General features: G+C 71.8%; 57 protein-coding genes (2 of these 57 cut by a window edge). 23 read left to right on the plus strand and 34 right to left on the minus strand.

Features of this window, described 5'->3' with window-relative positions; all coding sequences use genetic code 11:
• Positions 1-230 carry the end of an HNH endonuclease signature motif containing protein gene (locus ABLE68_RS03235; RefSeq protein ID WP_348869748.1) on the plus strand. The gene continues 949 nt to the left of window position 1, outside the view, so 230 of the gene's 1,179 nt are visible here — the last part of the coding sequence; its start codon lies off the left edge, out of view; the stop codon is at positions 228-230.
• A gap of 48 nt (positions 231-278) precedes the next feature.
• On the opposite strand, the gene ABLE68_RS03240 is transcribed toward ABLE68_RS03235, so the two are convergent.
• Positions 279-908 carry a mycothiol transferase gene (locus ABLE68_RS03240; protein ID WP_348869749.1) on the minus strand — a complete coding sequence of 210 codons (630 nt, stop codon included), beginning with the start codon at positions 906-908 and terminating at the stop codon, positions 279-281.
• A gap of 137 nt (positions 909-1,045) precedes the next feature.
• On the opposite strand from ABLE68_RS03240, the gene ABLE68_RS03245 reads away from it, so the two are divergent.
• Positions 1,046-1,171 carry a hypothetical protein gene (locus ABLE68_RS03245; RefSeq protein ID WP_348869750.1) on the plus strand — a complete coding sequence of 42 codons (126 nt, stop codon included), beginning with the start codon at positions 1,046-1,048 and terminating at the stop codon, positions 1,169-1,171.
• Position 1,172: 1 nt separating this feature from the next.
• Here ABLE68_RS03245 and ABLE68_RS03250 read toward each other — a convergent pair whose 3' ends face one another.
• Positions 1,173-2,255, minus strand: coding sequence for a DNA polymerase domain-containing protein (locus tag ABLE68_RS03250; RefSeq protein WP_348869751.1), 1,083 nt, complete (start codon positions 2,253-2,255; stop codon positions 1,173-1,175).
• A 61-nt stretch (positions 2,256-2,316) separates the two neighbouring features.
• On the opposite strand from ABLE68_RS03250, the gene ABLE68_RS03255 reads away from it, so the two are divergent.
• The gene (locus ABLE68_RS03255; protein WP_348869752.1) at positions 2,317-3,600 is read left to right on the plus strand and encodes a hypothetical protein; all 1,284 of its coding nucleotides are present in this window, start codon (positions 2,317-2,319) and stop codon (positions 3,598-3,600) included.
• Positions 3,601-3,606: 6 nt separating this feature from the next.
• Here the strand turns inward: ABLE68_RS03255 and ABLE68_RS03260 are convergent, their stop codons facing one another.
• Genes ABLE68_RS03260 through ABLE68_RS03270 form a run of 3 tightly spaced genes read right to left on the minus strand, consistent with a single transcriptional unit; the run spans position 3,607 to position 6,226 of the window.
• Positions 3,607-3,825: a hypothetical protein gene (locus ABLE68_RS03260; RefSeq protein ID WP_348869753.1), complete on the minus strand. Its 219-nt coding sequence runs from the start codon at positions 3,823-3,825 to the stop codon at positions 3,607-3,609.
• A gap of 59 nt (positions 3,826-3,884) precedes the next feature.
• Positions 3,885-5,093, minus strand: coding sequence for a fatty acid desaturase family protein (locus ABLE68_RS03265; protein ID WP_348869755.1), 1,209 nt, complete (start codon positions 5,091-5,093; stop codon positions 3,885-3,887).
• A gap of 53 nt (positions 5,094-5,146) precedes the next feature.
• Entirely contained in the window at positions 5,147-6,226 is a 1,080-nt protein-coding gene (locus ABLE68_RS03270; RefSeq protein WP_348869756.1) for a ferredoxin reductase, read from the minus strand.
• Between the two features lie 118 nt (positions 6,227-6,344).
• On the opposite strand from ABLE68_RS03270, the gene msrB reads away from it, so the two are divergent.
• Together msrB and ABLE68_RS03280 are read left to right on the plus strand one after the other, a co-directional pair.
• A complete protein-coding gene (gene msrB / locus ABLE68_RS03275) occupies positions 6,345-6,755 on the plus strand; it encodes a peptide-methionine (R)-S-oxide reductase MsrB (RefSeq protein ID WP_348869758.1) in 411 nt (136 codons plus the stop codon).
• A 52-nt stretch (positions 6,756-6,807) separates the two neighbouring features.
• Entirely contained in the window at positions 6,808-8,181 is a 1,374-nt protein-coding gene (locus ABLE68_RS03280) for an FAD-binding oxidoreductase (RefSeq protein ID WP_348869759.1), read from the plus strand.
• Here the strand turns inward: ABLE68_RS03280 and ABLE68_RS03285 are convergent, their stop codons facing one another.
• The 5 genes from ABLE68_RS03285 to ABLE68_RS03305 are packed head-to-tail and all read right to left on the minus strand — an operon-like array spanning position 8,182 to position 12,975.
• On the minus strand, positions 8,182-8,796 hold the full coding sequence (locus ABLE68_RS03285) for a hypothetical protein (RefSeq protein WP_348869760.1): 615 nt from the start codon (positions 8,794-8,796) through the stop codon (positions 8,182-8,184).
• A 37-nt stretch (positions 8,797-8,833) separates the two neighbouring features.
• Positions 8,834-9,532: a hydrogen peroxide-dependent heme synthase gene (gene hemQ / locus ABLE68_RS03290; RefSeq protein WP_348869761.1), complete on the minus strand. Its 699-nt coding sequence runs from the start codon at positions 9,530-9,532 to the stop codon at positions 8,834-8,836.
• A 20-nt stretch (positions 9,533-9,552) separates the two neighbouring features.
• Positions 9,553-10,206 carry a response regulator transcription factor gene (locus tag ABLE68_RS03295; RefSeq protein WP_348869763.1) on the minus strand — a complete coding sequence of 218 codons (654 nt, stop codon included), beginning with the start codon at positions 10,204-10,206 and terminating at the stop codon, positions 9,553-9,555.
• Positions 10,203-12,260 carry a sensor histidine kinase gene (locus ABLE68_RS03300; protein ID WP_348869764.1) on the minus strand — a complete coding sequence of 686 codons (2,058 nt, stop codon included), beginning with the start codon at positions 12,258-12,260 and terminating at the stop codon, positions 10,203-10,205. The genes ABLE68_RS03295 and ABLE68_RS03300 overlap by 4 nt, the downstream gene beginning before the upstream one ends.
• A gap of 7 nt (positions 12,261-12,267) precedes the next feature.
• Positions 12,268-12,975, minus strand: coding sequence for a hypothetical protein (locus tag ABLE68_RS03305; RefSeq protein WP_348869765.1), 708 nt, complete (start codon positions 12,973-12,975; stop codon positions 12,268-12,270).
• Between the two features lie 127 nt (positions 12,976-13,102).
• On the opposite strand from ABLE68_RS03305, the gene ABLE68_RS03310 reads away from it, so the two are divergent.
• Entirely contained in the window at positions 13,103-13,306 is a 204-nt protein-coding gene (locus tag ABLE68_RS03310) for a hypothetical protein (RefSeq protein ID WP_348869766.1), read from the plus strand.
• Here the strand turns inward: ABLE68_RS03310 and ABLE68_RS03315 are convergent.
• The 6 genes from ABLE68_RS03315 to sfnG form a co-directional block, all read right to left on the minus strand.
• Positions 13,303-14,634, minus strand: coding sequence for a protoporphyrinogen/coproporphyrinogen oxidase (locus tag ABLE68_RS03315; RefSeq protein ID WP_348869767.1), 1,332 nt, complete (start codon positions 14,632-14,634; stop codon positions 13,303-13,305). The genes ABLE68_RS03310 and ABLE68_RS03315 overlap by 4 nt on opposite strands.
• A 78-nt stretch (positions 14,635-14,712) precedes the next feature.
• On the minus strand, positions 14,713-15,225 hold the full coding sequence (locus ABLE68_RS03320) for a flavin reductase family protein (RefSeq protein ID WP_348869769.1): 513 nt from the start codon (positions 15,223-15,225) through the stop codon (positions 14,713-14,715).
• Positions 15,222-15,734, minus strand: a complete 513-nt coding sequence (locus ABLE68_RS03325; protein ID WP_348869770.1) for an NAD(P)H-dependent oxidoreductase — start codon at positions 15,732-15,734, stop codon at positions 15,222-15,224. Before ABLE68_RS03325 ends, ABLE68_RS03320 begins: the two co-directional genes overlap by 4 nt.
• A complete protein-coding gene (locus tag ABLE68_RS03330; protein WP_348869772.1) occupies positions 15,731-16,894 on the minus strand; it encodes an LLM class flavin-dependent oxidoreductase in 1,164 nt (387 codons plus the stop codon). The genes ABLE68_RS03325 and ABLE68_RS03330 overlap by 4 nt, the downstream gene beginning before the upstream one ends.
• Before the next feature lie 10 nt (positions 16,895-16,904).
• Complete coding sequence (locus tag ABLE68_RS03335; protein ID WP_348869773.1) at positions 16,905-18,125, minus strand: SfnB family sulfur acquisition oxidoreductase; 1,221 nt, start codon at positions 18,123-18,125, stop codon at positions 16,905-16,907.
• Positions 18,122-19,237 (minus strand): dimethylsulfone monooxygenase SfnG, encoded by a 1,116-nt coding sequence (gene sfnG, locus ABLE68_RS03340; protein WP_348869774.1) that lies wholly within the window; start codon positions 19,235-19,237, stop codon positions 18,122-18,124. The genes ABLE68_RS03335 and sfnG overlap by 4 nt, the downstream gene beginning before the upstream one ends.
• A 164-nt stretch (positions 19,238-19,401) precedes the next feature.
• Between sfnG and ABLE68_RS03345 the strand changes: the two genes are divergently transcribed.
• Together ABLE68_RS03345 and ABLE68_RS03350 are read left to right on the plus strand one after the other, a co-directional pair.
• Positions 19,402-20,349 carry a LysR family transcriptional regulator gene (locus ABLE68_RS03345; protein ID WP_348869775.1) on the plus strand — a complete coding sequence of 316 codons (948 nt, stop codon included), beginning with the start codon at positions 19,402-19,404 and terminating at the stop codon, positions 20,347-20,349.
• Positions 20,346-21,290: a DUF4349 domain-containing protein gene (locus ABLE68_RS03350; protein WP_348869776.1), complete on the plus strand. Its 945-nt coding sequence runs from the start codon at positions 20,346-20,348 to the stop codon at positions 21,288-21,290. The genes ABLE68_RS03345 and ABLE68_RS03350 overlap by 4 nt, the downstream gene beginning before the upstream one ends.
• On the opposite strand, the gene hemE is transcribed toward ABLE68_RS03350, so the two are convergent.
• Positions 21,244-22,278: a uroporphyrinogen decarboxylase gene (gene hemE / locus ABLE68_RS03355; protein ID WP_348869777.1), complete on the minus strand. Its 1,035-nt coding sequence runs from the start codon at positions 22,276-22,278 to the stop codon at positions 21,244-21,246. The two genes, ABLE68_RS03350 and hemE, sit on opposite strands and share 47 nt — an antisense overlap.
• Positions 22,279-22,348: 70 nt before the next feature.
• Between hemE and ABLE68_RS03360 the strand changes: the two genes are divergently transcribed.
• Together ABLE68_RS03360 and ABLE68_RS03365 are read left to right on the plus strand one after the other, a co-directional pair.
• Complete coding sequence (locus tag ABLE68_RS03360; RefSeq protein WP_348869778.1) at positions 22,349-22,987, plus strand: DUF3000 domain-containing protein; 639 nt, start codon at positions 22,349-22,351, stop codon at positions 22,985-22,987.
• Positions 22,988-22,992: 5 nt separating this feature from the next.
• On the plus strand, positions 22,993-24,300 hold the full coding sequence (locus tag ABLE68_RS03365; protein WP_348869779.1) for a ribonuclease D: 1,308 nt from the start codon (positions 22,993-22,995) through the stop codon (positions 24,298-24,300).
• A 213-nt stretch (positions 24,301-24,513) separates the two neighbouring features.
• On the opposite strand, the gene ABLE68_RS03370 is transcribed toward ABLE68_RS03365, so the two are convergent.
• From ABLE68_RS03370 to ABLE68_RS03400, 7 genes are all read right to left on the minus strand, one after another.
• Positions 24,514-25,767 (minus strand): HNH endonuclease signature motif containing protein, encoded by a 1,254-nt coding sequence (locus ABLE68_RS03370; protein ID WP_348869780.1) that lies wholly within the window; start codon positions 25,765-25,767, stop codon positions 24,514-24,516.
• 198 nt (positions 25,768-25,965) lie between these two features.
• Positions 25,966-27,336: an ABC transporter substrate-binding protein gene (locus ABLE68_RS03375; RefSeq protein WP_348869781.1), complete on the minus strand. Its 1,371-nt coding sequence runs from the start codon at positions 27,334-27,336 to the stop codon at positions 25,966-25,968.
• An 87-nt stretch (positions 27,337-27,423) separates the two neighbouring features.
• On the minus strand, positions 27,424-27,594 hold the full coding sequence (locus ABLE68_RS03380; RefSeq protein ID WP_348869783.1) for a hypothetical protein: 171 nt from the start codon (positions 27,592-27,594) through the stop codon (positions 27,424-27,426).
• A 12-nt stretch (positions 27,595-27,606) separates the two neighbouring features.
• Positions 27,607-27,852, minus strand: a complete 246-nt coding sequence (locus ABLE68_RS03385) for a hypothetical protein (protein ID WP_348869784.1) — start codon at positions 27,850-27,852, stop codon at positions 27,607-27,609.
• 128 nt (positions 27,853-27,980) lie between these two features.
• On the minus strand, positions 27,981-28,577 hold the full coding sequence (locus ABLE68_RS03390) for a hypothetical protein (RefSeq protein ID WP_348869785.1): 597 nt from the start codon (positions 28,575-28,577) through the stop codon (positions 27,981-27,983).
• The gene (gene hrpA, locus ABLE68_RS03395) at positions 28,574-32,320 is read right to left on the minus strand and encodes an ATP-dependent RNA helicase HrpA (RefSeq protein ID WP_348869786.1); all 3,747 of its coding nucleotides are present in this window, start codon (positions 32,318-32,320) and stop codon (positions 28,574-28,576) included. Before hrpA ends, ABLE68_RS03390 begins: the two co-directional genes overlap by 4 nt.
• A gap of 78 nt (positions 32,321-32,398) precedes the next feature.
• Positions 32,399-32,686 (minus strand): GIY-YIG nuclease family protein, encoded by a 288-nt coding sequence (locus ABLE68_RS03400; protein ID WP_348869788.1) that lies wholly within the window; start codon positions 32,684-32,686, stop codon positions 32,399-32,401.
• Positions 32,687-32,821: 135 nt separating this feature from the next.
• On the opposite strand from ABLE68_RS03400, the gene ABLE68_RS03405 reads away from it, so the two are divergent.
• Positions 32,822-34,321, plus strand: coding sequence for an FAD-dependent oxidoreductase (locus tag ABLE68_RS03405; protein ID WP_348869790.1), 1,500 nt, complete (start codon positions 32,822-32,824; stop codon positions 34,319-34,321).
• Here the strand turns inward: ABLE68_RS03405 and ABLE68_RS03410 are convergent.
• Positions 34,318-34,629, minus strand: a complete 312-nt coding sequence (locus ABLE68_RS03410; RefSeq protein WP_348869792.1) for a hypothetical protein — start codon at positions 34,627-34,629, stop codon at positions 34,318-34,320. The genes ABLE68_RS03405 and ABLE68_RS03410 overlap by 4 nt on opposite strands.
• Positions 34,630-34,746: 117 nt before the next feature.
• Between ABLE68_RS03410 and ABLE68_RS03415 the strand changes: the two genes are divergently transcribed.
• Both ABLE68_RS03415 and ABLE68_RS03420 read left to right on the plus strand, forming a co-directional pair.
• Positions 34,747-35,457, plus strand: a complete 711-nt coding sequence (locus tag ABLE68_RS03415) for a response regulator transcription factor (protein WP_348869794.1) — start codon at positions 34,747-34,749, stop codon at positions 35,455-35,457.
• Positions 35,454-36,857: a sensor histidine kinase gene (locus ABLE68_RS03420; RefSeq protein WP_348869795.1), complete on the plus strand. Its 1,404-nt coding sequence runs from the start codon at positions 35,454-35,456 to the stop codon at positions 36,855-36,857. Before ABLE68_RS03415 ends, ABLE68_RS03420 begins: the two co-directional genes overlap by 4 nt.
• On the opposite strand, the gene ABLE68_RS03425 is transcribed toward ABLE68_RS03420, so the two are convergent.
• On the minus strand, positions 36,858-37,454 hold the full coding sequence (locus tag ABLE68_RS03425) for a TetR/AcrR family transcriptional regulator (RefSeq protein ID WP_348869796.1): 597 nt from the start codon (positions 37,452-37,454) through the stop codon (positions 36,858-36,860). It lies immediately after the preceding gene.
• A gap of 48 nt (positions 37,455-37,502) precedes the next feature.
• Between ABLE68_RS03425 and ABLE68_RS03430 the strand changes: the two genes are divergently transcribed.
• Together ABLE68_RS03430 and ABLE68_RS03435 are read left to right on the plus strand one after the other, a co-directional pair.
• Complete coding sequence (locus ABLE68_RS03430; RefSeq protein WP_348869798.1) at positions 37,503-38,999, plus strand: flavin-containing monooxygenase; 1,497 nt, start codon at positions 37,503-37,505, stop codon at positions 38,997-38,999.
• A complete protein-coding gene (locus ABLE68_RS03435) occupies positions 38,996-39,838 on the plus strand; it encodes an SDR family NAD(P)-dependent oxidoreductase (protein ID WP_348869799.1) in 843 nt (280 codons plus the stop codon). Before ABLE68_RS03430 ends, ABLE68_RS03435 begins: the two co-directional genes overlap by 4 nt.
• A gap of 4 nt (positions 39,839-39,842) precedes the next feature.
• Here the strand turns inward: ABLE68_RS03435 and ABLE68_RS03440 are convergent, their stop codons facing one another.
• Positions 39,843-41,207 (minus strand): threonine/serine exporter family protein, encoded by a 1,365-nt coding sequence (locus ABLE68_RS03440; protein WP_348869800.1) that lies wholly within the window; start codon positions 41,205-41,207, stop codon positions 39,843-39,845.
• Positions 41,208-41,244: 37 nt separating this feature from the next.
• On the opposite strand from ABLE68_RS03440, the gene ABLE68_RS03445 reads away from it, so the two are divergent.
• The gene (locus ABLE68_RS03445; protein ID WP_348869801.1) at positions 41,245-41,778 is read left to right on the plus strand and encodes a DUF402 domain-containing protein; all 534 of its coding nucleotides are present in this window, start codon (positions 41,245-41,247) and stop codon (positions 41,776-41,778) included.
• A 34-nt stretch (positions 41,779-41,812) separates the two neighbouring features.
• Positions 41,813-42,943 carry a glutamate--cysteine ligase gene (locus ABLE68_RS03450; RefSeq protein ID WP_348869803.1) on the plus strand — a complete coding sequence of 377 codons (1,131 nt, stop codon included), beginning with the start codon at positions 41,813-41,815 and terminating at the stop codon, positions 42,941-42,943.
• On the opposite strand, the gene ABLE68_RS03455 is transcribed toward ABLE68_RS03450, so the two are convergent.
• The 4 genes from ABLE68_RS03455 to ABLE68_RS03470 form a co-directional block, all read right to left on the minus strand.
• Entirely contained in the window at positions 42,915-44,006 is a 1,092-nt protein-coding gene (locus ABLE68_RS03455) for a DNA polymerase IV (RefSeq protein WP_348869804.1), read from the minus strand. The two genes, ABLE68_RS03450 and ABLE68_RS03455, sit on opposite strands and share 29 nt — an antisense overlap.
• Positions 44,003-45,103: an FUSC family protein gene (locus tag ABLE68_RS03460; RefSeq protein WP_348869805.1), complete on the minus strand. Its 1,101-nt coding sequence runs from the start codon at positions 45,101-45,103 to the stop codon at positions 44,003-44,005. Before ABLE68_RS03460 ends, ABLE68_RS03455 begins: the two co-directional genes overlap by 4 nt.
• Before the next feature lie 36 nt (positions 45,104-45,139).
• A complete protein-coding gene (locus ABLE68_RS03465) occupies positions 45,140-45,457 on the minus strand; it encodes a hypothetical protein (RefSeq protein ID WP_348869806.1) in 318 nt (105 codons plus the stop codon).
• Positions 45,458-45,586: 129 nt separating this feature from the next.
• Positions 45,587-46,240, minus strand: a complete 654-nt coding sequence (locus ABLE68_RS03470; RefSeq protein WP_348869807.1) for an HNH endonuclease family protein — start codon at positions 46,238-46,240, stop codon at positions 45,587-45,589.
• 134 nt (positions 46,241-46,374) lie between these two features.
• On the opposite strand from ABLE68_RS03470, the gene ABLE68_RS03475 reads away from it, so the two are divergent.
• Both ABLE68_RS03475 and ABLE68_RS03480 read left to right on the plus strand, forming a co-directional pair.
• Positions 46,375-47,883 (plus strand): serine/threonine protein kinase, encoded by a 1,509-nt coding sequence (locus tag ABLE68_RS03475; protein WP_348869808.1) that lies wholly within the window; start codon positions 46,375-46,377, stop codon positions 47,881-47,883.
• Positions 47,884-47,948: 65 nt separating this feature from the next.
• Positions 47,949-49,355 (plus strand): WS/DGAT/MGAT family O-acyltransferase, encoded by a 1,407-nt coding sequence (locus tag ABLE68_RS03480; RefSeq protein ID WP_348869809.1) that lies wholly within the window; start codon positions 47,949-47,951, stop codon positions 49,353-49,355.
• Here the strand turns inward: ABLE68_RS03480 and ABLE68_RS03485 are convergent.
• Entirely contained in the window at positions 49,304-50,185 is an 882-nt protein-coding gene (locus tag ABLE68_RS03485; protein ID WP_348869810.1) for an EamA family transporter, read from the minus strand. The genes ABLE68_RS03480 and ABLE68_RS03485 overlap by 52 nt on opposite strands.
• A gap of 84 nt (positions 50,186-50,269) precedes the next feature.
• On the opposite strand from ABLE68_RS03485, the gene ABLE68_RS03490 reads away from it, so the two are divergent.
• A complete protein-coding gene (locus ABLE68_RS03490; RefSeq protein ID WP_348869811.1) occupies positions 50,270-51,136 on the plus strand; it encodes a LysR family transcriptional regulator in 867 nt (288 codons plus the stop codon).
• Here ABLE68_RS03490 and ABLE68_RS03495 read toward each other — a convergent pair.
• On the minus strand, positions 51,133-52,323 hold the full coding sequence (locus tag ABLE68_RS03495) for a site-specific DNA-methyltransferase (RefSeq protein WP_348869812.1): 1,191 nt from the start codon (positions 52,321-52,323) through the stop codon (positions 51,133-51,135). The genes ABLE68_RS03490 and ABLE68_RS03495 overlap by 4 nt on opposite strands.
• Before the next feature lie 69 nt (positions 52,324-52,392).
• On the opposite strand from ABLE68_RS03495, the gene ABLE68_RS03500 reads away from it, so the two are divergent.
• Together ABLE68_RS03500 and ABLE68_RS03505 are read left to right on the plus strand one after the other, a co-directional pair.
• Positions 52,393-53,133 carry a hypothetical protein gene (locus ABLE68_RS03500; RefSeq protein WP_348869814.1) on the plus strand — a complete coding sequence of 247 codons (741 nt, stop codon included), beginning with the start codon at positions 52,393-52,395 and terminating at the stop codon, positions 53,131-53,133.
• A 62-nt stretch (positions 53,134-53,195) separates the two neighbouring features.
• Positions 53,196-54,428, plus strand: coding sequence for a phosphodiester glycosidase family protein (locus ABLE68_RS03505; protein ID WP_348869815.1), 1,233 nt, complete (start codon positions 53,196-53,198; stop codon positions 54,426-54,428).
• On the opposite strand, the gene ABLE68_RS03510 is transcribed toward ABLE68_RS03505, so the two are convergent.
• Positions 54,425-54,847 carry a hypothetical protein gene (locus tag ABLE68_RS03510; protein ID WP_348869816.1) on the minus strand — a complete coding sequence of 141 codons (423 nt, stop codon included), beginning with the start codon at positions 54,845-54,847 and terminating at the stop codon, positions 54,425-54,427. The genes ABLE68_RS03505 and ABLE68_RS03510 overlap by 4 nt on opposite strands.
• Positions 54,848-54,902: 55 nt before the next feature.
• Here ABLE68_RS03510 and ABLE68_RS03515 point away from each other — a divergent pair, with 55 nt between their 5' ends.
• Positions 54,903-55,134 carry the start of a mismatch-specific DNA-glycosylase gene (locus tag ABLE68_RS03515; RefSeq protein ID WP_348869818.1) on the plus strand. Its footprint extends 338 nt past the window's final position, so 232 of the gene's 570 nt are visible here — the first part of the coding sequence; it begins with the start codon at positions 54,903-54,905; its stop codon lies beyond the right edge, outside the window.

Here is a 55,134-nt window from a genome sequence, read left to right on the forward strand (position 1 = left end):
TCCAGACCCACCCCACCTGCGTCTTCCCCCGCTGCGAACGACCATCCAGACGCTGCGACCTCGACCACACCGTCGAGTGGCCGCTCGGCCCCACCGACTCCGCCAACCTCGTCCCGCTCTGCCGGAGCCACCACCGCCTCAAGACCCACGGAGGCTGGACCTACACCAGGACCGGCCACAGGTCGTTCGACTGGCTCAGCCCCCACGGCATCACCTACCGAAGAACCTGACGCCCCACACCCCGCCGTCGGCGGGTCCACCGGCACGCCCGCGACCTGCTACGACCCCAGTTCCACCGCGATGTCGAGCTGCCCGGCGTGCCGGGCGTACTCCGCGAGCACGTGGAAGCAGATCCACTCCAGGGTCGGCGGATCGTCGGCGAAGCGGCCGCCCGGTGAGCTGACGGCGTCGAGCGGGAAGTCCTGCAGCACCCGCCGGGTCCGCACCCCGATCTCCTCGAGCCGCGCGGCCAGCTCCTCGGCGGTGATGTCCTCGGCCACGTGCCACCGCCCACCGAGGTCGTCGTCCCACGGCTCGTCGACCGTCCAGTCACCCCAGGGCTCGTCGACCGGTTCGCCGAGGAATCCCCACACGAACCAGCGCTGCTCCATGTGCAGCACGTGGCTGAGCAGCTCGATCGGCGTCCACCCGGACGGCAGCCGGCTCGTCCGCTGCTCGTGGGAGGAGAGCGACAGGACGGTCGCCGCGAGGTCGGCGCGCACCCAGTCGAGGTACGCCGACCACCGCTGCGCCCCGGCCGGCCCGTGCTTCGGCGGCTCCAGCTCGTCGCGATCGACGCGGTTGTCCTCGGACATCTCGGCCTCCATCAGGTAGCGGTCTGGACCAGCCCTCAGGTCCGATCCGATCATGCCGAACGGGATGGCATCGGTCGCAGGGGTCACGGTCACCCCGGACGCTCAGGGGGCGTGCGCGACCAACCGTAGAGCCCGCTGCCGCGCGCTCGGCCCACCTCCCCCTGGGTGGCCGAGAAGGCGGCAGCGGGCTCTACGTCTCGGCCTTCACCACCCCGGGCTACGGTCGAGTGATGACCACTCTCATCGGCAGACGCGGTGTCGGGGGCTTCTACGCCCTGCACCACCACCCGTGGCTGGTGGTCGTGCTGCTGGCGGTCGTCGTCGCAGTGGTCGTCTGGCAGCAGCGGAAGAGCTGACTCAGTCCTCGACCCGGTTGCCGTCGGCGTCCCAGTGGGACTCGACCTTCTTGCTCGGCTGCACCCGCGGCGGCTCGCCGGGCATCTTCGGGTAGTCCGGCGGGAAGTTGAGCTCACCGCCCGGCAGCTCCTCCCAGAGCTGCAGCAGCGGCTCCAGCGAGTGGGCGACGTCGTCGATGCCGGCCCACGGGTCACCGTCGGCCACGCGGTCGGGGACGGTGAAGAGGTTGTAGTCGCGCGGGTCCTTCACACCAGCGAGCTCGTCCCAGGTCATCGGGGTGGAGACGGGGGCGCCGGGGAGGGGCCGGAGGGAGTACGCCGAGGCGATCGTGCGGTCGCGGTTGTTCTGGTTGAAGTCGACGAAGATGCGCTCGCCGCGCTCCTCCTTCCACCACTCGACGGTGACGCCGCCGTCGCGGCGGGCGAGCTCGCGGCCGAAGCCGATCGCGGCGTGCCGCAGGTCGGTGAACTCCCACTCCGGCTTGATCCGCACGAAGACGTGGACGCCCCGGTTGCCCGAGGTCTTCGGGTAGCCCGTGATGCCCAGCTCTTCCAGCAGCTCGCGCGCGACGCCGGCCACGCGGACCGCGTCGGAGAAGGTGGTGCCCGGCTGCGGGTCGAGGTCGATGCGCAGCTCGTCGGGGTGGTCGACGTCCGAGCGTCGCACCGGCCACGGGTGGAAGACCAGGGTCCCCATGTGCGCGCACCACACGGGCACGGCGATCTCGGTGGGGCAGATCTCGTCCGCCGTACGCCCGGACGGGAAGGTCACCTCGACGGTCTCGAGGTAGTCAGGAGCGCCCTTCGGGACGCGCTTCTGGTAGAACGCGTCGGCGTCCTTGTCCTGCGGCCCGGTCGCGAGCCGCATCCCCGGTCGTACGCCGGAGGTCCACCGCTCCAGGGCCGTCGGTCGGTCGCGGAGCGCGCGCATCAGCCCGTCGTCGACGCTCGCGAAGTACTCCGCCACCATCAGCTTGGTGACCTCGGGCGTCGTGTCGGTGGCCTCGTAGATCACCCGGTCCGGGCTCGAGACGCGAACGGCGCGGCCGCCTGCGTCGACCTCGGCGGCGGGAGTCTTCGGCATGGACCCACGCTAGCCGGAGGTTAGGGTCGGACGGACGGACCGACTCGGAAGGACCCGCCACGTGCGCATCGCCCTGCTGCCCGCCACGCTCGCACTCCTCGCATCGATCGCGGTCGTCCCACCGGTGAGTGCGGCCGCGCCGACGTGCCAGGGACAGCCGGCGACGCTGGTCGGCACCCCGGGCCACGCGCTGCGAGGCACCAGCGGCCCGGACGTGATCGTCACCAACGGTGCCACCCCGGTGCGCGCCGGGGATGGAGACGACCGGGTCTGCATCACCGGTCACCGTGCGTCCTTCCCCGACATCTCGGCCGGTCCGGGGGACGACCGGGTCCGCGACACCTCGCGCGCCTTTCCCGACGTCGATCTCGGCGCCGGGGACGACTGGTTCCGCGAGCTGACGACGCACGGCGCGGATGTCGACGCCGGCGACGCCGCCGGGCTCGGTCACGACGTGATCATCGGCGGCCCCTGGGCCGACTCGGTCGTCTCCGGGGTGCCCGACCAGCCCAACGACGACGTGGTCCGGCTCGGACCGGGCGGCGACGGGATCCACCTCAACGGCACCCCGACCGGGTCGTTCGACGGCGGTGGCGGCCACGACATCGTGCTGCTGGTGAGGTCAGCACCGGCGGACTGGGTCCTCGACCTCGCCCAGGACACGGGGACGGTCGACGGAGCGCCGTTCGCGATCCGGCACATCGAGGACTTCGCCCTCGCCGACCTCCCCTGGCGGACGATGCACGTCATCGGCTCTGACGCCGGCGAGTCCGTGTACGCCACTCGCACCCGCACGAGCGGGCCGGTGTCCTCCGGCGAGCTGACTGCGCAGATGGGCGGAGGCAACGACCTCGTCTCCGTCACGGCCGCACAGTCGGGCCCGTTCCGCGGCAGCGCCGGGAGCGACCGGATCGAGGTCGAGGCGACCGACGGAAGGCGTCAGGTGGGACCCGATGTCCACGTCGACCTCTCCCGCGACCGCTACCGCGTCGACGGCGACGACCCGATCACGGCCAGCTCGTTCGAGTCTGCGGAGACCCGGTGGTTCGGCTCGAGCACAGTGATCGGCACGAGTGGTGACAACCGCCTCGACATCCTGGGCTGCCAGGGTCGCGCCGAGGCCCACGCGGGTGACGACTTCCTCCAGTTCGACCGGTCGCGCGCCTGTGGAGGTCCAGCCCGCGACCACCAGGAGTTCCGCGCGTCCGGCGGACCCGGAGACGACATCCTCTGGGGCGACCGCGGCATGGACCGGCTGTACGGCGGACCCGGCCTCGACCAGGCGTGGGGACTCGAGGCCCGCGACACCTGCCGGGCCGAGCGGATGCACTACTGCGAGGCCTGAGCGGGCTCAGAGCAGCGAGTTGGGCTGGAACGTCGGTCGCCGGTCGGCGTCCTCCTTGGCCGGACGCACGAACTCGAAGCCTGCGGTGGTGACCAGCTCCGTCGTGCCGCCGGACCAGGCGTCCGCGCACTCGACGTGCATCGGCGGCAGGTGGAAGGCGTTGCGCGCCACCTCGTCGGCCGTCCCGACGAAGGCGATCGGCCGACCGAGGGGTCGCTCGCACACGCCGCAGATCCGGCTCAACGCGCACTGAGTGACCCAGGCGCGATCCATCGTCCGGGCGGTCATGCGGTCTTGCCCCGGTAGTAGGCGCCGGTCTCCGTACGCCGGGTCGGGCGCTCGGCGTCCGTACGCCGACGGCGGTCGATCGACGGCGACGGCGGCTCCGGCTTGTCGGAGGACGTCATCGAGTTGGGCAGCGAGAGCTTCATGATCGTCCGCAGCGCCTGGCCGTACTGACGGTGCAGCGGGCCGGTGGTGTACGGGATGTCGTACTTGTCGCAGAGCGCCCGCACCTTGACCGCGATCTCCGGGTAGCGGTTGCTCGGCAGGTCCGGGAAGAGGTGGTGCTCGATCTGGAATCCGAGGCTGCCGGACATGATGTGGAGGAGCCGGCCGCCCTCGAAGTTGGCCGAGCCGAGCATCTGGCGGAGGTACCACTCCGCGCGGGTCTCGTCCTCGAGCTCCTCCTCCGTGAAGTGCAGCGCACCGTCGGGGAAGTGGCCGCAGAAGATGATCATGTAGGACCACAGGTTGCGCGTCAGGTTGGCGGTGGCGTTGGCCTTGAGCGTCGACTTCCACTGCTTGCCGCTGAGGGCCGGGTAGACGACGTAGTCCTTGATCACCTGGTTGCGGCCCTTGCGCGCGATCTGGCGCAGCTGCCGCTTCATCTCGACCGGGTCCTTCTTGCCCTTGCGGATCGCCTCGAGGTCGAGGTCGTGCAGCGCGACGCCCCACTGGAAGAGGCCGGCGAGCAGCGCGTTGAAGACCGGCTGGCCGAGGTAGACCGGGTGCCACTTCTGCTCGCGGGCCATCCGGAGCACGCCGTACCCGATGTCGTTGTCGTGGCCCAGCACGTTGGTGAACTGGTGGTGGATGTAGTTGTGCGAGTGCTTCCACTGCTCGGCCGGCTGCGCGGTGTCCCACTCCCAGTTGGAGGAGTGGATCTCGGGGTCGTTCATCCAGTCCCACTGGCCGTGCATGACGTTGTGGCCGATCTCCATGTTCTCGAGGATCTTGGCCGCACCGAGCATGGCCGCCCCCGCGAGCCACGCCGGCTTGCGCGTCTTCCTGGACTGGAGACCGGCCATCAGGGTGACCCGGCCCGCGGCGGCGAGCCCGCGCTGCACGGTGATCATCCGGTTGATGTACGCCGCGTCCTTGTCGCAGCGGGACTCCTCCACCTCGGCCCGGATCGCGTCGAGCTCGCGGCCGAGCTGCTCGACCTCGTCCTCGGTGAGGTGGGTGTACTCCTTGACGTCGGCGATAGCCATCGGTCTTCCTTTCGGTGATCGAGTGCCGCGAGCTTGCGAGCGGCGTATCGAGATCAGATGTCGAAGGTGCAGTCGCCGACCGGGACGGTCACGCAGGTCTGCACCTGTTCGTTGGGCTGGTCGAACTCGTCGCCGTTGCGCAGGTCGCGGATCGTGCCGTCGACGAGGGTGAGCGTGCAGGTGTGACAGATGCCCATCCGGCAGCCGAAGGGCATGCCGACGCCGGCGCTCTCGCCGGCCTCGAGGACGGTCGTGGCGCCGTCGGCCTCGGCGGTCTTGCCGGAGGTCCGGAAGGTGATGGTGCCGCCCTCGCCGCCGTCACCGGAGAGCTTGAGCGAGAAGCGCTCCAGGTGGAGGTGATCCTCGAGCCCGGCCGACTCGAAGTGCTCCGAGATCGCGTCGAGCATCGGGCCCGGACCGCAGGCCCAGGTCTCCCGCTCGCGCCAGTCGGGACAGATCGTGTCGAGCTCGGCGAGCTCGAGCATGCCGTCGGTGTCGGTGTGGAGACGGTGGACGGTGAGACCGTCGTGCCGCTCCTCGAGCGCCGCGAGCTCGTCGCGGAAGATCATCCGGTCCTCGGTCGGCGACGAGTAGTGCATGACGACGTCCGGCAGGCTGGCTCGGCGGTCCATGGTCCGCAGCATCGCCATCACCGGCGTGACGCCGCTGCCGCCGACGAGGAACAGCATCTTGGCCGGCGGCGGGTCCGGGAGGACGAAGTCACCCTCGGGCAGCGCCAGCCGGACGATCGTGCCCGGCGCCAGGCCGCGCACCAAGTGGGCCGAGAGCTTGCCCTCGGGCATCGCCCGCACCGTGATCGAGATGGTCCGGCCGCGGCGTACGGGCGGCGAGCTCACGGAGTAGGAGCGCCACTGGAACTTGCCGTTGACCTGCACCCCGATCCCGACGTACTGACCCGGCCGGTGGTCGTAGCGCCAGCCCCAGCCGGGCCGGATGACCAGCGTGGCGGCGTCCTCGGTCTCGGGGACGACCTCCTCGACCCGGCCGCGCAGCTCGCGCTGGCTCCACAGCGGGTTGAGTAGCCGCAGGTAGTCGTCGGGGTGCAACGGCGTCGTGAGCTTGTCGGCGGCGTTGCGCACCCGGCGCCACGGGATCGTCGGGCTTGCTGTCATTCGTTCAGTGAACATGTGTTCTCCGAGATCGTCAACGCCTCGAGGGGTGTATCAGTCGTCACAGCCGTACCCCTGCAGCCGGGGGCGAACCCCTTGGCTGGACCACTACATTTGGGGCATGGCTTACAACGTGGCGAAGACCGACGAGGAGTGGCGCGAGGAGCTCTCGGCCGAGGAGTACGCCGTGCTCCGCCAGGCCGGCACCGAGCGGGCGTTCACCGGGGAGTACACCGACACCGAGACCAAGGGCGTCTACTCCTGCAAGGCCTGCCACGCGAAGCTCTTCGAGTCGGACACCAAGTTCCACTCGGGCTGCGGCTGGCCGTCGTTCTACCAGCCGATCACCGACACGATCGAGTACATCGAGGACGTCTCCCACGGCATGAAGCGGGTCGAGGTCCGCTGCGCCAACTGCGGCTCCCACCTCGGGCACGTCTTCCCCGACGGCTACGGCACCCCCACCGGTGACCGCTACTGCATCAACTCGGTCAGCCTGACGCTCGAGCCCGTGGACCAGACCACGGCCTGAGCCTGGCCGAAGTCCCGGCGAGGGGTGCCGCGGGCGGAGCATCGTTGTCCGCATGAGCACCCTCCCCCTCTCCCCCGCCGCGGGTCTGCGCGGCCTGTGCGGCGGACACGTGCACCTGCCCGGTGATGCCGGGTACGACGCGGCGCGCACGCCGTGGAACCTCGCCGTCGACCAGCGACCCGCCGCGGTCGCGGTCCCCCACTCCGTCGACGACGTGATCGAGGTCGTCCGGGCCGCGGCCGCCGCCGGACTGCGGGTCGCGCCCCAGAGCACCGGCCACGGGGCCGCGCCCCTCGGCGAGGCCGCCCTCGACGACGTCGTGATCGTCCGGCTCGCCGAGCTGACCGGCGTCACGATCGACCCCGAGGCACGCACCGCTCGGATCGTCGGCGGCACGCTGTGGCGCGACGTGGTGACGGCGAGCGCGCCGTACGGCCTGGCCGCGCTGCACGGCAGCGCGCCCGACGTCGCCGCGGCCGGCTACCTGCTCGGCGGCGGGCTGTCGTTCTACGGACGCACGCACGGGGTGGCGAGCAGCAGCCTGCGCGCGGTCGAGCTGGTCACCGCAGACGGCTCGCTGGTGCGTGCCAGCGCCGACGAGAACCCCGAGCTCTTCTGGGCGGTCCGCGGCGGCGGCGGCAGCTTCGGCGTCGCGGTCGCGCTCGACATCGAGCTGCTGCCGTACGCCGACGTCTTCGCCGGGATGCTGCTCTGGGACCGCGAGCGCGCACCCGAGGTGGTCCGCGCCTGGGCCGACTGGACGCGCGAGGTGCCGGAGTCGGTGACCACCTCGCTGCGGGTGATGAGCTTCCCGCCCCTGCCCGACCTGTCACCCTTCCTCAGCGGCCGTCAGCTCGTCGTGATCGACGGCGCGATCCTCGAGGAGGACGAGCGCGCCGGCGAGCTGCTCGCGCCGCTGCGCGCACTGGAGCCGGAGATGGACACGTTCGGCCGGATGTCGGCGATCGGCCTGCTCGACGTGCACATGGACCCACCGCAGCCGTCACCCGCCGTCAGCGACCACGCGGTCCTGGGCGAGCTGCCCGAGGGTGCGGTCGAGGCCTACCTCGGCGAGATCGGACCGGGCACCACCACGTCGCTGCTCTTCGCCGAGCTGCGCCACCTCGGCGGCGCGCTGACCGTGCCCGACGAGCAGGGCGGCGTCGCATCCCACCTCGACGGCGCCTACGCGCTCTTCTGCGTCGCGATCGCGCCGTTCCCCGAGGCGGCCGCCGCAGGTCGCGCAGATGCGATGGCGATGTGCGCCGCGCTCGCGCCCTGGACGACCGGCACCCGGGTGCTGAACTTCGTCGACACGGTCGCGGACGTCAGCACGGCGTACGGCGACCGGTGGGAGCGGCTGCGCCAGGTGCGTGAGGCGGTCGACCCGACCGGGTTCTTCGTCGCCAACCACCCGGTGCGCTGATCACCCCTCGTCGGTGAGCGAGGACACCAGGTAGACCGTGTCCTGGCCGTAGTGCTGGTCGCACCACTGCTGCAGCGAGCCGTCGTCGTAGACCACGTTCGCGATGACGTTGTCGCCGTGGACCTCGCCCGACCCCTGGGCGCCCGGCAGCTGTCGGACCTCCTCGGCGATCTGCTCGAGCTCGTCCTGGGTGTGCTCGACGGCAGGACGCGGCACCGCCAGCGAGGGCACGGGCATCGGGTCGTAGAGCGCCGCCGGGACCGCCGAGGCCGCGGTGAACCGCTCGCCGTCCCAGGTGCCGGTCAGCGCGAACTGGCCCCACCGGACCTGGCCCTGGCGCTCGAACATCTGCTGGTGGTCGGCCCAGTCCCACCCGACCAGCTCCGGCCCGCTGCACTGCGGCGGGTAGGACTCGGCGACCGGGCCGAAGCAGACCTCGGGCGTGCCGGTGTCCATGACGGTGACCAGGCCGCTGAAGACGGTGCCGGGAGCGGCCGGAGCAGTCGCCGACGAGGTCGGTGAGTCCGGACCCGACGGGTCGGTCGCGACGGTGTCACCGTCGGACCCGCACGCGGCGACGAGCAGCAGGGTCGCGAGGGCCAGGGCGAGCTTCATGCGGGTCCGACGTACGGCGGCGTGGACCGGTTCCCGGCTACGGCAGCCGGTCGACCAGGTCGGCGATCGGGACGAGGGCGCCGGTGTAGAACGGCACCTCCTCGCGGACGTGGCGCCGCGCCTCGGAGCCCCGCAGGTGCCGCATCAGGTCGACGATCCGGTCGAGCTCGTCGGCCTCGAAGGCGAGGATCCACTCGTAGTCACCGAGGGAGAAGCTGGCGACGGTGTTGGCGCGCACGTCCTTGTAGTCGCGGGCCATCTTGCCGTGGTCGGCGAGCATCCGGCGACGCTCGGAGTCCTCGAGGAGGTACCACTCGTAGGACCGCACGAACGGGTAGACGGAGACGTGCTTCTTCGGCTCCTCGTCGCTGAGGAAGGCGGGCACGTGGCTCTTGTTGAACTCCGCCGGCCGGTGCAGCGCCATCTGCGACCAGACCGGCGCGAGGCGACGGCCGAACGCCGTACGACGGAAGCGGTTGTAGGCCGCCTGCAGCTCCTCCGACGTGGTGGCGTGCCACCAGACCATCAGGTCGGCGTCGGCGCGGATGCCCGAGACGTCGTAGACGCCGCGGACGACGACATCGGCCTCGGCGAGCTCGGCGAAGAGCTTCTCGACCTCGGCGCTCTCGGCCGCGCGATCGGCGTCGCCGAGGGTCTCGTCGAGCCGGAAGACCGACCACATCGTGTAGCGGATGGAGTCGTTGATCTCCCGTACCTTCTGCGCGTTCGAGCTCATGCCCCCATTGTGCCGGGCGGTCAGTCGCGACCGTAGCCCGCCTCTCGCGCGGTGATGATCGCCTCGGCGCGTCCGGCAGCGTGCAGCTTGGCGTAGATCCCCGAGACCGCGTTGCGGACGGTCTTGTTGGAGACGTAGAGCTCGGCCGCGATCGCGTCGTTGGACCGGCCCGTGGCCAGCAGGCGCAGCACGTCGCGCTCGCGGTCGGTGAGGTCGGGGAACGGTTCCGGCTCGGACTGCTTCGTGAGACCGCCCGCGAAGTACGACGCCACCCGCGCGGCCAGGCTCGCACCGAACACCATGCCGCCGGAGGCAGCAGCGCGGATCGCGTTCTGCACCTCGTCGGCGCCCGAGCCCTTGAGCAGGTAGCCCGACGCACCAGCCCGCATCGCGCCGAGCACGGTGTCGTCGTCCTCGTTCATGGTCAGCATCACCACGCGTACGCCGGGGTGCCGCCCGGTGACCATCCGGGTCGCCTCGATCCCGTCGAGGTGCGGCATCTGGATGTCCATCACGACCACGTCGGGCTCGGTCTCGGCGACCACGTGGATCGCGTCGCGGCCGTCCTCGGCCGTCCCGACGACCTCGAGCCCGTCGAGCGCGCTCAGCAACGAGGCGAGCCCCTCGCGCACGATCTGGTGGTCGTCGACCACCACGACCCTGATGTCACTCACGTGTGCCTCCTCAGCGGGAGCCGGACCCGCACGGTGGTCCCGCCGGACGGCGGGCAGGTGATCTCGCTGGAGCCGCCGAGCTCGGCGGCTCGCTCGCGCAGCGAGTGCAGCCCGACCCCCGCCTGCCGGTCGTGCGGGATGCCGACCCCGTCGTCGGCGACCTCGAGCACCAGGCTGCCGTCGGCGGCGGCGAGGCGGACCGTGCAGTCGGTGGCCGCGGCGTGCCGCGCGACGTTGGTCATCGCCTCCCCGGCGATCCGGTAGGCCGCGACCTCGACCGCCGCCGGCAGCGTGCCGAGGTCGTCGGCGACGACGGTCGCCGGCGGGTCGAGCTGGGCCGCCTGCTGGCGGAGCGCGCCGACCAGGCCGAGGTCGTCGAGGGCGGGCGGCCGCAGGTCGTGCACGAGACGTCGTACGTCGGCCACGACCTCCTGCACGTAGCGGCTGGTGGCCGCCACCTGGGCCTTGGCGGCTTCCGGGTCTTTGTCGACCAGGAGCCGGGCCGACTCGAGCTGGAAGACCACCCCGCTGAGCGCCGGGCCGAGCCCGTCGTGGAGGTCGCGCCGGATCCGGCGACGCTCCTCCTCACGGGCGGTGACGAGCCGTTCGCGGCTGTCCTGCAGCTCCTCGGCGAGCCGGCTCGTGCGCGCGGCCGTCGCGGCCTGGCGGACCAGGTCGCCGAGGAGCTCCTCGTCGCGGCGGCTGAGCCGGCTGCGCAGGCCACGGGCAGGCAGCACCAGCCGCCCGACCTCGGTCTCGCGGTAGGAGATGGGCAGCGTCCGGACGTCGGCCGGGCGCTCGCCGTAGGTCGCGACCAGGGTCTCTCCCCTGCTGCGGTCGACCTCGACGCTGACGAAGCCGACGCCGAAGGCGCTGGCGACGGCGCGGGCGACGGCGGCCAGCTGCTGCTCCCCCTCGTCGGCGGTCTCGAGGGTCGAGGCGAGCCCGGCCACGGCGTCGTACGGGTTCGCCCGGTCGCCGAGGACCCGCCGGCGCACCCACTGGGACAGCCGTTGGCGCAGCGGGCCGTAGAGCAGCACGGTCACGAGCAGCACGACGAGGACGACCTGGCCCTGGTCGAGGGAGTCGGAGAGCACGGCGTTGAGCGCCGCCACGACGACCAGGTCGGTGACGACCAGGGCGCCGGCGAGCAGGGCCAGCACCAGGGTGCGGCCGAGCAGGTCCTCGATCGACACGACGCTCGGGTTGACCACCGCCACCGTCATCGCGATCGGGACGAGCGTGAAGCAGAGGAAGAACACCACGCCGGTGAGCGCACCGAGGTCGAGGACCAGGGTGATGGCGACGATCGTGCCGGTGACGAGAGCGCCCCAGAGCAGCCACCGCATCTGATCGCGGGCCGGTCCGCTGGACCGGCGGTAGCGGTGGACGACGACGCAGATCGGCACCAGCAGGCCGATGGCCGTCGCCGACCGCAGGACCGTCAGGAGGCCGTCGGAGTAGGGCTCCAGCGCCCAGATCGTGGTCGGGTCGGGGTCGACCCCGGGCGGCAGGGACATGCCGCGGTCGAGGTACGGCGTGACGGTGTAGGCCAGGGCTGCCGCTGTCATCACGATCATGCAGACCCAGCTGGCGACACCCCAGGCACCGCGGAGGAAGCGGCCCTCGGGGAAGAGCAGCGGCAGCACGACGATGGTCGCCGGCAGCAGCGCGGTGAAGCGCGCGAGGAACCACAGGGTGAAGGTCATGCCGGGCAGGGCGTGGTCGGTGACCATCCCGAGGCGCGCGTAGGCCTCGGAGAGACCGTCCAGGGCCCAGAACACCCCCACACCGCCGAGGGTCCAGCCGATCACCAGGTGACCCGGGTGCCGCAGCACCACGAGGGCGAGCACCCCCAGGACCAGCCCGATCAGGCCGGTGCCGATGCCGCGCCCGACGTCCATGCTCGGGCCGTAGGACCACAGCTCGGGCTCGCCGTACGACGCCGCGGTGAACGCCAGGATCCCGGCGGCGCAGGCGAGCGACGCGAGCAGAGGCAGGGCAGCGACCGGCCAGGGGACCGGTCGCTGCCCGACCTCGGACGCGTGGTTCACGCGCACATCATGACCGGAAGGCGCGGTCACCGACGGTGAAACCGACAGCGGTCACGACGACGAGGAGCGAACCGAACGCGCCGGCCAGGTACTCCAGCGGCGAGATGCCGAGGACGACGGTGAGCCCGCCGAGCACCAGCCCGACCCGACCGATCCACCGCGGGACGCCACCGCTGCGCGCCACGACGTGGAGGGCGAGACCGGCGAGGCCCGCGAGCACCCAGCACCACGGGATGGTGCCGATCCAGTGGTTGTACATCGCGCCGGTGGTGTCGTCGATGCCGCCGTCGCCCTGGGCGATCGGCATCATGAACTCGGTGTCGAGGCCGGCGCCGAGCACGCTCACGACCGCGGTGCCGGCGAGGCCGACCAGCGCGACGACCGGGGCCAGGCCGTCCGGCGCGACCGCCCGGAGCCGACGGTGCAGCCCGGCGGCGAACACCACCATCAGCACGGCGCCGAGCGTCGTGATCGAGTGGAAGGCGAACATGATGCCGCCCTTGTCCTGCAGGGCATCAGCGACGCCGGTCGTGGTGTCGGTGAACTCGTCGCGGTAGACGACGTCGACCATCGACGAGGTGACGATCGTGCCGATCCCGGCGACGCCGGCGGCGATGCCGGCGAACGACCAGGCGCGGGAGGTCGTCCGGGAGGTGGCCGGGATGCCGGCGACGTCCGAGCGGACGGGGTTGTGGGTGGTGACGTGGGTGGTCATCGAGGTGCGCTTTCTGTGGGTGGGGTGTTTCTCGATGACCTGAGGCTCTCGGGCCCCGTGTCCTGCGGGCCAGGGACAACGCGGCAGATCGCGCGTACGCTGGCGATCCACCACTCGGGAGGTCGCCATGTTCTGGTTGATCGCAGCAGCTGTCCTCGTCGTCCTGTTCGCGCTCGCGTGGTGGACCAGCGGCCGCACCCGCAGGGGTGTCGACGCCGGCTCGCTCCGCCGTAACCGCGGCGCCATCGACGGCAACATCAACACCGTGCAAGACCCCGGTCGCGCCGGATCCGGTGGTGCCGGCCTCGGCGGCAACGGAGCCGGCTTCTAGAGGAGCTCGCGGGCGGCGCGCTGCGCCGAGGCGATGACGGCGGGGATGCCCACGCCGTCGTACGCCGCGCCGCAGACCGCCAGTCCGGGCACGGTGCCGACCGAGGCGCGGATGCGCGCGACCCGGTCGAGGTGGCCGAGGGCGTACTGCGGCAGCCCGCCACCCCAGCGCTGCACGTGGGTGTCGACGGGGTCCGAGATCGGGCCGACGGCGGAGCGCAGGTCGGCGAGCGACCAGGCGACCAGCTCCTCGTCGGTGGCCTGCAGCGCGACCTCCTCGCCGTAGCGGCCCAGCGACGTGCGGAGCAGGAGCAGCCCGCCGCCAGCCGCGCGGACCCAGGCCCACTTGGCGAAGGAGAAGGTCGACGCCTTGATCCGGCGACCGTCGACCGGCGGGACCAGGAAGCCCGAGGAGTCGGTCGTCGCGAGCGACGGCACGGTCGACTCGCGGAAGGCGAAGGTCACCACGGCCATCGAGGCGTAGTCGATCTCCGCGAGCTCGGCGGCCGCGAGCGGCGCGACGGAGGACAGCAGCCGCGAGGTGGGGGCGGCCGGGACGGCGAGCACGACCGCATCGGCGGTCACCTCCTCGGCCGCGGTCGTCGGGCCGACCACCAGCGACCAGCCGGTCTCCGTGCGCCGGAGCTCGCGGACGGTGGCGTCCGTCCGCACGGTCAGCGTCGCGGCCAGCAGCTCCGACAGCCGGGCCATGCCGCCGGCGATGCCGGCGAAGACCGGGAGACCGGGCCGCTGCTCCGGGAGCGGACCGCCCTCGGCGAGGGTGAGCAGCTGCGGCACCGTCGCGCGCGCCGACAGCCGTCGGGCCTGGCCGGCGTACACACCACCGAGCAGCGGCTCCACCAGCCGGTCGGTGACCTCGGGGCCGTAGCGCTCGTCGACGAGGTCGCCGACCGACACGTCGGCGTCGTACGACGCGGGCGGGAGCGACGCCGCCGAGCGCACCCGGGCCAGGCCGTCGGCCGAGAGGATGCCCGACGCGGCGAGCCGGTCGAGGTCGAGCGGAACGCCCATCAGCGACGGCGGCAGCGGACGCAGGGCGTCACGTGTCCAGACGCGTGAGGAGGTCAGCCGCGGGTGCTCGATCGGGAGCCCGACCGCTGCGGCGAGGTCGACGCCCTCGGGGCGCCGGGCGAGCATCGCCTCGGCTCCGACGTCGACGGTCACCCCGGCGACGGAAGCCCGGTGCAGCTTGCCGCCCACGCGCGACGAGCCCTCGAGCACGAGCACGTCGTGGCCCGCAGCCGCGAGATCGCGCGCGGCTGTCAGACCGGCGATGCCGGCACCGACCACCACGACTCGCTTGCCCACGGGACCAAGCGTGTCAGACGGGTGACCCGGGCCGCGGCGACGGGTGCGGCCGGCCGCGGCCCGGGAGTCTCATCCGGGTCAGCCGGCGAGGCGGCCGAAGCCGCTGCGGTGGAAGACCAGGGGGAGGGAGGTGTCGGCATGCTCGACGTGGTGGAGCTCGAGCAGCACGATCGTGTGGTCGCCCGCCTCCACCTCGCGGTAGATCGAGCAGTCGAAGCGGGCCAGGCCGTCGTCGATCGTGACCGCCCCGTCCTCGCTCGCGCTGACGTCGATGTCGTCGAAGCGGTGCTCGACCGGTCCGGCCAGCTGGCGGCAGACGACACCGTGGTGGTCGGCGAGGATCGTGACGCCCAGGCGGTCGGAGCGGCGCAGCGCCGGCCAGGTCTTCGACGTGTTGGCGATCGAGAACTGGATCAGCGGCGGGTCGAGGCTCACCGACGTGAACGAGCTCGCGGCCAGCCCGGTGAGCTCGCCGTCCACCTCGGCGGCGACGGCGACGACCCCGCTCGGGAAGACCCCGAACGCCTCGCGCAGCCGGACCGGGTCGAGGTCCTGGTTGGTGGGCAGGCGGGTGATCGGTGTGCTCGTCATGCGAGAGCTCCTGTCTTGCTGTCGAGGATGGTGCGAACGACGGGCCGGGCCAGCTCGAGCCAGTGGGCGTAGGCGGTCGGGTCGTCGTGGGCCGAGTCGACGACGTACAGGCCCTTGGCGGGCACGACGCCGCCGATCTCGGTCAGCACCGGCCGCAGGGTCAGCTCGGGGGCCAGCGCGTGCGCCGGGCCGCCGCCGAGCATCAGCGGGATCGCGACGCCGGTGAGCCCGGTGTCGGCCGGGAACCGGTCGAGGAAGAGCTTGAGCAAGCCGGTGTAGGCGCCCTTGTACGTCGGGGACGCGACGACGACCAGGTCCGCCTGGCCGATCTGGGCGACCAGCTCGGCGACGATCTCGTCCTGCCAGTCGAGCAGGCGCGGACCGAGCTCGGCCAGGTCGACGACCTGGTCGGGTGCGTGCCCGCCGAGCTCGGTGGCGACGTACGTCGCGGCCGCGAGCGTGCGGCTCTGGGGCTTGGGGTTGCCGACGACCACGGCGATGCGGGTCATGACGCGGCCGCCTTCGACGAGCCGAACGGCACCGAGACGGTGGTCGACTTCTGCGGAGCCGGGTGCTGCCAGAGTCCGCGGCGCGTGAGCTCGGGCAGCACGCCCTCGCCGAACCAGTAGGACTCCTCGAGGTGCGGGTAGCCCGACAGGACGAACTCGTCGATGCCGACGGCCTGGTACTGCTCGATCAGGTCGGCGATCTCGGCGTACGAGCCGACCATGGCCGTGCCGGCGCCGCCGCGCACCAGGCCGACGCCGGCCCAGAGGTTGGGGTGGATCTCCAGCCCGTCCTTGGAGCCGGCGTTGAGCTCGAGCATCCGGGACTGGCCGACGGACTCGCTCTGCTTGAGACCGGCCTGGACGCGGGCGATGTCCTCGTCGGAGATGCCCTCCAGGAGCCGGGCCGCCTCGGCCCACGCGGCCTCGGACGTGTCGCGGGCGATCGTGTGCAACCGGATGCCGAACCGGATCTTGTCCTCACGACCCTCCTCGGCGGCGAGCTCGCGGATCCACGCGACCTTCTCGGCGACGGCCGCAGGCGGCTCGCCCCAGGTGAGGTAGACGTCGACGTGCTTGGCGGCGACCCGGCCGGCGGCCGGGGACGAGCCACCGAAGTAGATCTCGGGCATGGGGTCGGGGATCTGGGTGAGGACGGCGTCCTCGACGTGGAGGTGCTTGCCCTCGAAGGTCACCGGCTCGCCGGTCCAGAGCGCGCGGACGATGGTGAGGAACTCGTCGCAGCGCTCGTAACGGCCGTCCTTGTCGAGGAAGTCGCCGAACATCCGCTGCTCCTTGCTCTCACCGCCGGTGACGACGTTGAGCGCGAGCCGGCCGCCCGACAGGTTCTGGAAGGAGCCGGCCATCTGCGCGGAGACGAACGGCGACGTGAGACCCGGCCGGAAGGCGACCAGGAACTTCAGTCGCTCCGAGACGCTGCTCAGCATCGCGGTCGACACCCAGGCGTCCTCGCACCAGGCACCGGTCGGCGTCAGCGCGGCCTCGAAACCCAGCTGCTCGGCGCTGCGCGCGATCTGCCCGAGGTAGGGCACGGTCGCGGGGCGGCCGGACGCGCCGGCCTCGACGCCGTGACCGCCGCCGACGACCTGACGACCGTCGCCTCCGTTGGTGGGCAGGAACCAGTGGAACTTGAGGTTGCTCATGTCGTCCTTCCTAGAGCTGACCATGGTTGGGCGGGAGCGTCCCGTCGACGGCGTAGCGGCCGAGGTGCTGGACCTTCCAGGACGCGGGATCGTGCAGGGTGTGGGTGCGGGCGTTGCGCCAGTGCCGGTCGAGGTTGAGCGAGGCGAGAGCGGACCGGGTGCCGGCCACCTCGAACATACGACTCCCGACCTCCACGGCGGCACGTGTGCTAGACGCCCTGGCCGCCGCGACGGCGAGGCTGGCCTCGCCCGCGGTCTCCGCGGTGAGCTGCCGGTCGGCGTGCTCGACGGCGAGCCCGGCCTCGGCCAGCAGCGCCTCCGCGGCACGGACCTCGAGCTCCATCTGGCCGAAGGCGTGCACGACCAGCGGGTCGTCGGCAGCCCGCTCCACCCCGGCGTCGGGGTAGGGCCGGCTCTTGGTGGTGACGAACGCCGCGGCCTCGTCGAGGGCCGCACGAGCGATGCCCGCGTCGATCGCCGCGTGCAGCAGCTGGGCGAAGGCGCCGTACGTCTGCGGGCCCTCGAAGGTCAGGTGGTACGGCGTGATCCGCGACCGGTGCACCAGGACGTGCTGGAGCCGGACGGTCCCGCTGGCCGTGGTGCGCTGCCCCATGCCGTCCCAGTCGTCGACCACGGTGACGCCGTCGGCGCGGGCGTCGACCCACGCGACGTGCATCGGGCCGTCCTCGCCGAGGTGCGCGAGCACCGGGATCCAGTCGGCGAAGAGCGCGCCGGTGCTGTAGCCCTTCTCGCCGTCGAGCACCCAGACATCGTCCTCGTCCTGGTCATCGGCAGGTCGCAGCGTGGTCCGGAAGTCGCGCACGTGCTTGGTGCCGACCTCGGACTGGGCGTTGCCGAACCGCTTGCCCTCCAGCGCCTCCGCGAAGAAGAAGGCCTGCTGGGCGCGCGTGCCCTGGTGGCGCATCGCGTTGACGTAGACGAAGTGGCTGTGCGGGATCTGGGCGACGTTGGGGTCGCCGATCGCGAGCAGCCGGAACACCTCGGCCACCGAGCCGGCGCCCAGGTCGGCGCCGCCGTACTCGCGTGGGACGGTGATGCCGAGCAGGCCGGACGCCGAGAGCGCCTCGATCTCCTGGGTGGGCAGGATGCGCTGGGCGTCCCGCTCGGCCGCTCCGGCGGCCAGGTCTGCAGACAGCTCCGCCGCGATCCGGACCGCCGACTCGGCGTCGAGACGGGGTACGGCACTCTCGAGCTCGAGCGCGGCGCTCATCCGACCCGCTCCAGCTCGGCGGCCTCGAGCTCGCGGACGATCGGGAGGACGTGCTTGCCGAAGTACTCGACCTCCTCCTGGAAGTGCAGGAAGCCGAGCAGCATCAGGTTGGCGCCGACCTTCTTGTACTCGAGGATGCGCGCCGCGATCTGCTCGGGCGTGCCGACCAGTCCGGTGCGGAAGCCGTCGTTGTACTGCACGAGGTCCTTGAAGTCGGAGTCCTGCCACATCCCCTTCTTGTCACCGGTCGACTGGCCCGCGTGCTTGACCGCGGAGCCGAAGCCCTCGACGGCCTCCACGTCGGCCTGGTCGATGATGTCGTGGAGCACCTGGTGGGCGTCGGCCTCGGTGTCGCGGGCGACCATGAAGCCGTTGACGCCGAACTTCACGGTGCGGCCGTGCACCGTCGCGACGTCGCTGACGTCCTGGACCTGCTCGGCGATGCCCTCGGGGGTGTTGCCGTTCATGAAGTACCAGTCGGCGACGCGCCCACCCATGCCCCGGGCGTCGGTGGAGTTGCCACCCATGAAGATCTCGGGGTGCGGACGACCCGGCACGTCGTACGGCTTGGGCTTCAGGTCGAAGTCGTGGAGCCGGTAGAAGTCGCCGTTGAGCTCGGCGTGGTCGTCGGTCCAGATCTCGCGCAGGTAGCGGATGAACTCCTCCGAGCGGCGGTAGCGCTCGCCGTGCTCGAGCCAGGGCTCACCCATCTTGGTGAACTCGTCCTTGAACCAGCCGCTGACCACGTTCACGCAGAACCGGCCGTGGGTGTACTGGTCGGAGCTGGCGACCAGCTTGGCGAGGACTCCCGGCTGCCACAGGCCCGGGTGGACCGCCGCTATCACCTTCAACCGCTCGGTCGCCAGCGCGATCGCCAGGCTGATCGAGGTCGACTCGTGCTGGTAGGCCGCGCCGTACCCGGCCATGTAGCGCACCTGCGAGAGGGCGTAGTCGAAGCCGTTGTTCTCGGCGAGCTGCGCGAGCTTGACGTTGTAGTCGTAGCTCCAGTCCGTGCGCTGCTCGATCTTGCTGACCACGAGCCCACCGCTGACGTTGGGGACCCAGTAGGCGAACTTCAGGGGCTGCTGAGGCTCCGTCAGAGGCTGGGACACGCGCTTCTCCTCACCGCTCGGAATAACTATGTCGATCAGATTTATGTACTTTAGACCCCAGTGCAAGCCAGAACGACCCCACGAGCGGGCGGAAGCGGCGATGGGGTGACAGGCAATACCTGTCACCAGCCTCGTCAGTCCGACCGACAGCGACAGGAGATGACGTGCGGATCGAGCAGCTCGAGTACATCGCCGCCGTGACACAGCACGGGTCGCTGCGTCGCGCGAGCGAGCACCTGCACATCTCCCAGCCCGCCCTGAGCGAGGCGGTGACCAAGCTCGAGCGCGAGCTCGGGGTGTCGCTTCTCGACCGGCGCCGGTCGGGGGCGCGGATCAGCGTGCGCGGGCGCGAGCTGCAGCAGTACATGGTCGAGGTGCTCGAGGCCGTCGACCGGCTGCGCACCGCGGCTGGCGACCAGCATGCCGGCGACCACGTGGTGCGCGTGGGGACCGTCAGTACGGCGACCTCCACCTTGCTGGTGCCCGCCGTCCGTGAGTTCCGCTCGATCCACCCCGGCGGCACCGTCGAGGTGCTCAACACCCAGCAGGCCGAGATCGACCAGGGCCTGCGCGAGGGCACGCTCGACCTGGGCCTGGTCAACGTGCTCGCCGGCGACGACCAGCCCACCGACCTGGTGAGCACGATCCTGGTGCACGGTCGACCGGTCGCGGTCCTGCCTGCCGGGCACCCGCTGACGAGCGGGCCCCAGGTCACCATCGACCAGTTGCGCGCCGAGTCCTTCGTCGCGATGCGGGCGGGCTACCTGATGCACCGCTTCGTGCACCGGCTCTTCGGGCCCGAGATGCCGTCGGTCTCCTACACGACCGACGGCGCCGAGCTCGGCAAGGTGATGGTCGCCGAGGGCCTCGGCGTGACCGTGCTGCCCGACTACAGCGTGGTCGGCGACCCCATGGAGCGGGCCGGGCTGATCACCTACCGCCCGATCGACGGCGACAGCACCGGGGTCAGCCTGGTCCTGCGCCAGCGCCGCCAGCAGCACGTGCCCCGGTCGGTGCGCGACCTCGAGGGCGCTCTCGTGAGCAGGTCCCGTGCACACCGGCACGGGAGCGCGGGAACCGACTCGGTGGGGGTCACGTCCCACCGGGCATGAAGCTCACCCCGGCCCGCGCCTTCGCTCCCGCCCTGGTCGTCCTCGCCCTCGCACTCGGTGCGGGGTGCTCGAGCGGAGACGACTCCGCCTCCGGGTCCTCGAGCTCCGACGTCGCGGCCGGCAGCGCCGGCATGGACGCACCCGAGGCCGCCCCCTCCCGCGCCGACGGCCTCTTCAGCACCGCCGACTCGGCGTCCGTCCGGAGCGTGGCCGAGGAGCCCGCGCCGGCCGACGTCGAGCGGTCGCTCATCAAGCACGGCAACGTGGCGCTGCGGGCCGACGACGTCGGCAAGGCGCAGTTCGCGGTGCAGAAGGTCGTCGACGCGTACGCCGGCCAGGTCACCGAGGAGAAGACGACCACGGACGACGACGGGCACCCGGCGTACACCCGGATGGTGCTGCGGATCCCGGCCGACCACTTCGACGACGCGATGGCCGACCTCAAGGGGGTCGCCGAGCTCGAGTCCGCCAACACCAGCGAGGACGACGTCACCACGAAGGTGATCGACGTCCAGACCCGGCTCGCGGTGCAGAAGCGGAGCATCGCCCGGATCACCACGCTCTTCGAGCGGGCCGAGAGCATCCGCGACATCATGGCGATCGAGGCGCAGCTCTCCCGCCGTCAGGCGGTTCTCGACTCCCTGGAGAAGCAGGCGGCCTACCTCTCCAGCCAGACCACGCTCTCGACGATCACGGTCAGTGTCGACCAGATCCCGGAGAAGAAGGCGGTCGTGGCCGCTGACGACGACAGCGGGTTCGTCAGCGGCCTCACCGCCGGGTGGGACGCCCTGACGACGTTCGCCGTCGGAGCCGCCACCGTGGTCGGTGCACTGCTCCCCTGGGTGGTCGTCGTGGCCGTGATCGGCCCGCCGGTCCTGCTGCTGGTGCGGTCGATCAGGCGTCGACGGAGTAGGACTGGACGAACTCCGTCAGCCGCTTGAGCTGATCGGGGTCGGTCGACGGGATGACGCCGTGACCGAGGTTGAAGATGTGGCCCTTCGCGGCGCGACCCGCCTCGATCACCTCGGCGGCGCGGGCCGTCATCACGTCGGCGGGCGCGAAGACCAGGGTCGGGTCGAGGTTGCCCTGGACGCCGCGGTCGCCGACGAGCGGGATCGCGTTGGCGAGCGGGGTGCGCCAGTCGACGCCGACCACGTCGGCGCCGGCCTCGCCCATCAGGCCGAGGAGGTTCGACGTACCGACGCCGAAGTGGATGCGCGGCACGCCCAGCGCACCGGCCCGCTCCAGCACGCGAGCCGAGTGAGGCATCACGTGCTCGCGGTAGTCGGCCGGAGTGAGCGCACCGGCCCAGGAGTCGAAGAGCTGGACAGCGGAGGCGCCGGCGGCGACCTGCACCTCGAGGTAGGTCGCGGACATGTCGGCGATCTTGCGCATCAGCGCGTCCCAGACGTCGGGAGCGCCGAACATCATCGCCTTGGTCTTCGCGTGCTCCTTGGAGGGGCCGCCCTCGACGAGGTACGACGCGACGGTGAACGGTGCGCCCGCGAAGCCGATCAGCGGGGTGGCGCCGAGCTCGGCGACCAGGCCGCTGACCGCCTCGGTGATGAAGGGGACCTGCTCGGGCGTGAGCTCCGGGATCGCGTCGACGTCGGCGAGGGTGCGCACCGGCTTGGCGACGACCGGGCCGACGCCGGGCACGATGTCGAGGTCGACGCCGACCGCCTTGAGCGGCAGCACGATGTCGGAGAAGAAGATCGCCGCGTCGACGCCGTAGCGCCGGACGGGCTGGAGCGTGATCTCGACGACCAGCTCGGGGTTCATGCAGGAGTCGAGCATCCCGACGCCCTCGCGGATGCGGAGGTACTCCGGCAGCGAGCGGCCGGCCTGGCGCATGAACCAGACGGGGGTGTGCGGGACCGGCTCACCCCGCGCTGCCTTCAGGAAGGCGCTGTCACGCAGATCGGGCATGACCGAAGCCTCGCAGGTCGGTCGGCGTGTTCGCACATCGGGGAAACGGGACCCGACTTACTGTGAACCCATGGTGGTCGGTCAGGAGACACACCCGGGTCCGGGTGCGGGCGCGCCGCCCCCGGAGTTCCGGGAGGCGGTCGCGACCATGCACGCTGCCCGTCTGCGTCCCGAGATCTTCTGCGAGGAGATGCCGGCACCCCAGCGGATCGCGCCCTGGGCCTCCGCCCTGTCCGCCGACGTCACGGTCGACGACACCGATGTCGGCACCGGCCGGATCATCCTGCTCCACGACCCCGCGGGCAACGATGCCTGGGACGGCACCTTCCGCTGCGTCGCCTACGGCCGCGCCGAGATCGACCTCGAGCTGATCACCGACCCGATGCTGGCCATGGTCGGCTGGTCCTGGCTGACCGAGGCGCTCGACGCCCACGGCGCGGCGTACGTCGCGGTCTCGGGTACGGTCACCCGCGTGGCGACCGAGAGCTTCGGCGGGATGGCCGACGAGGGCGGGACCGCCCAGATCGAGATCCGGGCCTCGTGGACCCCCGTCGTCCCCGAGGACTCCCCCGACCTGGCGCCGCTCGACCTCGCGCCGCACGTCGAGGCCTGGGGCGAGATGCTGTGCACCGCCGTCGGGCTCCCGCCCGTGCCTGAGGGCGTCACGGTGATGCCGAGTCGCCGCGGCCAGCGTGGCGGCGGACTCTGAACCTCATGGCCGACGACGAGACCACGAACGAACCCGACGAGACCGCGCCCGAGACCGCCGCGCCCGAGCCGCCTGCTCCTCCGCTGCTGAAGCTGCGCGACGGGCTGCCGCCGGTCGTCGACACCCCGCCCCGGCTGGCCGAGGTGTGCGCGAGCCTCGCCGCCGGCACCGGCCCGGTCGCGATCGACGCCGAGCGTGCGTCCGGCTACCGCTACTCCTCGCGCGCCTACCTGATCCAGCTGCGCCGCGAGGGCTCGACCACGTTCCTGGTCGACCCGATCGGCTTCGACAACCTCGCGCCGCTGCAGGAGGTGCTCGAGGGCACCGAGTGGATCCTGCACGCCGCCACCCAGGACCTCCCCTGCTTGGCCGAGGTCGGCCTGCACCCCACCGCACTCTTCGACACCGAGCTGGCCGGGCGGCTGCTCGGCTACCCGCGGGTCGGACTCGCGACGCTGGTCGAGTCGCTGGTCGGCTTCCGGCTCGCGAAGGAGCACTCCGCCGTCGACTGGTCGACCCGACCGCTGCCTGCTCCCTGGCTCGAGTACGCCGCCCTCGACGTCGAGGTGCTCGTCGAGCTGCGCAACATCCTCGGCGAGGAGCTCGTCACCGCCGGCAAGGACGAGTGGGCACGCCAGGAGTTCGACCACCTCCGCGGCTTCGAGCCGACCCCCCGGGTCGACGCGTGGCGGCGTACGTCGGGCCTCCACCGGGTCCGCGGCCGTCGCGCCCTGGGCGCCGTACGCGCCCTGTGGGAGACCCGCGACGAGATCGCCGAGCAGCGCGACGTCACGCCCGGCCGTATCCTCCCCGACTCAGCGCTCGTGATCGCCGCCCAGGCGATGCCCACCGACAAGGCTGCCCTGCTCGCGACCAAGGGCTTCCACGGCCGTGGCGCCGAGCGCTACGCGAACCGGTGGATCGCTGCGCTGGCCGAGGTCGCGGCGATGGAGGAGAAGGACCTGCCCACCCGCTCCCCGCGCGGCGACGGTCCGCCGTTGCCGCGGGCCTGGGCCGAGAAGGACCCGGTCGCGGCCCGTCGGCTCGTCCTCGCCCGCGAGGCGCTGACCGCGCTCGCCGAGGAGAAGCACCTCCCGGTCGAGAACGTGCTCACCCCCGACTACCTGCGTCGCACGCTCTGGACGCCGCCCTCCACCCGGGAGCCCGCCGCGCTGGCGGCCGCGATCACCACGCAGCTGAGCGGCTACGGCGCTCGCCCGTGGCAGATCGAGCTCGCCGGCCCGGTCCTCGTGGACGCGATCCTCACCGCCGACGTCGAGCCGGTCGCCGCTCCGCCTGCCGAAGGCGAGTAGTCCCGCCACCACCGGTGGTTGAGGAAGGCGCTCTGCGCCTGTCTCGAAACCCCGGAAGCGAAGGCAGGGCAATGTGTGCTGCCTTCGGGCGCCCGTGGTTGCGGGCGCGCTGGGGTCGACCGTCGTGGTTGCGGTCGAAAGAAAGAGCCCGTTGGTTGAGGAGGTTGCGCAGCAACCGTCTCGAAACCCCGGAAGCGAAGGCAGGGCGTCGGCTTACGTCCGCCGGTGGAAGGCGACCTTCCCGCCCGGGAGCTTCGTCATCTCGAAGGTGGGGTCGTGGGCTCTGGCGTGGTGCCTGGGGCAGAGGAGCCGTCCGTGCTCCACGTCGGTGGGGCCACCCTGGGACCAGAGGTGGTCGTGGTGGGCGTGGCACATCCCGGGTGGCCAGTCGCACCCCTCGGCGGTGCAGCGCTGGTCGCGGATCATGAGGGCGACGCGCTGGGCCTTGGTGTGGAACCGCTTGCGCCGGCCGACGTCGAGGATCTCGGACTTGCTGCCGAGGACGACGGGGACGATGCCGGCCTGGGACGCCAACCGGCGGGCTTGACCGGCTGAGATCTTCTCGCCGGTGTCGAGGTGGGCTGCCTTGATCCCACCCATGAGGGTCTCGTAGCTCATGATCACCACGGCGGTGGCGTTGACGCCGCCGGCATCAGGGACCCGGTCGGTCGGGTAGCGCTCGATGAGCTCGCAGAACGCCCTCCCCATCCGCTGCGGCCCCGGACGACGTTCACCGAGGGGACCGGTGGCGGCTTGGTGCTTGGGGGCGGCGAACCCGTGGAGGATCTTCGCGAGCATCGCGCCCTGCGCGGTCGGGAGGCTGAACCGGCCGTGGGTGGTGCCGTGACCGTCGTCGGTCATCGTGAGCCGACACGACTGCGCCGCGAGCGCTTCCTCGCGCTCCAACAGCCTCGCCTCGTGGGCGTCCGCAGCATCGGGTGCGACGACTTCGAGGAGCCGTTTGCCGGCGATGGCAAGTGCCCTGGCGTCGAGCTCAGCGGCGCGCTCGACCAAGAACCTCTCGGCTTGGGCGACCAGCTCTGAGTCGAGCTCGTCGGGCAGCTGGTCGACCGCTCGCACGATGACTCGCGCCTGCTCGGTCACCAGGTCACCGGCAGCGAGGGCGTCGCGGGTGATGGTGTGGACCTCGAGGTCATGACCGAACTTCACGGCGCCATGGCCCTCGGGGCGGGTCTGCTTGGTCTGGTGCGCCCACCAGTTCGCGGTCGACGTCGCACCGACCTCCTCGCCGACATTCAGGTCGTCAGCGTGCGCGGCGACCCTCGCTTCGAGCTCAGAGACCTGCGCCTTCAACCGGGTCAGCTCCACCAAGGTGGCGCCCGCTTCGGCAGCGGCCATCGACCACATAGAAGCGTCCACCACGGAGTCAGCTACCGCCCGCATCTGCGCGGTCGCCGACGCCACCCGGTGGGACCGGGTGTGTTCGAGGTCGGGGCGCTGGGCCATACTACATCATAATCGCACATACATTCGAATACAAGCATCGACCGGACAGTTTCTGGCACGACATGAAAGCCGGGAGGCGACGGCGATCCGAGCGCGCCGTACCCCGTCAAAGCCCTGTCGGCGCGCAACCACAGACGGCCCGCAGGCTGCGGGGGTTTCGAGACGGTCGCTGCGCGACCTCCTCAACCACCGGAGCGGCTAGTCGGAGGGGCTCGCCGAGTCCGAGGGGGACGGTGACACCGACTCCGGGTCCAGGACGGTCTTCGACTCGTCGTCGATCTCCTGGGTGACGGCATCGAGGTCGAGCACGCCGACGCCGTAGACGAGGTCCTCGAGGCTCGGCTGGACGGTCTGCTCGAGCGCCGGGATCGTGTCGATCAGCGGCTGGAAGCGCATCGAGCGGACGGTGCTGTTGAAGAAGTTGGCGTGCTCGGGCTGGCGGCCCGGCTGCAGGAAGTCGTCGCTCAGCGCGACCGCGAGGTTGGCGGGGGCGAGGTAGCCGGTGCGGGTGACCGTCGCAACCGAGTCGTCGGCGAGCTCGTGCACCATGAAGTCGGCACCCGCAGCCGTGCTGGCGGCCTTGGCGGAGAGGCAGAGGCCGGAGACGTCGCCGACGGTCGCCGAGCTGTCGAGGACCGGCATCGGCATCACGTCGAAGTTCAGGCCCGGGACCAGGCGCAGCTGGGGCACCAGCGAGCGGTAGCCGGCGATCATGCCGAGCTTGCCGCGGGTGAACCACTTCAGCGGCGAGGCGCTCGCCAGCTGGCTCTCGTCGAGGGTGACCTGGGGCTTGCGGAGCAGCTCGAGGGTCCGCTCGAGCGCCGACTTGCTGCCGTCGCTGGAGAAGGAGAGCGACTTCGGGTCGTCGTAGTCGTCGAAGACCGAGCCACCGCCCGACTCGATGAAGGGCGACAGGCCCGCGAGCGTCGGGGCGATGTGGACACCCTTCGCCCCGCGGGCGGGACGGCTGGCGAACTCGGCGGCCGCCGAGAACTGGTCGAAGTTCCAGCTGGTCGCATCCTCGTCGGGAGCGTCCAGGCCGCGGTTGCGCATCTTGGTGAAGTCGACCAGCGAGGTGTTGTAGTAGATGACCATCGGCGAGACGGCGTACGGCATGCATTGCAGCCGGTCGTCGGTGCTGAAGGCCTGCAGGGCGTCGCGCGAGTAGCCGTCACCGAAGTCGACGTTGCGCTCGTCGAGCAGCTCGTCGACCGGCTGGGTGTAGTCGTTGTCGAGCAGCCACCGCAGGTCGCTGCGCGAGGCGAGGAACACGTCCGGCAGCTCCTCGCCGCCCTCGATCGCGCGCCGCATCGCCGACTGGTTGGGCCAGGTGGTCATCTTCACCTGGCTGACGTCGGGCTTCGCGTTCCACGCGTCGACGGTCTCCTGGAAGGCGGCGTTCTCCTCGTCGGGGCCGAAGACGCCGAAGGTCAGCGGGGGGTTGGCCGGCGCGGTCGTCGACGGGGCCGAGGTCGGCGGAGCGTCTGAGTCGCTGGTGCATCCGGAGGCGGCGAGCGCCAGTGACAGCACCAGGATCACTCCGGCACCGAGTCCCCGCTTCGACCTCACGCTGCACCCTCCTCGCCGCACCCGACCACACCCGCGCCCGGGAGGCGCCCGGGCCACCCTAGCGACTGACGCGGCAAAGTCGGTGGCTCAGCCGAGGTCGTGAAACTCACGCGCGCCCGCGACCACCCGCTCGAAGATCGCCCGGTCGAGCGCGGCGCCCTCCCGGCGTACGGCGCTGGGCGCCAGCCGCAGCAGCCGGTCGAGCCGCACCTCGCTGGGCCGGCGCTGCCGGTCCCAGCCACCGGTGCCGACGTCCATCCAGTGCCGCCCTCAGCGCGCCTCGTCGGCGGCGTCGCGGTCGTGGTCCTTGCTGGTGAGCATCAGCCCGAGCAGCGAGCGACCGTCCTGGCCGATCAGCAGGACCGGGCGGTCCTTGCCCTGCGCCGGGTCGTCCTCGAAGGGCACCCAGCCCCACACGACCTCGCCGGGGTCCGGCCGACCGTCCGCGCGCGGCGCGTAGGACACCTTGCTGCCCGTCCTGGGGCGGCGTCGGAACAGGCGGCGCAGGGATCGCATGGACCGAGACTAGAGAAGAGGAGTACGCCGGACCGGGAGCGCCTCACGGCGCGTGGCCGCTCGAAGCGGCTTACTTTGGGACCCGGGGCTGCCACAGCCCGACGTACTCCGCGATGAGTCTAACGGGATCACCCCAGTCCTTGTTCCAGCTCGAGGTGTCCCGCGGCCTCGAGCTGCTCGGACAGCACCAGCATCCGCTGCACCTCGGCCGCGCTGGGGTCCGGCAGCGCCGCTCGGCCGGTCGCGACGACCCGGGCGAAGGCTGCCGCGCGGAGCAGCACGTCGGCGAAGTCACCGGCCGCGATCCCGGTCAGGACCTGGTCGATCATCGCCTTCAGCTGGTCGGGTCCGGGCGGGTCGGCGACGCCTGCGACCACCCGGGCCACCTGGGCGCTGCGCCGTCCGGCCTCGAACTCCCGCGCGACACCCACCGGATCGGCGTACACCCACGACCGCAGCAGGTAGAGCCGCCACAGGCAGCCCGAGAGCGAGTCGGCGGGCGCGCCCGACCACACCTCGGCGATGGTCTCGATGCCCTCGGTGTCGGCGAGGTGCACGAGCCGCTGCGCGACCTCGGCATCGTCGGAGTCACGGGCGCCGCGCACCAGCAACGACGCCGCGCGGTCCGCGGCCTCGCTCACCAGCGCCGGGTCAGTCCCGCCGACGAGGGCCTCGAAGAAGTTGGCGCCCGCCGCGATCGGGCGGTGGTGGGGACGATCGCTCACGCTTGAAGGCTACGTCGGATGCGTTGGTCACTGACGGGGTAGGGAGTGCCGAGCTGCTGGGCCCACAGCGACACGCGGTACTCCTCGAGCATCCACCGCACCTGGCGCAGGTTCTCCCCCGGCGGGCGACCGTCGGGGAGCGCCTCGACCTGGTGCAGGTAGGCGTCCTGCAGGTCGGCGATCTGGTCCTGGAGCTGGCGGTCGCGGTTGACCTGGGTCGGCAGCTTGTCGCGGCGTTGCGCCAGGGCGGAGAGGTACGTCGGGTAGCGGCGCAGCTGGGTCGCGCCGGCCTCCCCGATGAACCCGCGCGCCATCAGCCGGCCGAGCTGCGCACGCATGTCGGTGAGCGCCGGCAGCAGGAGCATGTCGGCCCGGCCGCTGAGCGCCTTCTCGGCGGTCCGCCACGCCTCCAGCACCCGCATGACGTCGGCGACCACGGCACGCACGTGCTGCTCGTGCTCGCGACGGGCCTCGGCCAGCAGGGCGTCGTACGCCGCCAGGTCACGGACCGGCGGGCGGGCGTCGACGACAGCCTGGAGCACCGCGGCCCGGCAGTCCTCGAGCAGCTCGGCGACGGACGGGTAGGGCGACCCGGCGAGGCCGAGCTTCTCGACGTTGGTGAGCCCGTCGAGCACCCGCTTGACCGGCGAGTCGACCTCGAGCTGCAGCAGGCGTCGTACGCCGAGGCGGTGCCGGGCCTCCTGCTCGGACGCCGAGCCGAAGACCTGCAGGCCGACGGTGGCGCCCTCGTCGACGAGGGCGGGATAGCCCTGGACGTCGTGTCCGGCGCGGCGCTGGGTGAAAGAGCTGTCGATGGTGCCGAAGACCCACGACGTCTCGCCGGTGCGCGCGAGTCCGCTGTCCGAGGCGACCTCGGCCAGCGCCTGCGCGAACTTCGGCCGCAACGGCTCCTTGAGCGCCTCGAGGTCCTTGCCGCGGGCCTGCTCGCGACCCTCGTCGTCGACGACCCGGTAGGTCGGGCGCAGGTGCTCCGGGACCTTCTCCCAGTCCCAGGCATCGCGCGGCACCAGCAGCCCGGTCGTCGAGCGGCACCAGCGCTCGAGCGCGTCGAGCAGCGGCTCCTCCCCCGGCGGGACGGCGGCGAGGAACTCGCGCGCCTTGTTGGGGGCCGGCACGAAGTTGACCCGCAGGTTCTTGGGCAGGCTGCGGATCAGGCTGGTCACCAGCTCCTCACGCAGGCCGGGCACGTTCCAGGAGAAGACGTCGGCCTCGACCCGGTTGAGGGTGGAGACGGGGACGTCGATGGTCAGCCCATCCTCGGCCGAGCCCGGCTCGAAGTGGTAGCTGATCGGGAAGGTCAGCCCCTCTCCCTCCCAGCGCTCCGGGTAGTCGGTGGCCCGGATCTCGTCGGCCGCGTCGTGGGTGAGCATCGACGGGTCGAAGGTCAGCAGGTCGGGCTGCCGGTGGCGCGTCTTCTTCCACCACTGGTCGAAGTGGGCGCCGCTGACGACCTCTTGACCCACGCGCGCGTCGTAGAAGTCGAAGAGCGTGTGCTCGTCGACGACGATGCCGCGTCGGCGGGCGCGGTGCTCGAGCTCCTCGGCCTCCTCGAGCAGGCGGCGGTTGGTCTCCAGGAACTTCTGCCGGGTCGACCACTCGCCGTAGACCAGCGCGTGCCGGATGAAGATCTCGCGGGACAGCTCGCGGTCGACCTTGCCGTAGGAGATCAGCCGGTCGGCGACGAGAGGTACGCCGTACAACGTGACCCGCTCGTGTGCCATCACGGCGGCGCGCTTCTTGCTCCAGTGCGGCTCGGAGTAGGTGCGCTTGGCCAGGTCGCCGGCGAGCTGCTCGGCCCACTCGGGCTTGATCGCGGCGTTCTGCCGCGCCCAGAGCCGGCTGGTCTCGACGAGCTCGCCGGCCATCAGGAACTGCGGCTGCTTCCGCGCCAGGCCGCTGCCCGGGAAGATCGCGAACTTCGCGCCGCGGGCACCGAGGTACTCGCGCATCGGACGCCGCCCGCCGGCCTTCTCCTTCTCGCGTTCCTCGAGCAGCCCGATGTGGGAGAGCAGACCGGACAGCAGGGCCTGGTGGATGCCGTCGGCATCCGGGTTGTCGGCCGGCTGGCCGACCTGGATGTCCATCTCCTTGGCGACCTGGCGCAGCTGGGACTCGAAGTCCTGCCACTCGCGCACCCGGAGGTAGTTGAGGAACTCGCGCTTGCACATCCGGCGGAACGCCGACGACGAGAGCTCCTTCTGCTGCTCCTTGAGGTAGCGCCAGAGGTTGAGCCAGGTCAGGAAGTCGCTGCCCTCGGCCTTGAACCGCGCGTGCTGCTGGTCGGACTGGGCCTGGAGCTCGGCGGGCCGCTCGCGGGGGTCCTGGAGCGAGAGCGCCGCCGCGATCACGATCACCTCGCGCACGCAGCCGAGGCGCTCGGCCTCGAGGATCATCCGGGCCAGGCGCGGGTCGATCGGCAGCCGGGCCAGCCGGCGTCCGACCTTCGTGAGCTGCGGACCACTCAGCGCTCCGAGCTCCTCGAGGAGCTGGACGCCGGCCTGCACGTTGCGCTTGTCGGGCGGCTCGACGAACGGGAAGCGCGCGATGTCGCCCAGCCCCAGCGAGGTCATCTGGAGGATCACGCTGGCCAGGTTGGTGCGCAGGATCTCGGGGTCGGTGAACTCCGGTCGACCCTCGAAGTCCTCCTCGGAGTAGAGGCGTACGGCGATGCCGGCCTCGACGCGACCGCACCGACCGGAGCGCTGGTTGGCCGACGCCTGGCTGATCGGCTCGATCGGGAGCCGCTGCACCTTGGTCCGCACCGAGTAGCGGCTGATCCGCGCGACGCCGGTGTCCACGACGTACCGGATGCCCGGGACGGTCAGCGACGTCTCGGCCACGTTGGTGGCGAGCACGACCCGGCGTACGGCGCTGCCGTGCGAGCTGAAGACCTTGTGCTGCTCGGCGGCCGAGAGCCGGGAGTAGAGCGGCACGATCTCGGTCCGCGGCAGGTCCTTCATCGCGTCGGCCGTGTCGCGGATCTCGCGCTCGCCGGGCAGGAAGACGAGGACGTCGCCGGGGCCCTCGGCCGACAGCTCCTTGACCGCCTCGACGATCGCCTCGGTCTGGTCGCGGACGACGACCTCGCCGTCCTCGTCCTGGCCGTCGAGGTCCATCAGCGGGCGGTAGCGGACCTCGACCGGGTAGGTGCGTCCGGACACCTCGACCACGGGTGCGTCGAAGTGCTTCGCGAAGCGGTCGACGTCGATCGTGGCGCTGGTGATGATCAGCTTGAGGTCGGGGCGCTTGGGCAGCAGCCGCTTGAGGTAGCCGAGCAGGAAGTCGATGTTGAGCGACCGCTCGTGCGCCTCGTCGATGATGATCGTGTCGTACTTCCGCAGCTGCCGGTCGCGCTGCAGCTCGGCGAGCAGGATGCCGTCGGTCATCAGCTTGACCCGGCTGGCCTTCGAGGTGCGGTCGGTGAAGCGGACCTGGTAGCCGACGAGGTCGCCGAGCTCGGTCCCCAGCTCGCTCGCGATCCGCTCCGCCACCGAGCGGGCGGCGATCCGGCGCGGCTGGGTGTGCCCGATCAGGCCCCCGCCGTTCTTGCCCCGGACCCCTCGACCCAGCTCGAGACAGATCTTCGGCAGCTGGGTGGTCTTCCCCGACCCGGTCTCGCCCGCGACGATCACGACCTGGTGGTCGCGGATGGCGGCGGCGATGTCCTCACGGCGCTGGGTGACCGGCAGCTCCGGTGGATACGTGATCTGGAGCTCGGTCATGACAGGACCCATTGTGCCGTGACCACCTCGTTGGTCGAGTAGCCCGTCGCGAGGAACGAGCGACCGGCGTATCGAGACCTATCGTCCGCAGTCCTTCCTCGCGAGGCCAGGCTGACCCGCGTAGTCGTGGCAGATCAGCGCCAAGCGCTTGGCCCGGCTCCACTTCTGGACCTGTTTCTCGCGGGCGAAGGCGTCGCCGACGTGCTCGTGCTCCTCGTGCCAGACGAGCTCGACCGGTCGTCGTCGACGGGTGTACTCGGCACCCTCTCCGATCTGGTGCTGGTAGAGGCGGAGACCGAGGTCGCGGGTGCTGCCGACGTAGAAGGAACCGTCGGCACATCGGAGCATGTACGTGAAGGCAGTCATCGCTCAAAGATCAGGATCGGCGCGAGGGCGCACCAGTCCGTTCGACCCACCTGTGGACAACGGGTCTCGATACGCTCGCTGGCGCTCGCGACTCGACCAACGACGGTTGGCTAGAACATGTTCTAGTATCCGGGCATGACCGAGGTGCAGGAGTACGACGTCGTGGTGGTCGGTTCCGGAGGCGGCGCGATGACCGGCGCCTTCCTGGCCGCGAAGGCGGGTCTGTCGACGGTGGTGGTCGAGAAGACCGCGCTGCTCGGCGGCACCTCGGCGTACTCCGGAGGCGCCTGCTGGCTGCCCGGGAGCCAGGTCCAGCAGCGAGCCGGCATCGACGACTCGACCGAGGGGGCGCGCGCCTACCTGGACGCCGTGCTCGACGAGCCTGACCCCGCGCGGGTCGAGGCGTTCCTGACGCACTCGCCGGAGCTCGTCGCCGAGCTCGAGGAGGCGGGGATCCCCTTCGAGTGGTTGCCCTTCTCGGAGTACTACGCCGCTCCCGGCCGGGTCGCCATGGGGCGCTCCATCCAGCCGACGAGCATCAAGCGGGGAGAGCTGAGCCCCGAGGTCGCCGCGCTGGTCCGGCCGCCGGTCGAGCGCGACCGGGCCGGCGAGGGCGGCCGCAACACCCTCTCGGGCGGACAGGCCCTGATCGCGCGGCTGCTCGAGGGCTTCGTCGGTGCTGGCGGCACCGTGCTGACCGAGCTGCCGGTGACCGGGTACGTCGTGGACGGCGACCGGGTCGCCGGGGTCGCGGCCATGACGCCCGAGGGACCGGTCGAGATCCGGGCCCGGCGCGGGGTGCTGGTCGCCGCGGGCGGGTTCGAGGGCAACGCCGAGGAGCGGGCCGCGCACGGCGTGCCCGGCGACGTCGCCTGGACGATGGCCCCCCGAGGCACCAACACCGGTGAGCCGATCGCGGCAGCGGTCGCGATCGGAGCGGCGACCGACTACAGCGGGGTCGGCTGGTTCTGCCCGGGCCTGGAGCAGCCCGACGGCGGCGGCTCGTTCACGCTCGGCTTCCGCTCCGGCCTCATGGTCGACGCGCACGGCCAGCGCTACGCCAACGAGGCGCTGCCCTACGACCGGTTCGGCCGGATCATGGCCGAGGCACCCGAGCGCATCCCGTCGTGGTTCGTCTTCGACTCCCGCGAGGGCGGCCGGCTGCCGGCGATCGCGATGCCCGAGGGCGACCCGGCCGAGCACCTCGCCGCCGGGACCTGGGTGCAGGCGGACACGATCGAGGAGCTGGCCGAGCGGGCCGGCGTACCCGCCGACGCTCTCGTCGCGAGCGTCGAACGCTTCAACGGCTTCTGCGAGGCCGGCGTCGACGAGGACTTCGGCCGCGGCGAGGACGAGTACGACTCGTTCTTCACCGGCGGCGCGGCACCCACGCCGTGCGACCAGGCGCCGTTCTTCGCCGCCCGCTTCGTGCTGTCCGACCTCGGCACCAAGGGCGGCCTCGTCACCGACACCGCCGGTCGCGTGCTGCGCGAGGACGGTACGCCGATCGCCGGGCTCTACGCGTCGAGCAACAGCACGGCGTCCGTGTTCGGGCCGCGCTACCCCGGACCGGGCGCCCCGCTCGGCTCGGCGATGGTCTTCGCCTCGCTCGCCGTGCGGGACCTGGTCGGCTAGCCCTGCGGCTGGACCTGCTGGGGAGCCTGCTGACCGCCCTGCTGACCATTCGGCGGCGCGAAGCCCTGGCCGGGTCCGCCCATGCCGCCGCGCTGGATCTGGCCGGGGCCGTCGGGGCCGTCGCCGTGCACGGCGTAGCCGATGAAGCCGCCGACGACGCCGGCGAGCAGGAGTGCCATGACGCTGCCGACGATCAGCAGCGGGAGCCCGATCCTGCGGTCCCGCAGGCGGGGGCGCGGAGTCTCGGGGGCGGCGGTCGGTGGGACGGGAGGAGGCGTCGTCGGCTGCTCCAGGGTCTGCTCGGTCATGGCCGCAGCGTGCCGAGGCCACCTGTCAGGAGGCTGTGACGAGGTGATGAGCAGGGCGTGAGCAGTGCACAGTACGTTCACAGGAACGTCACAGACTCGACCGGCAAGGTGTCGCTCATGGACCTGACCCGACCTGACGGATCCCCCCTGCGCGTGCTCGTCGTCGACGACGAGGTCAACATCGCCGAGCTCGTCTCGATGGCGCTGCGCTACGAGGGCTGGCAGGTGTCGATGGCGCACACCGGGTCGAAGGCCGTCGCTGCCGTGAAGGACCTCCGGCCCGACGCGATCGTGCTCGACATGATGCTGCCCGACTTCGACGGCATGGAGGTGCTGCGCCGGGTGCGCGCCACCGAGCCCGACGTACCCGTCGTGTTCCTCACCGCCCGCGACGCCGTCGAGGACCGGGTCGCCGGACTCACCGCGGGCGGCGACGACTACGTGACCAAGCCGTTCTCGCTCGAGGAGCTGGTCGCCCGGCTACGTGGGCTGATGAGGCGGTCCGGTGCGCGCCAGGCCGAGACGACGTCGGTCCTGGTGGTGGGCGACCTCGAGCTCGACGAGGACAGCCACGAGGTACGCCGCGGCGGGGAGGAGATCTCCTTGACGGCGACCGAGTTCGAGCTGCTGCGCTTCCTGATGCGCAACCCGCGGCGGGTGCTGAGCAAGGCGCAGATCCTGGACCGGGTCTGGAACTACGACTTCGGGGGCCAGGCCAACGTGGTCGAGCTCTACATCTCCTACCTGCGCAAGAAGATCGACTCGGGCCGCGAGCCGATGATCCACACCATGCGCGGTGCCGGCTACGTGCTGAAGCCGGCCACGTGAGCAGGTACTTCGCCTCCCTCACCTCGCGGCTCGTCGTCACGACGGTGCTGCTGGTGCTGGTCGTCTCGGTGCTGATCGGCACCGCGACCACGTTGGCGATGCACCGCTACCTCTTCAACCAGCTGGACAGCCAGGTGACGGACACGATGGATCGCACGATCCACGGTGGGCCGGGGCCGGTCCTGGGCAGCGAGGTCGGCACGGTCACGGGCGGCTTCCCCGACGACGGCGACGCCTCCGGCATCATCCTCGAGGACAACTCGGGCGCTCCGGCGACCCGCCAGCCACTCACGGATGCGGCCGTCGCGGACCTCGGGACCGTCCCGTCCGACGGCGACTTCCACACCATCGACCTCAGCGGTCTCGGCAGCTACCGCGCCCAGGCGCAGGACGTCACGGGCGGCACCATCGTGGTGGGCCTGCCGAGCCAGGACGTCGACGACACGTTGCAGAACCTGGTCGAGCTCGAGGCGATCCTGACCCTGGTCGCGGTCGTGGTCGCGGCCGGCGCCGCCCTGGTCGTCGTACGCCGCCAGCTGCGCCCGCTGCGCGAGGTCGCCGCGACCGCGCACTCGGTGTCCGAGCTGCCACTCGCCGAGGGCGAGATCGAGCTGACCGAGCGGGTTCCCGAGCACCTCACCGACGAGCGGACCGAGGTCGGCCAGGTCGGCGCCGCGCTCAACACCCTGCTCGAGCACGTCGGCACCTCGCTCGCCGCGCGGCACCGCAGCGAGCAGCAGGTGCGGCAGTTCGTCGCCGACGCGTCGCACGAGCTGCGCTCGCCGCTCGCGACGATCGCGGGCTACACCGAGCTGGCCCGCCGCCGTCCCGACGACGCCGGGGTGGTGGGCACCGCCCTGGACAAGGTCGAGGAGGAGTCGGGCCGGATGACGTCGCTGGTCGAGGACCTGCTGCTCCTGGCCCGTCTCGACTCCGGCCGGCCGCTGGAGCGTCGCCCGGTCGACCTGACCCGGCTGCTGCTCGAGGCGGTCTCCGACGCCCGGGTCGTCGCCCCCGACCATCGCTGGCGCCTCGACGTCCCGGACGACGCCGTCGACGCGGCGTACGAGGTCTCGGGCGACGAGCTGCGCCTGCACCAGGTCGTCACCAACCTGCTGACCAACGCCCGGAAGTACACGCCCGCCGGCACCACCGTCACGGTCACCGTGCGGCGCGACGGGTTCGCCGTCCACGACGACGGCCCGGGCTTCCCGCCCGGGCTGGCCGAGCACGCCTTCGAGCGGTTCGCACGCGGCGACACGGCGCGCACCCGCGGCGCCGAGGTCGGTGTCGGTCTCGGCCTCGCGCTGGTCGAGGCCATCGTCACCGCGCACGGCGGCCGGGTCAGCCTGGCCTCGCGGCCCGGCGACACGACCGTCGACGTCAGCCTGCCCCGGTGATCAGGCAGGGATGATCGCGATCACCGCGGGCAGCGAGATGGCGACGATCTCGAGGAGCTGCTCGCGGGTGACCCCGCGAGGGTCGTCGATCCAGGAGAGGACCAGCTCCTCGGTCATCGCGGACCAGCCCCGCACCACCAGTCGTGCGGCCGGGGTGTCGGCGATGATCGCGCCCTGCGCGTCCTCCCGGAAGACCCGGCTGTTGAGGCCGTCGCGCGCCTCCTCGTAGATCGCCCGCAGGCTCTCGTTGCCGCCCGCGGCCGCCTTCACCAGCGAGACGTAGCCCTCGTGGTTGGCGATCACGTAGTCGACGTACGCCGTCACCGACGTCATCAGCCGCACCAGCGGGTCGCCGCCCTCGGGCGGCGTGGTCTGCTCGATCAGGTCGTCCGCGGCGCGGCGTACGACCGCCTCGTGGAAGTCCTGCTTGCTGCCGAAGTAGTGGTAGAGCAGGCCCCGCGAGATGCCGGCCTCCTCGGCCAGCAGGTCGATCGACAGCTCGTCGAGCGAACGGGTCGCCAGCAGCCGGACGCCCAGCTCGAGCAGCTGCTCGCGGCGCTGCTCGGGCGAGAGCCGGGTCCGTGGGGTGGTGGTCACAGGATCACTCTATTGACGGTCATTCAATAACGCCAGTACGGTCGGGTCATGGATGTACAGCACGTCGACCATCTCATCGTGGGAGCAGGATTCGCGGGACTCTGCGCCGCGATCAAGCTCCAGGAGGACGGCGAGCGCGACTTCCTGGTCGTCGAGAAGGGCTCCGAGGTCGGCGGCACCTGGCGCGACAACACCTACCCGGGCGCCGCGTGCGACGTCCCGAGCCAGCTCTACTCCTTCTCCTTCGCGCCCAACCCGGAGTGGAGCAGCTCCTACTCCCCCGGCTCGGAGATCCAGGACTACATCCGCGGTGTCGCGAAGCGCTCGGGCACGCTGGACCGCTTCGTCTTCGACACCGGCTTCGACGACGCGTCGTGGGACGAGGCCACCGGTCGCTGGACCGCGCAGATCACCGGGCCGACCGGCACCCGCACCGTCGTCGCCCGCACCCTGATCCTCGGCGCCGGCGGGCTGTCCGAGCCCAAGCTGCCCGACATCGAGGGCATCGCGACCTTCCAGGGCCATCTCTTCCACTCCTCCCGGTGGGACCACTCCGTCGACCTGACCGGCAAGCGGGTCGCCGTGATCGGCACCGGCGCCTCGGCCATCCAGATCGTCCCCGAGATGCAGCGGGTGGCCGGGCACCTCGACGTCTACCAGCGCACCGCGCCGTGGGTGATCCCCCGCAACGACCGGGTCTACAAGCCGCTGGAGCGGCAGGCGCTGCGCCGACTCCCCTGGCTCGGCAAGCTCTACCGCACCGGCATCTACTGGGCCCACGAGGGCTACGTGCCCGCGTTCACGATCGAGCCGAAGATCGCCGCCCCCGCCAAGAAGACCGCGCTCGCCAACATCGCCAAGGGCATCAAGGACCCCGCCCTGCGCGCGAAGGTGACGCCGCACTTCGAGTTCGGCTGCAAGCGGGTGCTGCGCTCCAACACCTACTACCCCGCGCTCGCGGCCGACAACACGGAGCTCGTGACCGACCCGATCGCGAAGGTCACCGGCAACGCGGTCGTCACCAGCGACGGCGTCGAGCGACCCGTGGACGTGCTCGTCGTGGCCACCGGCTTCTACACGACCGAGCTCCCCGTGACGGAGCACATCACCGGCACCGACGGTCGCACCCTCGCCGACGTCTGGCGCGAGACCGGCATGGCGGCCTACAAGGGGACGACCGTCCCGGGCTTCCCCAACCTCTTCATGCTGGTCGGACCCAACACCGGCCAGGGCCACACCAGCATGGTCTTCATCATCGAGTCGCAGGTCGCCTACGTCCGCGACGCGATCCGGTCCATGCGCGCTCGCGGCTGGGCGGCCGTCGAGCCGCGCACGACAGCCGCCCGCACCTGGAACGCCGACCTGCAACGGCGGATGAAGCGCACCGTGTGGACCACCGGCGGCTGCCAGAGCTGGTACCTCGACGAGCACGGGCGCAACACCACCCTCTGGCCCAAGTCCACGATCACCTTCCGGCGCCAGCTCGCGAGCTTCGACGCCGACGCCTACGACGTACGCCCCACCCGAGAGGACATCTCCGCATGAAGACGTTCGACGACAAGGTCGCCGTGATCACCGGAGCCGGCTCCGGCATCGGTCGCGCGTTGGCGCTCGACCTGGCCCGCCGGGGCTCCCTGCTCGCGCTCTCCGACGTCAACGACGCGGGGCTCGCCGAGACGGTCGCGCTGGTGAAGCGCGCCGGTGCTCGCGAGGTCCGCTCCGACCACCTCGACGTGGCGGAGCGCGAGGCGTTCGCGACGTACGCACTCTCGGTCGTCGAGCAGTTCGGCCGCGTCAACCTGGTCATCAACAACGCGGGCGTCGCGCTGGCCGGCAACCTCGAGGACCTCGAGTACGCCGACATGGACTGGATCATGGGCATCAACTTCTGGGGCGTCGTGCACGGCACCAAGGAGTTCCTGCCGCACCTGATCGCCTCCGGCGACGGGCACCTGGTCAACCTGTCCTCGCTCTTCGGGCTGGTCTCGATGCCGGGGCAGAGCATGTACAACGCCGCGAAGTACGCCGTGCGCGGGCTGTCCGAGGCGGTGCGCGAGGAGATGCTCGTCGCGGGTCACCCGGTCGGCGTCACCGTCGTCCACCCCGGCGGCATCAAGACCGCGATCGCGCGCAACGCCCGCTACTCCGCCAAGGAGGACGGCGAGGAGAGCGCGAAGTTCTTCGACAAGAGCCTGGCCCGGATGAGCCCGGAGCGGGCCGCCGAGATCATCCTCAGGGGCGTCGAGACCGACAAGGCGCGCGTGCTGGTCGGCATCGACGCGCACGCCGTGCACCAGATGGCCAAGCTGCTCGGGTCGCGCTACCAGGACGTGGTCGCCAACCGGGCGAAGAAGCTCCTGCCGAAGGGCACCCAGGTCGTCTGACCGTTCAGTCCTTCGTGCGGGGCTGCTTGCGGGGCTCGTTGCGGGGCTCCTTGCGGGTCCGTCGCGGCGGCCGGAGCGGTCCGACGAGGCGCGGTCCGGCCAGCCGGCTCTCGAGCCGGTGCGCCTCACGCTTGAGCGGCTGCGCGACGTACTCCCCCAGGATCACGCCGGACGCGAGCGCCAGCGCGATCGAGGCCGCGGTGAAGAGCGCGAGCAGGCCCTCCGAGGTCTGGTAGCCGCCCTGGGTCAGCAGCGTGAGCCCGCGGTAGATCGAGAGACCGGGCAGCATGGGCACGACGGCCGGGACCACGACCACCAGCGGCGGGATCCGCAGCCGGCCCGCGACGGTGAAGCTGACCAGACCGACCACGAACGCCGCCGTGGCCGTCGGCCAGGTGCGGCCGAAGCCACCCACGCTGCCCGACTGGGACACCGCCATCGCGATCGCGGCGACGAGCCCGATCGGGATCAGCGAGCGCCGTGGGGCATAGCTGGCGAAGGCGAAGGAGGCCGCACAGATCGCGGCGCCGATCGCCGTGACCGGGACGCCGGTGATGTCGGCCGCCACGCCGACGTCGAGGTCACCGATGCCGACGCCGAGGTAGTCGCCGACCTGGAGGCCACCGCTGACGCCGGCGATCACGCCGGCGGTCGCGAGCAGCGCCTCGGTCAGCCGGGCGCCCGCGGTGACGTAGAAGCCGGAGAGGGCGTCCTGGAGCGCGCCCATGAAGCCGATCCCGGCGAGCAGCATGATGATGTTGGCGCTGACGACCAGCGACGTGTTGAGGCCGGAGCCGGGGGCCGCCACCGCGACCGCGATCAGCATCGCGACACCGCCACCAGCGACCTGCCGGTAGAAGAACGGGAGCCGGCGGCGCGCCATCACCAGCTGGAGACGGTCGATCACCACGGCCGCGACGAAGGCGATCGCGACGACCGCCGGACCGCCGCCGAGCTGGAGCCCGACGCCGGCGCACATCGCGCCCCAGCCCAGGGTCACCGCCCAGCGGGGCGTCGTGTGGCCCGACGAGACGATCCGGGCGAGCCGGGTGCGGGCCTCCTTGAGCTCGACGTGGCCGCCAAGGACGTCGCGCACGAGGTGGTCGACCAGGGTGAGGTCCTCGTAGTCGATGTCGCGCTGCTTGACCTGGCGGATGAGCACGAACGCCGGCTCCTCGGGATCCGGCTGGAAGCTCATCGACAGCGAGGTGAAGGTGACGTCGACGTCGGGGTGCCGCACCCCCAGCTGCCAGGCGAGCGACTGCATCGAGGCGGTCACGTCCGCCGCACCCGCCCCCGAGGAGAGCAGCAGCTCTCCGACCCGGAGGCAGAAGTCGAGCGTGAGGTTGAGCTCGCGCGCGTCGGACATGGCCGCCATCGTGGCACCTGGCTGATAGACAGTCGATGTGACGCCTGCGCCCGGTGACGACGTACGCCTGATGATGACGAAGTGGGGTGATCAACCCCACTGGGAGCTCGACGCGACCTACCTCGGCAGCGACGAGCACGGCGACTGGGTCGGCGCCCCGGCCGGGACGCTCAACGCCCGGCCCGGCGCCCGCTTCATCTCGGAGGTCGACGCGGTGACCCTGGTCCCGCGGGCCCCGGAGCTCGCGTGGTGCCTGCCGACCTTCCACGTGCCGGGGATCTGGTGCGCGATCTACGTCGACATCACCACCCCGGCGACCTGGGACGGCCGGCTGCTCCGCGCAGTCGACCTCGACCTCGACGTGATCCGCGGCGACACCGGCCGGGTCTGGGTCGACGACGAGGACGAGTTCGCCGACCACCGGGTGCGCTACGGCTACCCGGACGACGTCGTCCGGGAGGCGCTGGCCGCCTCCGCCCGGGTCTTCGCCGACGTCGAGGCAGGCACGGCGCCGTTCGGCGGCGCGGCCGAGTCGTGGCTCACCCGGGTGAAGGAGCTCGCCGGACCCTGAGCTGTGGAACGCTTCTGTGTGGAACTCTTGGGCAGTGCGCATCGACTTCCACGCCTCCCCCGAGCCGACGTTGGGCGTCGAGTGGGAGCTCGCCCTCGTGGACCGGCGCACCCGCGACCTGCGCAACGACGCGACCCATCTCTTCGCGCGCGCCAAGCCCCGGCTGCCCGACCCCAGCAAGCTGCACAAGGAGCTGCTCCGCAACACCGTCGAGGTCGTGAGCGGCATCTGCCACACGGTCGACGAGGCGATCACCGACGTACGCCACACCCTCGAGGCGGTCATCCCGGCCGGTGACGCGCTCGACCTGGACCTCTACGGCGGTGGGACCCACCCGTTCGCGTCGTGGACCGTGCAGCAGCTCAGCGAGGGCCACCGCTACGAGGAGCTGATCAACCGCACCCAGTGGTGGGGCCGGCAGATGCTGATCTGGGGCGTGCACGTCCACGTCGGCCTGCCCGAGCGCGACCGGGTGATGCCCGTGCTGTCGGCGCTGCTCAACTACTACCCGCACCTGCAGGCACTATCGGCGTCGTCGCCGATCTGGGCCGGGGTCGACACCGGCTACGCGTCCAACCGGGCCCTGATGTTCCAGCAGCTGCCGACCGCCGGGCTGCCCTTCCAGTTCGAGACCTGGCCGGAGTACGAGGCGTTCGCCCGCGACCAGATGACCACCGGCGTCATCGACGAGCTCAACGAGATCCGGTGGGACGTACGCCCCGCTGCCAACCTCGGGACGCTCGAGAACCGGATCTGCGACGGGGTCTCCGACATCTCCGACCTCGCGGCCCTGGTCGCCCTGACCCACTGCCTCGTCGTCGACCTCGACACCCGTCTGGCAGCCGGGGAGAAGCTGTCGACGCTGCCGCCGTGGCACGTCCAGGAGAACAAGTGGCGCTCCGCGCGCTACGGCCTCGACGCGATCGTGATCGTCGACGCGGAGTCCAACGAGCGGCTGGTCACCGACGACCTGGCCGACCTGCTCGAGCGCCTGGCGCCCGTCGCCGAGCGGCTCGGCTGCGTCGACGAGCTGGCCCTGGTCGCCGAGATCCCCCAGCGCGGTGCGTCCTACCAGCGTCAGCGTGCGGTGGCCGAGGCCACCGGCGGCGACCTGGTCGCCGTGGTCGACTCGGTCGTCAAGGAGCTCCGGGCGGGTCTGGGCTGACCATCTCGAGGCGGACGCCGAGGAGCCGGACCGGGCGCCCGGCGTCGATGTCCTCGATCCGGTCGAGCAGCGAGACCGCGGCGTCGGCGAGGGTCGCCAGGTCGGTCGTCGGCTCCGGCAGGGTCAGGCTGCGGCTGACCGTGAAGAACGGCTTGAACCGCACCTTGACGCCCACCCGCGCGGCGGGCCGGCCCTCGGCGTCGATGTCCGCGAGCACCCGCTCGGTGATCCGCCGGACCGCGGACTCGATCTCGTCGCGGTCGTCCAGGTCCTCCTGGAAGGTCTCCTCACGCCCGTGGGCGCGCGGCACCCACGGTGAGGCGTCGACCGGGCTCGAGTCCTCGCCCCTGCCGAGCCGGTGGAACCACGGACCCATCGTCGGGCCGAGCTCGGCCGCCAGCACCCGGACGTCCGACGCGGCCAGCTGGTCGACCGTGTCGATGCCGAGGGCGGTCAGCTTCTTAGCCGTCCGGCCACCGATGCCCCACAGCGCGGTCGTCGGTCGCTCCCCCATCACCTCGGTCCAGTTGTCGGCGGTCAGCTGCCAGACACCGCGCGGCTTGCCGAAGTCCGTCGCGATCTTCGCGCGCAGCTTGTTGTCACCGATCCCGACCGAGCAGTGCAACCGGGTCGCGGCCAGCACCTCCGCCCGGACGTGCTGAGCGAACTCCCGCGGGTCGCCGAGGTCGCCGTGGCCGTCTCCGGCGGCGACGAACGCCTCGTCCCAGCCCAGGACCTGCACCACGACCCGGACCCCGCCCCACTCCAGGCCGCGCAACGTCGTCATCACCGCCTCGGAGGCCTCGTCGTAGGCCTCGCGGTCGACCGGCAGGAAGATCGCCTCGGGACACTTGCGGGCGGCCACCCGCAGCGGCATGCCGGACCCGACGCCGAACTCGCGGGCCTCGTACGACGCCGTGGAGACGACACCCCGCTCGGTCGGGTCGCCCCGACCACCGACCACCACGGGCAGCCCCGCCAGCTCCGGGCGCCGGAGCACCTCGACCGCGGCGATGAACTGGTCCAGGTCGACGTGCAGCACCCAGCGCGCCGGAGTGGTCATCGCGGGGGCGGCGGCAGCGCGTCGGTCGACTCCAGCTGGTCGAGCCCGGTCACCATCAGCAGGTCGACGACCACCGACCGGAGCTGGGCGAGGATCGCCTCGGCGGCGAGCACGTCGGTGCGCTCGACCCGACCGCTCGCGTCGCCCACGGCGAGCAGGGCGGAGCGCGCGGCCCGCGCCATCCGGTCGGCGGCGAGCTCCTCGGCCGCGATGTCCGCGGCGTCGGCGAGGTCGAGCGCGAGCCGCGCGTAGGAAACCGGCACCGGACGGCGGTGGTAGGCCGCCACCGCCGTCTGCCGGACGAGGACGCGGGTGCTGCGCAGGGCCCGGTCGAGCGGATCGACGAGCTCGACCATCTTGCGCAGGTCACCCTTGTGCCGGACCCGGAACGGCGACGACTCGACCACCGACATGCCCTCGTCGGCGGCATCCTTCAGCTCGCGGATCAGGTTGTCGGTCGAGCGCGCGTCGGCCAGCAGGTCGAGGGCGCGGTCGGACTCACCGTCGACCATCACCTCCCCCGCCGCCCGCAGCAGGCCCGCGATCTTGCGCATCACGACGGCGGCCTGCTCCCGCGGTCGGCGCAGCGGCGCAGCCGGGACGACCGTGGCCGCCACCAGGGCGACCAGTCCGCCGACCACGGCGTCGGTCCAGCGGGTGAATGCCTGGCTCGGGCCGGCCACCAGCCCCGCGACCACGATCGACTGCACGGCCGCCTGCGTGACGAACAGCTGACCGCCGTCGAGCAGGAAGGCCGCCGACATCGCGAGCGCGACGATCAGGGAGATCTGCCACCAGCCGGAGCCCAGCCAGACGACGAGCAGGTCCGCCAAGAAGACCCCGAGCGCCACCCCGATGGTGACCTCGGCGACCCGGCGCAGCCGCTGGCCGTAAGACGTGCCGAGCGCGACGACCGCCGCGACCGGCGCGAAGAACGGGCTCGGGTGGCCGAGCACATCGGCCGCGACCAGCCAGGCGATGCCGGCGGCGATCGCACACTGTCCGATCTGCCAGCTCTTGGACTCCAGGCGCTTGATCCGCGATCGCATCGAGGTGCGACCCTGCACCCACATGCGGTCGAGCGGTCGCGGCTCCATGGCCGCGATCCTGCCACGCGCGGCACCACGCCGACCTCACTGCGCATGGGCCCAGTCGAGCGCCTGCTGGAGGTCGCCGAGGTCGCGGTACCAGGTGCGGACCTCGACCCGGCAGCGGATGCGGTCGGCGCGGGCGTCGTACTCGCCGCACTCCGCCCTCGCCTCGGAGTCGGTCGGCGGGAACTCCTCGGTGCCGTCGTAGTGGTAGATCCCGAAGCCGTTGGCCTGGTCGCCCTCGACCTCGACGATCGTGTCGCCGGGCGGCGCGTCGATGGCGGCCAGTGCTGCGGCGCCGAGACCGCAGCAGACGATGAGTGCGGCGACGATCGCGGCGAGGGTGGTCTTCCACGTCATGGGTGCTCCCGAGAGGCTCGTGCGCCGGCGGGTCCGACGCAGGAGCGACGCTAGGAGCGGGCGCGGACGATCAGAGGTCCGGCGACCACGAGCTGTGGAGAGCCGTGCAGGACGGCGACCTGTGGACGGTCAGCGGGCCAGCGTGACCGTGATGGTGGAGTCCGTGCACCCGGCGGCCAGCGAGGTCATCGCGCTCTTCTCGGCGCTGTCGACGCTCAGCCCCCAGCGGTGCTTCACGGCCACCCACTCGCGCAGGTAGCGGCACTGCTGCTGGGGCGGCAGCCACTCGGCGACGTCCTGGTCGCCCTTGGACCGGTTCTCGGCGGCGGTGACGCCGACCAGCGTGCGGTAGTCGCCGAGGTCGTTGGCGTAGGCCTCGCGGGTGGCGCTGGACCAGGATCCGGCGCCCGAGTCCCAGGTCTCGGCCAGCGGCACGAGGTGGTCGATGTCGAGCGCGGACGGCGACGTCTGCGAGACGCCGTCGTAGTAGGAGAACCACCGGCCGCCCGTCAGCGAGCAGGAGGACCCGACCGTCGGCGCCTCCTCCGCCTCGCTGATCAGCACCTCGTCGCGGGTGTCGCACCCGTCGCCGTCGGCGTCGATCCAGTGGTGGAAGAGGTCGCGCGAGTAGCCCGTGCGCGACTCCGTGGCGGTCGGCAGGTCGGCGATGGCCCGGCTGAGCGGCGCGGAGTACGACGCGGCCTGGGCGGCCGGCGGGATCGCGACGAGCCCGGCGGTGAGCAGGACGACGTAGAGGACGGCCAGCAGCGGACGACGAACCACGAGCACTCCCGAGACAGAGCCGGACGGTCCCGTCGACCCTCACCCAGATCACCGGCAGATGACAAGGGGCCGGCGAGAAACAGAAGGGGAACCTCGGGCGGATTCCGATCCGCCGGGGTGGGTACAAGCCACCCGTGACGACGAGCGCAGCCGGCGACCTGCTGGACGGGAGGTACCGGCTCACGGAGCGGATCGGCTCCGGGGGCATGGGCACCGTCTTCCGCGCCCACGACGACCGCCTGGACCGCACGGTCGCGGTGAAGCTCATCCACCCCGGCCGCGAGGTCGACGAGGTCACCCGCGCGCGGCTGCAGGCCGAGGCCCGGTTCGCGGGCGCGCTGCAGCACCCCGGGATCGTGCAGGTCTTCGACTACGGGGAGGCGCCGGGTCCGACCGGGCCCACGCCGTACGTCGTGATGCAGTACGTCGACGGCACCCCGCTGTCCGAGGTGCTGCGCGAGAACGGCGCGCTGCCCGCCGACACCGTCGCGGCCCTGCTCCGCGACGTGGCCGCAGCCCTCGAGGTGGCGCACGCCGGCGGCATCGTCCACCGCGACCTCAAGCCGTCCAACATCATCGTGACCGGCGCCGGGCGCGCCGTGCTCGTCGACTTCGGGGTGGCGCGCTCGGACACCGCCGAGCCCCTCACCGAGACCGGTCAGATCATCGGGTCGGTCGACTACCTGAGCCCCGAGCAGGTGCGCGGCCAGCGGGCCATGCCGGCCTCCGACGTCTACGCCCTCGGGGTCGTCGCGCACCAGTGCCTGAGTGCGGTGTCGCCCTTCCGCCGCGAGACGCAGGCAGCGACCCTGCTCGCGCGTCTGCACGACGAGCCGCCGACCCTCGGGCCCGACGTGCCGTCGCCGATGCGTGCGCTCGTCGCGTCGATGCTGTCGTCCGAGCCCGACGAGCGACCGACCGCGGCCGAGGTCGTCCGACGCGTCGCCGCGCTCGACAAGCAGCCCACGGTGGTGCTGCCCCCGATGCCTCCCACGCCTGCGAAGCCGGCCGGCGACCAGAGCGGGCGGAGCCGTCGCCGCCTGGTGATCGTCGCGGCGGCCGCAGCCCTCGCGCTCGCCATCGGCCTCGGCGTGATCCTGCTCCCGAGCGACGACACCACGCCCCCGGCCGGGGCCTCCTCCGAAGCCGTGCCGGGTGTCCGCGGCGAACCGGTCGCCCAAGCGGTGCGCGAGCTCAAGGCCGCGGGGTACGCCGTCACCCGCCGCCCGGTCGACGGCACCGACGCGCGCGGGACCGTCGTGCGCCAGTCGCCCGGGCCCGGGCCGTACGACGGCGACACCGTCGTGCTCCACGTGGCCACGGGGTTCGTCGAGCTCGACAGCGCCGACCTGCTCGGCACGACGTACGCCGCCGGCGTACGCGTCCTGCGCGGTCTGGGCCTGACCGCGACCCGCGCGGAGCGCCCGTCGGCGGCCGCGGCCGGAACGGTCGTGTGGGTCGACCCGGGCGGCCGGATCCGCATCGGCTCGCCGGTCACGCTCACCGTCGCGACCGCGATCGCCCCGCGGGCGCCGATCGCCCATCACGCACCGAAGCCACCGAAGGCGCCCAAGCACCATCCGGGGAAGGGCCCGAAGCCGAAGAAGCACGGGCACCCGAAGGGACCCAAGAAGAAGCACTGACCCGTACCCTGCACTGTGGCGACCGTCACTCGCGGGCACGCCGGTCACCCGACGAAGGGCGCAGCGTGGTTTCTCCGATCGACCCGACCGGCACCGGCTTCCTGCTGGCCGAGAACCGCAGCATGCCGATGCACGTCGGCGGTCTGCAGCTCTTCGAGAAGCCCGAGGGCGCGGGCCGCAACTACGGCCGCGAGATGTACGAGTCGATGCGCGACGTCGACGAGATCGCACCCCTCTTCCTGAAGCGGCCGCACCGGTCGCTGGGCACGGCCGGACAGCTCGTCTGGGTCGAGGACGAGCAGTTCGACATCGACCACCACATCCGGCACAGCGCGCTGCCGAAGCCGGGCCGGATCCGCGAGCTGCTCGACCTGAGCAGCCGCCTGCACAGCACGCGCCTCGCGTGGGAGCGGCCGCTGTGGGAGGCGCACGTCATCGAGGGCCTGCGTGACGGGCGCGTCGCGCTCTACACGAAGGTGCACCACTCGCTCGTCGACGGGATCTCCGCGATGCGGCTCGTGCAGAGCACCCTCACCCCCGACCCCGACCTGCGCGACATGCCGCCGCCGTGGGACGCCCGCACCCGCCGGGACCGGCCGGAACGCGCGCCCTCCAGCGGCGGCAGCCTGGCCGACCTCCCGGCCCAGGCCTACCGCTCCGCGCTCGGGATCACCGCCGAGGCGGCCGGCATGCCCGGCGCCCTGATCAAGACCCTGACCAAGAGCGTGCGCAACGAGACCTCCTCGGTGTCGCTCTTCGCACCGCGCACGATCTTCAACCAGTCGATCACCGGCTCACGGCGATTCGCCGCTCAGGACTGGCCGATCGAGCGGCTCCGCGCGATCGGTACGGCCACCGACACGACCATCAACGACGTGGTGCTCGCGATGTGCGGCGGCGCCGTACGCCGCTACCTCCTCGAGCTCGACGCCCTCCCCGACGCGCCCCTGGTGGCGATGGTCCCGGTCGGTCTCAAGGCCAAGGAGTCGCACCTCGCCTCGACCGAGGGCGGCAACGCCGTCGGCGCCGTGATGTGCCGACTCGGCACGGACCTCGACGACCCGCTCGACCGGCTGCTGAGCATCTCGGCGGCGATGACCGACGGCAAGGAGGCGCTGGCGTCGATGACCCCGGCGCAGATCATGGCGATGAGCGCGATCGGTCAGGCGCCCGCGATCCTCGCGCCGATCCTGCGCATGCAGGGCATCGTGCGCCCGCCGTACAACCTGATCATCAGCAACGTGCCCGGACCGCGGGAGACGCAGTACTGGAACGGCGCCAAGATGGTCGGCCACTACCCGCTGTCGATCCCGATCAACGGCATGGCGCTCAACATCACGTGCATCTCCTACGACGGCAACCTCGGCTTCGGGCTGACCGGCTGCCGCCGGACGGTCCCCCACCTGCAGCGCCTGCTGAGTCACCTCGACAGCGAGGTCTCCGCCATGGAGAAGGCGGCCGGGGTCGCCTGACGGGCGCCGCTCCGCTCGGCGCCGATGCCCGCGGTGACGACGAAGCCGATGCCTGCGACCGCGAGCACGTCAGGCACCTGGCCGAGCGCGACCAGTCCGATCACCATCGCGAACGCCGGCTCCAGCGCCATCAGCGTGCCGAACGCCGCCGTCGTCAGCCGTCGCAACGCGAGCAGCTCGAGGCTGAACGGCACCACCGGCAGCAGGATCGCGAGCCCGATCCCGGCGACCAGCAGCTCCGGGGTGAGCCGGCCGATGACGCTCGGGCCGGCGACCACCGTGGCCGTCAGGGCCGCGACCGGCATCGAGATGGCGAGCCCGCCGATGCCGGCGACCTCGTCGCCGACCCGCTGGGTGAGGAGGATGTACGCCGCCCAGCAGCACGCCGCAGCCAGCGCGAAGGCCACGCCGACCGGATCGGCCCCGCCGCTCCACGGCTGGGTGAGCAGCAGGACGCCGATCCCGGCGAGCGCCGGCCAGACCTTGCGGCCGCCCTCGCCGCGCAGCGCGGCCACGCCGAGCGGGCCCAGGAACTCCAGCGCGCTCGCCGTCCCGAGCGGCAGCCGCTCGACCGCGGCCATGAAGAGCATCGTGAGGCCGGCTGTCACCACACCGAGCGTGGCGCCGTACGTCAGGGCGGTGCGGGAGAAGTCCGAGCGGCGCGGCCGCACGATCACCAGCATCAGGACCCCGGCCCAGAAGAGCCGCAACCAGGCAGCGCCCTCGGCCCCGATCCGGTCGATCAGCCCGACGGACACCGCCAGGCCCAGCTGCACGCACAGCATCGAGGCGACCGCCATACCGGCGCCGACACGGGACTCGTTCCTCATGGGAGCCAGTGAAGACGCCGCACATCGTTCGCGTCCACGTGACTTTGCTGGACATATCGTTCACTGATCCTGAACGATCAAGCCATGGACGTCCGCCGCCTCCGCCTCCTCCTCGAGCTCTCGCGCCTCGGGTCGATGCGCGAGGTCGCCGACGAGCTCGGACTGACGACCTCGACGGTGTCGCAGCAGATCGCCGCCCTGGCCCGGGAGGCCGGCACTCCCCTGGTCGAGCCCGACGGCAGACGGGTCCGGCTCACCCCGGCAGGGCACCGGCTCGCCGAGCACGCCGTGGCGATCCTGGCCGCGCTCGACGCGGCCCGGCTCGACCTCGACCCGCACGCCGAGCCCGCGGGCACGATCCGGGTGGCCGGCTTCGCGACCGCGATCCGGCGTTCGCTGCTGCCGGTCGTCGCCGACCTCGAGGCCAGCCACCCCGCCGTCGAGGTGATGATCCACGAGTTCGAGCCCCGGGAGGCCTTCGACCTGATCGCCCGCGACGACATCGACCTCGCGCTCACCTACGACTACAACCTCGCGCCGGCGGCGCTGCGCAACGACCTCGAGGCGGTCGAGCTCTGGTCGGTCGACTGGGGCCTCGGGGTGCCGGCCCGCGAGAAGCAGGCGCCGTTCGCGACCTTCGCCGACCGCGACTGGATCGTGAACTCGCGCAACACCGCCGACGAGGAGGTGCTCCGCACCCTGGCGTCGATGGCGGGCTTCACGCCGCGGATCGTCCACCGCATCGACGCACTCGAGCTGGTCGACGACCTGATCGTCTCCGGTCACGGGATCGCGCTCCTGCCCCGCGGCCGCGCCTCCCGGCGCGGCATCCGCGTGCTGCCGCTGACCGACCCGCGGGTCACCATGCGGGCGTACGCCGTCACCCGGCGCGGCCGGGACCGCTGGCCACCGCTGCGGGTCGTGCTCGACCGGCTGCGGAGCGGCACCTAGGGGGCGACGAGCTCCTCGTAGCCGCCGCCCACCGTGTCCGCGACCGCCTGCAGCCGCGACCGGGTGATGTCGGCGACCGTGAGCAGCCCGGCGTTGTGGGCGTTGGAGCCGACCCGCGTCGGCTCGGCGGAGTTGACGCTCACGCAGCGGCGGGTGCCGCCGTCGGCGACGTTCTGCAGGGCGACCGCGTGGCCGGTGGTCCCGCTGCCGGCGAAGAAGTCGAGCACCAGCGCGTCGTCGGGCATGGTGCCGAGGATCCGGCGGACGAGACCGGTCGGCTTGGGCGACTCGAAGACGTGGCCGACCAGGTCCTTGAGCTCGGCGACCGCGGTGTCGGTCGAGCCGATCTCCTCCGAGAGCCAGATGGTCCGCAGCTTCTTGCGCCGCCCACCCGGGGTGTCGGTGTGCAGCCAGTCGCGCTGGAAGACGTCGACGCGCTCGCCCGTGCGGCCCTTGACCACGCGGCACACCAGGTCGTCGGGGCGCTGGTCGATCAGCGGCCTGCTCCACCGCCACACGGCCGGCGTCCCGTCGCCGAAGACCGGACCGATCTCCACCGCACCGTCGAAGGGGCTGGTGCTGACCCGGCCGGTGTCGGGGTCGCCCCACACCGTGAAGTGCAGGGTGCGGGCGGTGACCGGGTTGAACTTCTTGTTGGTGTTGCGCAGCGGCAGGTGCCGGAAGTGACGGCCGTCGTCGGCCACCAGCGGGAAGTCGCGCGCGTCGACCGACTCGCTGCTGCTCGCGTCGAGGACGCACTCGCGCGCGTCCTTGGCGTAGACGAGGAGGTACTCGTGGCTGGTCGCGAACCCCTTGCCGAGCTGCCGGCCCTTGGGGTTGAGGTTGACCACCACCTGGGCGAGCAGGTTCTCCTCGCCGTACACCTCGTCCATCAGCAGTCGCAGGTGGGCGACCTCGTTGTCGTCGATGCTCACGAAGATCGCGCCGTGGTCGGCCAGCTGGTCGCGGGCCGCCTCGAGACGCGGTCGCATCATCGCCGTCCACGCCTGGTGCCGCAGCCGTCGGTCGCCATTCTCCCGGAAGTCGTCGTGGTAGGCGAAGTCGTTGCCGGTGTTGTACGGCGGGTCGATGTAGACCAGGTCGACCGGGCCACCCAGACGAGCGGCCAGCGTGGGCAGCACGTCGAGGTTGTCGCCCTCGACGAAGGTGTTCCACGGCTGACCCACGGCCTGAGGGTAGTTGCGGGAATGGCCGTTCGGCGGTCACCGGGCGCTGGTGGCCCGCACAATCGACGGGTGTCGTCCGAGCGCGCCCGCACCCGGGCATCGTGGGCCGCCGCGCTCGTGCTGACCGGCGTCGTCGTCGTGTTCAACCCGATGGCCGGCGGTGCGGGGCTGCGCGCCTTCCTCGGCATCGGTCAGGACGTCACCTTCACGATCACCGACTCCGGACCGTCCTACCCCCGGGGCGCCTACGCGTTCGCCCTCACCCAGCCCGGGTCCGACGAGCCGGTGACCTGGGACCCGTGCCCCGAGATCCACTACGTGGTGAACCCCGACGGTGGGCCGGCCGACCAGCAGGAGCTCGTCGCGCACGCCGTGCGCGACCTCACGGAGGCCAGCGGCCTGCGGTTCGAGTACGACGGCACCACCGACGACCGCACGTTCTCCCACCGGTCGCGAGCCTTCGGCGACCAGCCGCCCGTCCTGATCGGCTGGGCCACGCCCGACGAGGTGCCCGCACTGGCCGGCGACGTCGCCGGCGTCGGTGGCAGCGAGGCCCGCAGCGCCGGGCCGGACCGCCTCGCCTACGTCACCGGCATGGTCGCCCTCGACCGCGACGCGTTCGCCGCGATGGCCGACCGGCCCGGGCCCGACGTCCGGGGCGCGATCGTCGAGCACGAGCTCGTCCACGTGCTCGGGCTCGGGCACGTCGACGACCCCGCCCAGCTGATGTACGCCGAGACGACCGATCGCACCACGCTCGGCGCCGGCGACCGGGCGGGGCTGGCGCGTGTCGGGGGCACCTGCAACTGACGAACACGCACGGAGGCGTCCCCAGAACGGCTCCGTCCCGACTTACCGTTGACCAGGTGCGGGTGCGTCCTTGGTTTGTCGCGGGGTTGGCTGCGTGCGCCCTCGCGGGCGCCGGGCCGGCCCTCGCTGGCGACCCCACCGAGCCGTCGGCAGCGCCGACCGACCACCAGCCGCGCGTGCTGCACCCCCAGCACACCTCGGGCAACGAGCCCGGCACCGTCGCGGGACCGATCACGGCCCGCCAGCGCGCGGCGACCACCGACTCGGGTCGGGTCAGCTGGCAGATCGCGCCCGGCGTGACCTACACCCGGTGGAGCCAGACCGATGCTCGCGGCCCGATCCAGGCCCACCTCCTGACGGTGGACACCCGCACCCCGGGTGTGCGGATCGACTACGCCAGCCGGGGCACCGTGCGCCGCGTCGCCCCGGTCATCGACCTGATCTCCCCCGACCACGCGGTCGCCGGCGTCAACGGCGACTTCTACGACATCGGCCACACCGGGGCGCCGCTCGGTCTCGGCAAGGACCGCCAGCGCGGCCTGCTGCACGCGCGCCAGGACGGCTGGAACAACGCGTTCTACATCGACAAGCACGGCAGGCCAGGGATCACCGACCTGCCGATGCACGCCCGGATCCGGCACCACCCCGCGATCGACGTCACCAACCTCAACTCCCCCTTCGTCGCCCCCGGCGGCATCGGCATCTACACCAAGGGCTGGGGCCGGACGGCCGGGTACGGCGTGACGCAGGGCCAGCGCGAGCACGTCCGCTACCTCTCGCTGCTCAACGGGGTCGTGGTCAAGAAGGGCACCAAGCTCCGGGAGGACAAGCCGATCCCCGGCACGCTGCTCATCGGTCGCGGGGCCGGCGCCGACCAGCTGAAGAAGTTCAAGAAGGGTCAGCCGCTGCGGGTCGCCTACTCGCTCCAGGGTGACCCGCAGATGGCGATCAGCGGCAACCACTTCCTCGTCAACGACGGCATCATCCGCGCCGTCGACGACCGCGAGCTCCACCCGCGCACCGCCGTCGGCGTGGACGACGACACCGGCGAGGTGCTGATCCTGGTGATCGACGGCCGGTCGAGCAGGAGCCGTGGCTACACGATGGTCGAGCTCGCCAACCTGATGATCGACCTGGGGGCCGACGAGGCGATCAACCTCGACGGTGGCGGCTCGTCGACCATGGTCGGCAAGGGCCGTGGCGGCAGGACGAAGGTGCTCAACACCCCGTCCGACGGCTTCCAGCGCTGGGTGTCCAACGCCCTCGAGGTCACCTACACCAAGCCGAAGTCCTAGTCGGTCACCGCGATCGCGACGGTCGTGACCGGCGCGAAGCACTCCTTGCGCTCGGCGGCGGAGTACTGCGGCCGGATCACCAGGTCGTTCCCCGGAGCAGCGACGTCGACCCCCGTCGGGACGTCGCAGCCGATGGACACCACGGTGGCGGTGAGGTCCCAGCCGGGAGGTACGTCGGCAGCCGCCGCGGCCTGCTGCAGCTCCTTGCGGAACGCCGAGCCGCGGAACTGCGCGACGTACTGGCGCACGGCGGCGGCGTCCTCGAGCACGGTCGGGGTGGTCGAGACCGTGCCGCCCGCTGCCGTCCCCGAGACGAGCTGGGGCTTCGTGGCGGGCGGTGACGCGGCGGTGTCGGAGGCCTCACCGCAGCCGGAGAGCAGGATGAGCCCGATCAGCGTCGTACCGAGTAGACGTCGCATGAGGGTGGGACGGTACCCGCGCCGTTCCGGTTCCACGCGTGGCAGGCTCTGGCGCGTGCCTCGATTCACCCAAGCCGAGCTGCAGGCCTACCGCGACGCGGTGGTGCCCGACCTGCTCCCTGCGTCGGGGCTGCGCCTGCTCTTCGTCGGGATCAACCCGGGCCTGTGGACGGCGGCCGTCCAGACCCACTTCGCCCGCCCCGGCAACCGGTTCTACCCGGCGCTGCTGGAAGGTGGGGTCATCGACCGGCCGATCGATCCCGCGGCGGGGATGACCGACGCCGATC

Source organism: Nocardioides pollutisoli (assembly GCF_040045055.1).
Lineage (GTDB): Bacteria > Actinomycetota > Actinomycetes > Propionibacteriales > Nocardioidaceae > Nocardioides > Nocardioides tweenelious.

Excerpts from the sequence above, each read along its gene's own strand:
- ABLE68_RS03245 (WP_348869750.1), top strand. The coding sequence starts at position 1,046 with ATGACCACTCTCATCGGCAGACGCGGTGTCGGGGGCTTCTACGCCCTG.
- ABLE68_RS03250 (WP_348869751.1), bottom strand. The coding sequence starts at position 2,255 with ATGCCGAAGACTCCCGCCGCCGAGGTCGACGCAGGCGGCCGCGCCGTT.
- ABLE68_RS03265 (WP_348869755.1), bottom strand. The coding sequence starts at position 5,093 with ATGGCTATCGCCGACGTCAAGGAGTACACCCACCTCACCGAGGACGAG.
- ABLE68_RS03270 (WP_348869756.1), bottom strand. The coding sequence starts at position 6,226 with ATGACAGCAAGCCCGACGATCCCGTGGCGCCGGGTGCGCAACGCCGCC.
- msrB (WP_348869758.1), top strand. The coding sequence starts at position 6,345 with ATGGCTTACAACGTGGCGAAGACCGACGAGGAGTGGCGCGAGGAGCTC.
- ABLE68_RS03280 (WP_348869759.1), top strand. The coding sequence starts at position 6,808 with ATGAGCACCCTCCCCCTCTCCCCCGCCGCGGGTCTGCGCGGCCTGTGC.
- ABLE68_RS03285 (WP_348869760.1), bottom strand. The coding sequence starts at position 8,796 with ATGAAGCTCGCCCTGGCCCTCGCGACCCTGCTGCTCGTCGCCGCGTGC.
- hemQ (WP_348869761.1), bottom strand. The coding sequence starts at position 9,532 with ATGAGCTCGAACGCGCAGAAGGTACGGGAGATCAACGACTCCATCCGC.
- ABLE68_RS03305 (WP_348869765.1), bottom strand. The coding sequence starts at position 12,975 with ATGACCACCCACGTCACCACCCACAACCCCGTCCGCTCGGACGTCGCC.
- ABLE68_RS03310 (WP_348869766.1), top strand. The coding sequence starts at position 13,103 with ATGTTCTGGTTGATCGCAGCAGCTGTCCTCGTCGTCCTGTTCGCGCTC.
- ABLE68_RS03320 (WP_348869769.1), bottom strand. The coding sequence starts at position 15,225 with ATGACGAGCACACCGATCACCCGCCTGCCCACCAACCAGGACCTCGAC.
- ABLE68_RS03325 (WP_348869770.1), bottom strand. The coding sequence starts at position 15,734 with ATGACCCGCATCGCCGTGGTCGTCGGCAACCCCAAGCCCCAGAGCCGC.
- ABLE68_RS03330 (WP_348869772.1), bottom strand. The coding sequence starts at position 16,894 with ATGAGCAACCTCAAGTTCCACTGGTTCCTGCCCACCAACGGAGGCGAC.
- ABLE68_RS03335 (WP_348869773.1), bottom strand. The coding sequence starts at position 18,125 with ATGAGCGCCGCGCTCGAGCTCGAGAGTGCCGTACCCCGTCTCGACGCC.
- ABLE68_RS03350 (WP_348869776.1), top strand. The coding sequence starts at position 20,346 with ATGAAGCTCACCCCGGCCCGCGCCTTCGCTCCCGCCCTGGTCGTCCTC.
- hemE (WP_348869777.1), bottom strand. The coding sequence starts at position 22,278 with ATGCCCGATCTGCGTGACAGCGCCTTCCTGAAGGCAGCGCGGGGTGAG.
- ABLE68_RS03360 (WP_348869778.1), top strand. The coding sequence starts at position 22,349 with ATGGTGGTCGGTCAGGAGACACACCCGGGTCCGGGTGCGGGCGCGCCG.
- ABLE68_RS03365 (WP_348869779.1), top strand. The coding sequence starts at position 22,993 with ATGGCCGACGACGAGACCACGAACGAACCCGACGAGACCGCGCCCGAG.
- ABLE68_RS03370 (WP_348869780.1), bottom strand. The coding sequence starts at position 25,767 with ATGGCCCAGCGCCCCGACCTCGAACACACCCGGTCCCACCGGGTGGCG.
- ABLE68_RS03380 (WP_348869783.1), bottom strand. The coding sequence starts at position 27,594 with ATGGACGTCGGCACCGGTGGCTGGGACCGGCAGCGCCGGCCCAGCGAG.
- ABLE68_RS03385 (WP_348869784.1), bottom strand. The coding sequence starts at position 27,852 with ATGCGATCCCTGCGCCGCCTGTTCCGACGCCGCCCCAGGACGGGCAGC.
- hrpA (WP_348869786.1), bottom strand. The coding sequence starts at position 32,320 with ATGACCGAGCTCCAGATCACGTATCCACCGGAGCTGCCGGTCACCCAG.
- ABLE68_RS03400 (WP_348869788.1), bottom strand. The coding sequence starts at position 32,686 with ATGACTGCCTTCACGTACATGCTCCGATGTGCCGACGGTTCCTTCTAC.
- ABLE68_RS03405 (WP_348869790.1), top strand. The coding sequence starts at position 32,822 with ATGACCGAGGTGCAGGAGTACGACGTCGTGGTGGTCGGTTCCGGAGGC.
- ABLE68_RS03410 (WP_348869792.1), bottom strand. The coding sequence starts at position 34,629 with ATGACCGAGCAGACCCTGGAGCAGCCGACGACGCCTCCTCCCGTCCCA.
- ABLE68_RS03415 (WP_348869794.1), top strand. The coding sequence starts at position 34,747 with ATGGACCTGACCCGACCTGACGGATCCCCCCTGCGCGTGCTCGTCGTC.
- ABLE68_RS03430 (WP_348869798.1), top strand. The coding sequence starts at position 37,503 with ATGGATGTACAGCACGTCGACCATCTCATCGTGGGAGCAGGATTCGCG.
- ABLE68_RS03435 (WP_348869799.1), top strand. The coding sequence starts at position 38,996 with ATGAAGACGTTCGACGACAAGGTCGCCGTGATCACCGGAGCCGGCTCC.
- ABLE68_RS03440 (WP_348869800.1), bottom strand. The coding sequence starts at position 41,207 with ATGTCCGACGCGCGCGAGCTCAACCTCACGCTCGACTTCTGCCTCCGG.
- ABLE68_RS03455 (WP_348869804.1), bottom strand. The coding sequence starts at position 44,006 with ATGACCACTCCGGCGCGCTGGGTGCTGCACGTCGACCTGGACCAGTTC.
- ABLE68_RS03460 (WP_348869805.1), bottom strand. The coding sequence starts at position 45,103 with ATGGAGCCGCGACCGCTCGACCGCATGTGGGTGCAGGGTCGCACCTCG.
- ABLE68_RS03465 (WP_348869806.1), bottom strand. The coding sequence starts at position 45,457 with ATGACGTGGAAGACCACCCTCGCCGCGATCGTCGCCGCACTCATCGTC.
- ABLE68_RS03485 (WP_348869810.1), bottom strand. The coding sequence starts at position 50,185 with ATGAGGAACGAGTCCCGTGTCGGCGCCGGTATGGCGGTCGCCTCGATG.
- ABLE68_RS03490 (WP_348869811.1), top strand. The coding sequence starts at position 50,270 with ATGGACGTCCGCCGCCTCCGCCTCCTCCTCGAGCTCTCGCGCCTCGGG.
- ABLE68_RS03510 (WP_348869816.1), bottom strand. The coding sequence starts at position 54,847 with ATGCGACGTCTACTCGGTACGACGCTGATCGGGCTCATCCTGCTCTCC.